This window comes from Pseudomonas sp. B26(2017), assembly GCF_002113045.1.
GTDB lineage: Bacteria > Pseudomonadota > Gammaproteobacteria > Pseudomonadales > Pseudomonadaceae > Aquipseudomonas.
In genome coordinates this window covers 287,828-345,498 of sequence record NZ_NEJJ01000001.1, presented here as the reverse complement: position 1 = coordinate 345,498, position 57,671 = coordinate 287,828, and the positions used below count along the sequence as shown (strand labels likewise).

General features: G+C 61.4%; 50 protein-coding genes (2 of these 50 running past the window's edge). 37 read left to right on the top strand and 13 right to left on the bottom strand.

Annotated features, from left to right (window positions below; translation table 11 throughout):
• Nucleotides 1-361: the beginning of a DUF1302 domain-containing protein gene (locus tag CAF79_RS01475; protein ID WP_085696109.1), read on the bottom strand. The gene continues 1,493 nt to the left of window position 1, outside the view; 361 of the gene's 1,854 nt are visible here — the first part of the coding sequence; it begins with the start codon at nucleotides 359-361; its stop codon lies off the left edge, out of view.
• A 215-nt stretch (nucleotides 362-576) separates the two neighbouring features.
• Between CAF79_RS01475 and CAF79_RS01470 the strand changes: the two genes are divergently transcribed.
• Nucleotides 577-1,533, top strand: coding sequence for a LysR family transcriptional regulator (locus CAF79_RS01470; protein WP_085696108.1), 957 nt, complete (start codon nucleotides 577-579; stop codon nucleotides 1,531-1,533).
• A 34-nt stretch (nucleotides 1,534-1,567) separates the two neighbouring features.
• Here CAF79_RS01470 and CAF79_RS01465 read toward each other — a convergent pair whose 3' ends face one another.
• The 3 genes from CAF79_RS01465 to CAF79_RS01455 form a co-directional block, all read right to left on the bottom strand.
• Complete coding sequence (locus CAF79_RS01465) at nucleotides 1,568-2,824, bottom strand: MFS transporter (RefSeq protein ID WP_085696449.1); 1,257 nt, start codon at nucleotides 2,822-2,824, stop codon at nucleotides 1,568-1,570.
• Nucleotides 2,825-2,933: 109 nt separating this feature from the next.
• Complete coding sequence (locus CAF79_RS01460) at nucleotides 2,934-4,097, bottom strand: acyl-CoA dehydrogenase family protein (protein WP_085696107.1); 1,164 nt, start codon at nucleotides 4,095-4,097, stop codon at nucleotides 2,934-2,936.
• Between the two features lie 14 nt (nucleotides 4,098-4,111).
• Nucleotides 4,112-5,659 carry a class I adenylate-forming enzyme family protein gene (locus tag CAF79_RS01455; protein WP_085696106.1) on the bottom strand — a complete coding sequence of 516 codons (1,548 nt, stop codon included), beginning with the start codon at nucleotides 5,657-5,659 and terminating at the stop codon, nucleotides 4,112-4,114.
• 445 nt (nucleotides 5,660-6,104) lie between these two features.
• Here CAF79_RS01455 and CAF79_RS01450 point away from each other — a divergent pair, with 445 nt between their 5' ends.
• The 4 genes from CAF79_RS01450 to CAF79_RS01435 all read left to right on the top strand — a co-directional run bounded on the left by CAF79_RS01450 (nucleotide 6,105) and on the right by CAF79_RS01435 (nucleotide 11,052).
• The gene (locus tag CAF79_RS01450) at nucleotides 6,105-6,647 is read left to right on the top strand and encodes a DUF3833 domain-containing protein (RefSeq protein ID WP_085696105.1); all 543 of its coding nucleotides are present in this window, start codon (nucleotides 6,105-6,107) and stop codon (nucleotides 6,645-6,647) included.
• 25 nt (nucleotides 6,648-6,672) lie between these two features.
• The gene (locus CAF79_RS01445; protein ID WP_085696104.1) at nucleotides 6,673-8,211 is read left to right on the top strand and encodes a cryptochrome/photolyase family protein; all 1,539 of its coding nucleotides are present in this window, start codon (nucleotides 6,673-6,675) and stop codon (nucleotides 8,209-8,211) included.
• A 161-nt stretch (nucleotides 8,212-8,372) separates the two neighbouring features.
• Complete coding sequence (locus CAF79_RS01440) at nucleotides 8,373-10,547, top strand: hybrid sensor histidine kinase/response regulator (protein ID WP_085696103.1); 2,175 nt, start codon at nucleotides 8,373-8,375, stop codon at nucleotides 10,545-10,547.
• A gap of 58 nt (nucleotides 10,548-10,605) precedes the next feature.
• A complete protein-coding gene (locus CAF79_RS01435) occupies nucleotides 10,606-11,052 on the top strand; it encodes a TspO/MBR family protein (RefSeq protein ID WP_085696447.1) in 447 nt (148 codons plus the stop codon).
• Nucleotides 11,053-11,062: 10 nt separating this feature from the next.
• Here CAF79_RS01435 and CAF79_RS01430 read toward each other — a convergent pair whose 3' ends face one another.
• Nucleotides 11,063-11,971 carry a helix-turn-helix domain-containing protein gene (locus CAF79_RS01430; RefSeq protein WP_085696102.1) on the bottom strand — a complete coding sequence of 303 codons (909 nt, stop codon included), beginning with the start codon at nucleotides 11,969-11,971 and terminating at the stop codon, nucleotides 11,063-11,065.
• A 162-nt stretch (nucleotides 11,972-12,133) separates the two neighbouring features.
• On the opposite strand from CAF79_RS01430, the gene CAF79_RS01425 reads away from it, so the two are divergent.
• From CAF79_RS01425 to CAF79_RS01400, 5 genes are all read left to right on the top strand, one after another.
• Nucleotides 12,134-13,492 (top strand): glutamine synthetase family protein, encoded by a 1,359-nt coding sequence (locus CAF79_RS01425; protein WP_085696443.1) that lies wholly within the window; start codon nucleotides 12,134-12,136, stop codon nucleotides 13,490-13,492.
• 176 nt (nucleotides 13,493-13,668) lie between these two features.
• On the top strand, nucleotides 13,669-14,757 hold the full coding sequence (locus tag CAF79_RS01415; protein WP_085696101.1) for a polyamine ABC transporter substrate-binding protein: 1,089 nt from the start codon (nucleotides 13,669-13,671) through the stop codon (nucleotides 14,755-14,757).
• On the top strand, nucleotides 14,754-16,055 hold the full coding sequence (locus tag CAF79_RS01410; RefSeq protein ID WP_085696100.1) for an FAD-binding oxidoreductase: 1,302 nt from the start codon (nucleotides 14,754-14,756) through the stop codon (nucleotides 16,053-16,055). Before CAF79_RS01415 ends, CAF79_RS01410 begins: the two co-directional genes overlap by 4 nt.
• A gap of 99 nt (nucleotides 16,056-16,154) precedes the next feature.
• Nucleotides 16,155-17,810, top strand: a complete 1,656-nt coding sequence (locus CAF79_RS01405) for an intermembrane transport protein PqiB (RefSeq protein WP_085696099.1) — start codon at nucleotides 16,155-16,157, stop codon at nucleotides 17,808-17,810.
• A gap of 16 nt (nucleotides 17,811-17,826) precedes the next feature.
• On the top strand, nucleotides 17,827-18,378 hold the full coding sequence (locus CAF79_RS01400; RefSeq protein WP_085696098.1) for a membrane integrity-associated transporter subunit PqiC: 552 nt from the start codon (nucleotides 17,827-17,829) through the stop codon (nucleotides 18,376-18,378).
• Here CAF79_RS01400 and CAF79_RS01395 read toward each other — a convergent pair.
• On the bottom strand, nucleotides 18,336-19,649 hold the full coding sequence (locus tag CAF79_RS01395; protein ID WP_085696097.1) for a HAMP domain-containing sensor histidine kinase: 1,314 nt from the start codon (nucleotides 19,647-19,649) through the stop codon (nucleotides 18,336-18,338). The genes CAF79_RS01400 and CAF79_RS01395 overlap by 43 nt on opposite strands.
• Nucleotides 19,650-19,976: 327 nt before the next feature.
• On the opposite strand from CAF79_RS01395, the gene CAF79_RS01390 reads away from it, so the two are divergent.
• From CAF79_RS01390 to CAF79_RS01365, 6 genes are all read left to right on the top strand, one after another.
• Nucleotides 19,977-20,630, top strand: coding sequence for a histidine phosphatase family protein (locus CAF79_RS01390; protein ID WP_085696096.1), 654 nt, complete (start codon nucleotides 19,977-19,979; stop codon nucleotides 20,628-20,630).
• A gap of 279 nt (nucleotides 20,631-20,909) precedes the next feature.
• Nucleotides 20,910-22,619 (top strand): lipid IV(A) 4-amino-4-deoxy-L-arabinosyltransferase, encoded by a 1,710-nt coding sequence (arnT, locus tag CAF79_RS01385; RefSeq protein ID WP_085696095.1) that lies wholly within the window; start codon nucleotides 20,910-20,912, stop codon nucleotides 22,617-22,619.
• Nucleotides 22,616-24,145: a glycosyltransferase family 39 protein gene (locus CAF79_RS01380; RefSeq protein ID WP_085696094.1), complete on the top strand. Its 1,530-nt coding sequence runs from the start codon at nucleotides 22,616-22,618 to the stop codon at nucleotides 24,143-24,145. The genes arnT (CAF79_RS01385) and CAF79_RS01380 overlap by 4 nt, the downstream gene beginning before the upstream one ends.
• Before the next feature lie 197 nt (nucleotides 24,146-24,342).
• Entirely contained in the window at nucleotides 24,343-25,356 is a 1,014-nt protein-coding gene (locus tag CAF79_RS01375) for an iron ABC transporter substrate-binding protein (protein ID WP_085696093.1), read from the top strand.
• A gap of 3 nt (nucleotides 25,357-25,359) precedes the next feature.
• Nucleotides 25,360-26,955 carry an iron ABC transporter permease gene (locus CAF79_RS01370; protein ID WP_085696092.1) on the top strand — a complete coding sequence of 532 codons (1,596 nt, stop codon included), beginning with the start codon at nucleotides 25,360-25,362 and terminating at the stop codon, nucleotides 26,953-26,955.
• Nucleotides 26,952-28,004 (top strand): ABC transporter ATP-binding protein, encoded by a 1,053-nt coding sequence (locus CAF79_RS01365; protein ID WP_085696091.1) that lies wholly within the window; start codon nucleotides 26,952-26,954, stop codon nucleotides 28,002-28,004. The genes CAF79_RS01370 and CAF79_RS01365 overlap by 4 nt, the downstream gene beginning before the upstream one ends.
• On the opposite strand, the gene xerC is transcribed toward CAF79_RS01365, so the two are convergent.
• The gene (xerC, locus tag CAF79_RS01360; protein WP_085696090.1) at nucleotides 28,005-28,895 is read right to left on the bottom strand and encodes a tyrosine recombinase XerC; all 891 of its coding nucleotides are present in this window, start codon (nucleotides 28,893-28,895) and stop codon (nucleotides 28,005-28,007) included. It abuts the gene before it with no gap.
• 431 nt (nucleotides 28,896-29,326) lie between these two features.
• On the opposite strand from xerC, the gene arnB reads away from it, so the two are divergent.
• From arnB to CAF79_RS01310, 10 genes are read left to right on the top strand one after another with little or no spacing between them, the layout of a single operon-like run.
• The gene (gene arnB, locus CAF79_RS01355) at nucleotides 29,327-30,475 is read left to right on the top strand and encodes a UDP-4-amino-4-deoxy-L-arabinose aminotransferase (protein WP_085696089.1); all 1,149 of its coding nucleotides are present in this window, start codon (nucleotides 29,327-29,329) and stop codon (nucleotides 30,473-30,475) included.
• A complete protein-coding gene (gene arnC / locus CAF79_RS01350; RefSeq protein ID WP_085696088.1) occupies nucleotides 30,472-31,494 on the top strand; it encodes an undecaprenyl-phosphate 4-deoxy-4-formamido-L-arabinose transferase in 1,023 nt (340 codons plus the stop codon). Before arnB ends, arnC begins: the two co-directional genes overlap by 4 nt.
• Nucleotides 31,491-33,497, top strand: coding sequence for a bifunctional UDP-4-amino-4-deoxy-L-arabinose formyltransferase/UDP-glucuronic acid oxidase ArnA (gene arnA / locus CAF79_RS01345; protein WP_085696087.1), 2,007 nt, complete (start codon nucleotides 31,491-31,493; stop codon nucleotides 33,495-33,497). The genes arnC and arnA overlap by 4 nt, the downstream gene beginning before the upstream one ends.
• The gene (gene arnD, locus CAF79_RS01340) at nucleotides 33,497-34,381 is read left to right on the top strand and encodes a 4-deoxy-4-formamido-L-arabinose-phosphoundecaprenol deformylase (protein ID WP_085696086.1); all 885 of its coding nucleotides are present in this window, start codon (nucleotides 33,497-33,499) and stop codon (nucleotides 34,379-34,381) included. Before arnA ends, arnD begins: the two co-directional genes overlap by 1 nt.
• The gene (gene arnT, locus CAF79_RS01335; RefSeq protein ID WP_085696085.1) at nucleotides 34,378-36,027 is read left to right on the top strand and encodes a lipid IV(A) 4-amino-4-deoxy-L-arabinosyltransferase; all 1,650 of its coding nucleotides are present in this window, start codon (nucleotides 34,378-34,380) and stop codon (nucleotides 36,025-36,027) included. The genes arnD and arnT (CAF79_RS01335) overlap by 4 nt, the downstream gene beginning before the upstream one ends.
• Nucleotides 36,024-36,368: a 4-amino-4-deoxy-L-arabinose-phosphoundecaprenol flippase subunit ArnE gene (arnE, locus tag CAF79_RS01330; protein WP_085696084.1), complete on the top strand. Its 345-nt coding sequence runs from the start codon at nucleotides 36,024-36,026 to the stop codon at nucleotides 36,366-36,368. Before arnT (CAF79_RS01335) ends, arnE begins: the two co-directional genes overlap by 4 nt.
• Nucleotides 36,365-36,769 carry a 4-amino-4-deoxy-L-arabinose-phosphoundecaprenol flippase subunit ArnF gene (arnF, locus tag CAF79_RS01325; protein WP_085696083.1) on the top strand — a complete coding sequence of 135 codons (405 nt, stop codon included), beginning with the start codon at nucleotides 36,365-36,367 and terminating at the stop codon, nucleotides 36,767-36,769. Before arnE ends, arnF begins: the two co-directional genes overlap by 4 nt.
• Nucleotides 36,766-38,145 (top strand): UDP-glucose/GDP-mannose dehydrogenase family protein, encoded by a 1,380-nt coding sequence (locus tag CAF79_RS01320; protein ID WP_085696082.1) that lies wholly within the window; start codon nucleotides 36,766-36,768, stop codon nucleotides 38,143-38,145. Before arnF ends, CAF79_RS01320 begins: the two co-directional genes overlap by 4 nt.
• Nucleotides 38,145-39,737, top strand: coding sequence for a glycosyltransferase family 39 protein (locus CAF79_RS01315; RefSeq protein ID WP_170929679.1), 1,593 nt, complete (start codon nucleotides 38,145-38,147; stop codon nucleotides 39,735-39,737). Before CAF79_RS01320 ends, CAF79_RS01315 begins: the two co-directional genes overlap by 1 nt.
• Before the next feature lie 36 nt (nucleotides 39,738-39,773).
• Complete coding sequence (locus CAF79_RS01310) at nucleotides 39,774-40,301, top strand: GNAT family N-acetyltransferase (RefSeq protein WP_085696081.1); 528 nt, start codon at nucleotides 39,774-39,776, stop codon at nucleotides 40,299-40,301.
• Here CAF79_RS01310 and CAF79_RS01305 read toward each other — a convergent pair.
• Nucleotides 40,285-41,250: a LysR family transcriptional regulator gene (locus CAF79_RS01305; protein ID WP_085696080.1), complete on the bottom strand. Its 966-nt coding sequence runs from the start codon at nucleotides 41,248-41,250 to the stop codon at nucleotides 40,285-40,287. The genes CAF79_RS01310 and CAF79_RS01305 overlap by 17 nt on opposite strands.
• A gap of 308 nt (nucleotides 41,251-41,558) precedes the next feature.
• Here CAF79_RS01305 and argH point away from each other — a divergent pair, with 308 nt between their 5' ends.
• From argH to CAF79_RS01250, 11 genes are all read left to right on the top strand, one after another.
• Complete coding sequence (argH, locus tag CAF79_RS01300; protein ID WP_085696079.1) at nucleotides 41,559-42,986, top strand: argininosuccinate lyase; 1,428 nt, start codon at nucleotides 41,559-41,561, stop codon at nucleotides 42,984-42,986.
• 61 nt (nucleotides 42,987-43,047) lie between these two features.
• A complete protein-coding gene (locus CAF79_RS01295; protein WP_085687163.1) occupies nucleotides 43,048-43,926 on the top strand; it encodes an amino acid ABC transporter permease in 879 nt (292 codons plus the stop codon).
• Between the two features lie 10 nt (nucleotides 43,927-43,936).
• Complete coding sequence (locus CAF79_RS01290) at nucleotides 43,937-44,701, top strand: amino acid ABC transporter ATP-binding protein (protein ID WP_007951284.1); 765 nt, start codon at nucleotides 43,937-43,939, stop codon at nucleotides 44,699-44,701.
• Between the two features lie 39 nt (nucleotides 44,702-44,740).
• Nucleotides 44,741-45,565 carry an ABC transporter substrate-binding protein gene (locus CAF79_RS01285; protein WP_085696078.1) on the top strand — a complete coding sequence of 275 codons (825 nt, stop codon included), beginning with the start codon at nucleotides 44,741-44,743 and terminating at the stop codon, nucleotides 45,563-45,565.
• A gap of 163 nt (nucleotides 45,566-45,728) precedes the next feature.
• Entirely contained in the window at nucleotides 45,729-46,577 is an 849-nt protein-coding gene (locus tag CAF79_RS01280) for a polysaccharide deacetylase (protein WP_085696077.1), read from the top strand.
• Entirely contained in the window at nucleotides 46,570-47,460 is an 891-nt protein-coding gene (locus CAF79_RS01275) for a polysaccharide deacetylase (protein ID WP_085696076.1), read from the top strand. Before CAF79_RS01280 ends, CAF79_RS01275 begins: the two co-directional genes overlap by 8 nt.
• On the top strand, nucleotides 47,457-48,809 hold the full coding sequence (locus CAF79_RS01270; protein ID WP_085696075.1) for an MmgE/PrpD family protein: 1,353 nt from the start codon (nucleotides 47,457-47,459) through the stop codon (nucleotides 48,807-48,809). The genes CAF79_RS01275 and CAF79_RS01270 overlap by 4 nt, the downstream gene beginning before the upstream one ends.
• A 17-nt stretch (nucleotides 48,810-48,826) precedes the next feature.
• Nucleotides 48,827-50,005 carry an MFS transporter gene (locus tag CAF79_RS01265; RefSeq protein ID WP_085696074.1) on the top strand — a complete coding sequence of 393 codons (1,179 nt, stop codon included), beginning with the start codon at nucleotides 48,827-48,829 and terminating at the stop codon, nucleotides 50,003-50,005.
• Between the two features lie 156 nt (nucleotides 50,006-50,161).
• Nucleotides 50,162-50,848: an HPP family protein gene (locus tag CAF79_RS01260; RefSeq protein WP_085696073.1), complete on the top strand. Its 687-nt coding sequence runs from the start codon at nucleotides 50,162-50,164 to the stop codon at nucleotides 50,846-50,848.
• Nucleotides 50,849-51,038: 190 nt separating this feature from the next.
• On the top strand, nucleotides 51,039-52,145 hold the full coding sequence (locus CAF79_RS01255; protein ID WP_085696072.1) for an enoyl-CoA hydratase/isomerase family protein: 1,107 nt from the start codon (nucleotides 51,039-51,041) through the stop codon (nucleotides 52,143-52,145).
• 3 nt (nucleotides 52,146-52,148) lie between these two features.
• Nucleotides 52,149-53,300, top strand: a complete 1,152-nt coding sequence (locus tag CAF79_RS01250; protein ID WP_039768643.1) for an acyl-CoA dehydrogenase family protein — start codon at nucleotides 52,149-52,151, stop codon at nucleotides 53,298-53,300.
• Nucleotides 53,301-53,400: 100 nt separating this feature from the next.
• Here the strand turns inward: CAF79_RS01250 and CAF79_RS01245 are convergent, their stop codons facing one another.
• The 5 genes in view from CAF79_RS01245 to CAF79_RS01225 are tightly spaced (at most 19 nt apart) and all read right to left on the bottom strand, a layout consistent with a single transcriptional unit that may run on beyond the window.
• Nucleotides 53,401-54,174: an enoyl-CoA hydratase gene (locus CAF79_RS01245; RefSeq protein WP_085696071.1), complete on the bottom strand. Its 774-nt coding sequence runs from the start codon at nucleotides 54,172-54,174 to the stop codon at nucleotides 53,401-53,403.
• A 14-nt stretch (nucleotides 54,175-54,188) separates the two neighbouring features.
• Entirely contained in the window at nucleotides 54,189-55,316 is a 1,128-nt protein-coding gene (locus tag CAF79_RS01240; RefSeq protein WP_085696070.1) for an acyl-CoA dehydrogenase, read from the bottom strand.
• Between the two features lie 19 nt (nucleotides 55,317-55,335).
• On the bottom strand, nucleotides 55,336-56,526 hold the full coding sequence (locus CAF79_RS01235) for an acetyl-CoA C-acyltransferase (protein WP_085696069.1): 1,191 nt from the start codon (nucleotides 56,524-56,526) through the stop codon (nucleotides 55,336-55,338).
• 12 nt (nucleotides 56,527-56,538) lie between these two features.
• Complete coding sequence (locus CAF79_RS01230) at nucleotides 56,539-57,300, bottom strand: SDR family NAD(P)-dependent oxidoreductase (protein ID WP_085696068.1); 762 nt, start codon at nucleotides 57,298-57,300, stop codon at nucleotides 56,539-56,541.
• A gap of 16 nt (nucleotides 57,301-57,316) precedes the next feature.
• Nucleotides 57,317-57,671: the 3' portion of an AMP-binding protein gene (locus tag CAF79_RS01225; protein WP_085696067.1), read on the bottom strand. Its footprint extends 1,310 nt past the window's final position; the window shows 355 of its 1,665 coding nt (coding positions 1,311-1,665); its start codon lies beyond the right edge, outside the window; the stop codon is at nucleotides 57,317-57,319.

The window sequence follows — 57,671 nt, the reverse complement described above, 5'->3', positions numbered from 1 at the left end:
TGTCGGCGACCTTCTTGAAGCGCTGGTCATGATCGCGCAGCGCGGTGTCGTACCAATATGTGCCGCGTAAAAACACGCCAATGTTGTCGCGCTTCAGCTCAAGGTCATGGGTACCCTTGAACACCGCCGAGAACACATCGCCGGAGGCGAAGTTGAGTTTGCCATCGTCGCTGTTGGCGCTGTTGTGTAACGCCGGATCAGGGTTGGCCGTGGAAATACTCGTGCCCAGGCTCAGCGCCGAATCGAACTGGGCTTCGAGATCGTTCCATTGAAATTGCAGGGCGACGGCAGGACTGGAAACACAACAGCAAGACAATAAAAAAAACGACGGTCGAGCGAGACCGCGAATATGCAATTGCATCACTCTTTACCTCTTATTGTGTTTATCGAGAGTGAGATTTCCGGGGATGTCTTGTAGCGGGGACAGCGCCCGCTGACTCAGCAGGCAAGCGGATTGTTGCGGTTGATCTGGGCCTCTTGTTATGTCTCTATGGATACTAAGTAGGCGCCCCGACCTGAACAAATAGCGTCTTCAGATAGTTGCCATAACACTTCGGCATACCAGAGATTGACCCCATGACGTTGAAACAGCTGCGTTACCTCATCGCGATTGTCGAGGCTGGAAGCTTCTCCAGCGCCGCGCGACGCGCCTTCATTGCCCAACCGGCGTTGAGTCGACAGATCGGCTTGCTGGAAAGCGAACTGGATATGCAATTGCTGTCGCGCCTGCATGACGGCATCGAATTGACCGACGCCGGCCGGCAGTTGTATGAGGTGGCGCGTTCGGTGATTCAGCAAGTCGACTCAGTGAAGGATGAGCTCAAATCAAGCCGTGGCAATCCCATGGGGCACGTGTCGATCTCCATTCCGGCGACGGCGTCGGCACTGCTGCTGCCAGCGATCATCACCCAGGCGCAGAGCAAATTTCCGGGGATCAAATTGACGGTGTGGGACGGCCTGAGCCGTGAAGGCGGCCAGGCGATCGAGTTGGGCAAGGTCGATTTTGGTGTGGTGCCCAATGCCGAGGAGCTGGAACACGTCATCGCCGAACCGGTGTTTACCGAGGACCTTTTCTGGGTCGGCGCCACCGCGCAAGAAGCCAATCACTCACCGATCAGCCTCGCCGAAGCGGCCGCGACGCGCCTGGTGATGCCGCCGCGCGCACTGCATCTGCGCCGGCGTATCGAACAGGCCGCAATGGAAACCGGCGTGACACTTGATTCCAGCTACGAACAACAGTCGGCGCCGGGCATCAGCAGTCTGGTGCGCGCGGGACTGGCAGCGACCATCAGCAACTGGCCGCCATTGACGGATCTGCTTGAACCGATTTCAGCGCGACTGATCGTCGAGCCGCGCATCACGCGCACCGTGTCCCTCGCCCATTCGCAGCACAAGCCGCTGTCGTTCGCCGCCACCTGCATGCGCGACCTGGTGCGCAGCCTGCTTGTAGACGCTGTCATCGAAGGCCGCTGGAAAGGCAGCCTGATCGAACGCACTATCGAGCCACCGCTGAGTTTTGTCGGCGAAGCCTGAAGCTGTCACGGCGCAGTCGGACGGCGCCGTTTGCTCAAATCACTGCCGGCCGCCCGACAGCGTCGACCTGAAGCAAGCGCTGGCGAGTCTTCTGCGGATTCATCCACAACAAGCCCGCCAGCCCGGCAACCACCAGCACCGCCCCGCATACCAGAAACCCTTCGGCGTAACCCGCCGGATGCTCGGCGCCAGCACCCTGCACCAACAATCCGGTGACCACCGGAGCCGACAGACCGGCCAGCGACGCAATGCCGTTGCCAATCGCGAGGACGCCTGCACGCTGGCTGCCCGGCGTGAACTCGGCGAGCATCGCCGGGCCGACCGAATACATCACCAGAGCCAGCCCCCCGCTGAACGTCAGACAGACGATCCGCTCCACGTTGCTCAGGCCCTCAAGCATGAGCGCGGCGGACAGCAGGCCGCTGACAATCAGGCAAATGGCAACGAATGCGCCCCGCGACCAGCGGGTCGTGATGCCCGCACGCATGAACCGTTGCGATAACCAGGCCAGAAACAGACTCAACGGTGTCGTCACCACCACGAACAGTACAAACACCCGCCCCGTCATGATCGGGTCAATGCCCAAACCGGTCTGCAGGTAGCTCGGCACCCATGTCAGGGTCAGTGCCAGCGACCAGTTGGCGGCGAAATGACAGAGGTAGTTGCTCAGTACCGTGCTGTCGAGCAGTAGCCGCCGATAAGCGACCCTGGCTTCGTCCAGTCTCAATTGCCCGGTGCGAATCCTGTCGAGGGTGCCTTCGCTGCCAAGCAACCACCACAACACACACCACACTGCACCGATCACCGCGAGCACGATGAAGTTCATGCGCCAGCCGTAATGCACGCTGATCCACGGGATCATCGCACCGGCGACCAGCAGCCCCAGCGCACTGCCCGTGTGCAGCAGCGCAACCGGCAGATTGCGACGGTCATTGGGAAACCATTTGTACAGCGCATGGGTCGCAACTGGCGACGCCGGGCCTTCGCCAATGCCGAGCAACACCCGGCAGGCAATGATGGCCCACAGCGAACTGACGAACAGCATCGGTAACTGGATCACCGCCCAGAACGCCCCCATGCCCAGCAACAATGTGCGCGTGGGGCGGCGGTTGGCGACAAATCCCCCGATCACAGCGGATATGGCAAAAAACCAGTGCAAGGCGCCGCCCACCAGACCGAATTCGGTGGGGGTCAGGCCCAGCTCCTTGGACATCGGTACCGCGACCAGGCCAATGACCACTTTGTCGAGGAAGTTCACCAGCATCAAAACCGCCAGCAGTACCGCAATCATCCAGGCCGTGCCCGGACGCGCAGGTTTGTCAGTGTGAGTCATGGTCATCTCTCGTTATTGTTTTTATCGGAGCGTCCGGCCCGCAAGGCCGGACGTACGGCAAGCGACCCTAAGCGGGCATCAGCACGCCTTTGGCGATGGTGTTGCGCTGGATTTCACTGGTTCCGGTCAGGATGCGCATCATCCGCGTCGCACGGAAAATCCACTCCACGGGATGCCCGCGCAACAGACCGGCACCGCCGTGGATCTGCACCGCACGGTCAGCGATCCGGAACGCGGTCTCCGAGACGAACAGCTTGCACATCGGTGCCTGGGTACGAATGTCGCCACCGCTGTCATTTACTGCCGCAGTGGCGTACACCATGCTTCGGGCAGCGTGCAGTTCGGTGGCCATGTCGGCGATCATGTGATTGATCGACTGGAACATCGCGATCGGCTGACCGAACTGCTTGCGGGTTCGCGCGTAGTCGATCGACAGGTTCAGCGCCAGACCGGCCAGCCCCAGCAACGTCGGGCAATGGAGCAGGCGGTTGAGGGTAATGCGGCCCATCGCCAATTTGAAGCCCTGCCCCTCTTCGCCGATGCGATGGGTCACCGGTACGCGAACTTCATCGAGAAAAATATCCCCATGCGCACCGCCGCCGGACATCACCGAATAGTCGCTTTCGATGCGTACGCCGGGTGCTTTCAGGTCGACAAAAAAAGCCGAAATGTTTTGTGCTCCCGTGCCCGGTCCGGTGACCGCCAATAGCACGGCAATGTCGGCGTAAGGTGCGCCTGAAATGAAGCGTTTGCCGCCGTTGAGAACGTAATGGTCACCCTCCAGCCGCGCACGGGTCTGAATGGCCGCCGCATCAGAACCGGCCTCGCTTTCAGTGAGGGCGAAGCACACGGCTTTCTGCGCTTTGCAGATGGGCTGCAGGATCGTTTCGACCTGCACGGGACTTGCGACTTTGAACAGATGACCAATGCGCGGCGGACCGGACAGTTCGCCCAGAATGTGTGGCGCCAGCATCGAACCGGTCAGCACCGTCGCCTCCTTCACCGCACACAGATCGGCGACGCTCAGCCCCGCGCCGCCGATGGCTTCGGGCAGCATGATGTTGTAGTAACCCAATTCGCACGAACGCTGCCAGACCTGCTGCAATACCTGGCGGGGATGCGGTTCGGCCCAACTGAGGCCTTCACGCTGTTCAAGCGGGCGGATTTCTTCGCGGACAAAGCCCTCGATGCCTTCGATAATGCCGCGCGCCTTTTCACTTGGTTGATACATGATGATGTCCTCGGTCAGATGCGGCGTTCGCTGTTTTGCCAATAGGCATCGCGGATCAGGCGGCGGACCACCTTGCCGTTGGGGTTTTTCGGCAACTCGCTGACGAAGTCCACGCCGCGCGGTTTCTTGAAGCCCGCCAGGATCCGGGCGCAATGCTCGATGATTTCGGTTGCGCTGATCTCGGCGCCGGGCTTGAGTACGATGACGGCGTGCACCGCTTCGCCCCACTGCTCGTCGGGGACGCCGACCACCGCCGCCTCAAAGACCTGCGGCAAGGTGTAAAGCACCTGTTCGACCTCGGTCGGGTAGACGTTGAAGCCGCCGGAAATGATCATTTCCTTTTTGCGGTCGACGATGAATACATAACCCTCGTCGTCCACCGTCGCCAGGTCGCCAGTGAGGTAGTAACCGTCGCGCATCACCTCCGCGGTCAGCTGTGGCGCCCGCCAGTAGCCCTGCATGATGTCAGGCCCCTTGACGACAATTTCGCCAATCTCACCGGGCTTTACATCGTCGAACTCATCATTGACCACCCGCAGGTCTGTCTCGAAATAACAACGCCCGCACGAGCTCAGACGCCGGTAGTCACCGTCCTCGCACAAGTGATCCTGTTCGGTCAGCACGGTCACCAGCGAGCAGGTTTCACCCGCGCCGTAACCCTGCGCCAGAATCGGCCCGAACACCTCTATAGCGCGTTTTACCAACGACGGTGCCATGGGCGCGGCGCCATACATGAGCAGGCGCAGACTGCTCAGGTCATACCGTGACACGTCTGGGAGATTCACCAGCCGATTGATCATCGCAGGGACCAGAAACAGGCGCGTTACCCGTTCGCGCTGAATGCTTTCCAGCAACTGCCGATCGTCGTAACGCTCCAGCAGCAGGTTGCAGGCACCGACAGCCAGCAACGGCATCAACTGCATGCCGCTGGCATGGGTGATCGGGCCGACGTGAGCCATGACATCGCCCGGCACTGCTCGTCGCGTGGGGCTGGCGATACTCTTGCGGATCAGCGCCTTGCGGTTGCCGACGCTGAGCATGGCAGCCTTGAGCACGCCGGAACTGCCAGAGGTGTAATGCAAAACGGCGAGGGTGTCGTCAGGCAGATCACAGCTGACAGGCTTGTCACAGCCTTGGCTGAGCAAGGTCGGATAATCGATGTCGGCGCCACCTTCGTCCAGCGATACGATCAAGCGCAGTGCAGGCACTTCGGTACGTCGGGCGATCAGCGCTTCGGCGAATGCCGCCGTGGTGATCAGCGCCACGCTGCAGGAGTCGTTGAGGATCTGAACGACTTCATCCAGCGACAGCCTTGCGTTGATCGGGACCTTGACCAGCCCAGCCTTGTAGAACGCCACCTCGGCCTCCACCAGCTCGACTCGGTTGGGCGCAAGAATGCCGACATGCTCACCGGTGCGGATACCCTTCTCCAGCAGGCTGGAAGCAAGCTGATTGGTGCGTCGCTCAAGCTGAGCAAATGTAAGCCGGCTTCGGTGATCAATGACCGCCATATGCTGCGGCCAGTACTTGGCACTTCGACTAATTATTTTTCCGAGGTTCACGTTGTTGTTCTCGTCGACAGTAAAAACCCGATCGATGCTAAACAGCGCAAACCTAACGGCGGTAATAACAGTTACGGATGGGGGCTATAACGTTTTTGACTGGAGCACGATGGATCCGTTGAGCAAGACCTCACGAGCGTCACGATCACTATTCGTCCCGCCCCCCGCTACTCAACCAAGCCTTCACATCGTGGTGTGTGGCTTCGGATACACACGAAAAATTGCCGCTTCATTGTCAGGTGGTGTTTTTCCGCCTATCTTGTTTAATACCTATACAAAATGATCTTATGCGTACAACATTTTTTGCTGCCAACCTATTTTTACGGGCCCTCCTGCCGCGAGAAAGCGAAATTTGATGGCCACAACCCTGTACGTGCGATGCATGGCGTACAAGAAAGCGGGGCGAATACTTCCCCCGGTACCTCCGCAATCAGGAAGTAAGGCAATGTCTCGATTACTGCTGTTACTGACACTGATGCTCAGCATCGCAAGCTGCACCGGCGTGGATGTCAATCGTTATGCCGATCAACAGCCAGCCCTGGATCTGCACCGTTTTTTCAGCCAGCCCGTCAAGGCCTGGGGAATGTTCCAGAAGCGCAGCGGCGAAGTGACCAAGCGTTTCGAAGTCACGATCGTCAGCCGCCGCGAAGGCGACAACCTGATTCTCGACGAGCGCTTCCTGTACAGCGACGGTACCCGCCAGCAGCGCGTATGGACATTGACGCCCGAGGGCCAGGGACGCTGGAGCGGTCGCGCCGGCGATGTGGTCGGCGTTGCCCGGGGCCAGATTGCCGGGAACGCCCTGCACTGGCGTTATCGCCTGAACCTGCCCGTCGACGATTCGACCTATGAAATGAGCATGGACGACTGGATGTATCTGATGGATGAGGACACGTTGATCAACCGCACCAGCATGTCCAAGTTTGGCGTGGAAGTTGGTCAGGTGACTTTGTTCTTCCGTCGTCAGGGCACAGAAGCAAGCCCATGATCCGTACAACGCAGAGCTCAGTTGAATGAACGCAACCCGCCGTCTGTGCCTGGTACTGGGCGACCAGTTGTCCTTCGACCTGGCTTCATTACAGGCACTCGATGCCGAGCGCGATACGGTGTTGCTGGTCGAAGTCATGGAAGAAGCCAGCCATGTGCCCCACCATCCACAGAAGATCGCCCTGATCTTCAGCGCCATGCGCCACTTCGCCAAGGCGCTGCGAGACCAGGGCGTACGTGTTGAATATGTCACCCTGGATGATCCAGATAACCGCAATTCGGTGCCGGGTGAGTTACAGCGCTGGCAAGCGCTGTTGCAGGCCGAAGAAGTGCACGTCACCGAGTGCGGCGACTGGCGGCTGGAGCACTCGATGAAGGAATGCGGCTTGCCGATTCACTGGCACGCCGATACGCGTTTTCTGTGCAGTCGCGAAGAGTTCGCTGCATGGGCCGAGGGCAAAAAACAGCTGCGCATGGAGTTCTTCTACCGGGAGATGCGGCGTAAGAGCCGCTTGCTGCTCAATGGCGACGGTTCTCCGGTGGGAGGGGCGTGGAATTTCGATGCCGAGAATCGCAAGGCCCTGCCCAAAGGCGTGAAAGCCCCCTACCCCGCGCGCTTCCATAACGACGCCATCACCAGCGAAGTACTGGCACTGGTCAAGGCGCGTTTCAGCCAGCACTACGGCGCGCTCGATGACTTCAACTATCCCGTCACCCATGCCGATGCGCAGGCACTGTGGGCGTACTTTCTCGATTACGGTCTGGCCGGGTTTGGCGATTACCAGGACGCCATGGCCAGTGATGAGCCGTTCCTGTTTCATGCGCGCATCAGCGCAGCACTCAATATCGGCCTGCTGGACTTGCGGCAGCTGTGCAGCGACGTGGAGTCGGCATACTGGTCCGGCAGCGTTGCGCTCAACGCCGCCGAAGGCTTCATTCGGCAACTGATCGGCTGGCGTGAATATGTGCGAGGCGTGTATTGGCTGAAAATGCCCGACTACGCGCTGGGCAACTCGTTCGGCAACACCCGGCCACTGCCTGAGTTCTACTGGACCGGCGATACACAGATGAACTGCATGCGCCACGCCATCGGGCAAAGCTTGCAGCACGCCTACGCGCATCACATTCAGCGGCTGATGGTCACCGGCAATTTCGCCCTGCTCGCCGGTATCGCACCGAGCCAGATCTGCGAATGGTATCTGGCGATCTACATGGATGCCTTTGACTGGGTCGAGCTGCCTAACACACTGGGCATGGTCATGCACGCCGATGGCGGTTATCTCGGTTCCAAACCCTATTGCGCCAGCGGCCAGTACATCAATCGCATGTCGGATTACTGCCGCGATTGCACGTACAAGGTCAGCGAAAGCACGGCGGACAATGCCTGCCCGTTCAATTCGCTGTACTGGCATTTCCTGATGCGCCACGGCGAGCTGCTGCGGGGCAATCAGCGCATGAGCATGATGTACAAGAACCTCGATCGCATGCCGCAGGCCAGGCAAGAGGCACTGTGGCAACGCGGCGAGAAGCTGCTGGCCCGCCTGGACAAGGGGGAGTCGATCTGAACTCGGTGTTCGCCCGAAACCATCGGTGAAACTTAACGACGGCGCCACCTGTCAACGAATGAACAGCAATCAAGCCTGACCGTTTTGCGATGACCACTGTCCCAGTCCGGCCTGTCCGCCCCATGAAACCGGCCCCTGAAAAACCTAACAAAGCAGGTGAGATGGATACCCTCAAACACCTTACTCGCGAAGCACTTGAGTCCGAGGTAAAGCGATTACGCGCCGCGCTACTGAGCAGTGAAGTCGACACTGAGCAGAATGTGGCGGCCCAACTGCAGGCCAGTAGAGCTGCGCTCGCCCGCAGTGAGGAACGCTTCAGCACCATTCTGGAAACCATTGAATCGGCATTTGCCATCGTCAAAGTCAAATTCGACGCCAACGACGATCCCGTCGACTACTACTTCGTCGAGGCCAATCCGGCGTTCGAGCGCCAGTGCGGGGTCAACCTGCGCGGCAAATGGGTCACCGAGTTCGCGCCCAATCTGGAACGCTTCTGGTTCGAAACCTACGGCCATGTGGCCAAGACCGGGGAACCGGCGAACTTCGAAAATTACGCCAATACCTTTGAACGCTGGTTCGATGTGCGCGCCGTGCGGGTCGGCGATCCGGCCGACCGGCAGATCGCGATCCTGTTCAACGACGTCACCGAGCGACGCGATGCCGAGGAGCGCTTGCGCGCCAGTGAAGCGATCGCCCGGGAGAACGTCGAGCGCGTGCAACTGGCCCTCGCCGCCGGCGCCATTATCGGCACCTGGCATTGGGACCTGCTGACTGATCGCTTTGCCGTCGACGAAGGCTTCGCCCAGGTGTTCAACCTCGACCCGAGTCTGGGGCGCGAGGGCCTCAGCCTCGAACAAGTGATCACCAGCGTGCACCCCGACGATCGGGATGCGCTGACCACGGCGATCGACGAAGCCATTGGTCGCGGCGGCGCCTATTCCCATCAGTACCGCGTGCGCCGCGCCGACGGCAGATACCAGTGGATCGAAGCCAACGGCCGCGTTGAGTGTGCCGATGACAACAAACCACTACGCTTCCCCGGCGTCCTGATCGACGTCGAGGAACGCCGCACCGTTGAGGCGGAGCGCGACGGGGCTATCGCCGCCTTGCGTGCGCTCAACGACACACTGGAACAACGGGTGTCATCGCGCACCGCCGAGTTGATGCAAGCGGAAGAAAAACTGCGTCAGTCGCAGAAGATGGAGGCGGTCGGCCAACTGACGGGGGGCCTGGCTCATGACTTCAATAATTTGCTGGCCGGCGTTTCTGGCGCGCTGGAATTGATGGGGACGCGGATCAGTCAGGGCCGGTATAGCGAAGTCGACAAATACATGGTCACCGCTCAGGGCGCGGTCAAGCGTGCTGCTGCCCTCACCCACCGCCTGCTGGCGTTCTCCAGACGCCAGACCCTCGATCCGCGCCCTACCGACGTCAACATGCTGATGACCGGCATGACCGAACTGATCCAGCGCACCGTGGGCCCGAGCATTTTTCTGGAAACCATTGGCTCGCCGGAGCTCTGGCCGACGCTGGTGGATGCCAGTCAACTGGAAAACGCGCTGCTCAACCTGTGCATCAACGCCCGCGATGCGATGCCCGATGGCGGACGCATTACCATTGAAACGGCCAATCGCACCATGGATGCCGAGACCGCCGCCGCGCTGGACATTCCCGAAGGTGAATACGTGTGTCTGTGCGTCACCGATACCGGCATCGGCATGTCGGCGGATGTGGTCGCCAAGGCCTTCGACCCGTTCTTTACCACCAAGCCGCTGGGCCAGGGCACGGGGCTCGGGCTGTCGATGATCTACGGTTTCGCCAAGCAATCCGGCGGCCAGGTGCGCGTGCACTCGCAGGTCGACCGAGGCACCACGATGTGCATCTACTTGCCGCGTCACTGCGGCGACCCCGTGCACAGTCTCGATGACAAGCACATCGCACCGGCTGTAGTTCCCAAGGCCAGCGAGACCATTCTGGTGGTGGACGATGAACCCACGGTGCGCGCCTTGCTGACCGAAGTGCTTGGCGATCTCGGCTACAACCTGCTTGAGGCAAGCGACAGCGTTGCAGGCCTGAAGGTGTTGCAATCGAACGTGCATATCGACTTGCTGATCACCGACGTCGGCCTGCCGGGTGGCATGAACGGCCGACAACTGGCTGACGCCGGCAGAGAGATCCGGCCGAACCTGACGACCCTCTTCATTACCGGTTACGCGGAGAACGCAGTGATCGGCGCCGGACAACTGGGCCCCGGCATGCAGGTGCTGACCAAGCCCTTCGCGATCGACACGCTGGTGGCGCGGGTCAGTGAACTGATGTGCTCAAGATCCGAATGAACGACCGCTGCGGCGGAACAAACCAGGCAGACGGGCTGCGGCCAAGGAGTATGAAATGGTGACTTTCCTGATTTTCATGATCGCCTGCGGCGCGGCCGCAACCACCGGCATGGTTTTCAAGCCAGGCCAATGGTACGCGCAGCTCGACAAACCGAAGTTCACCCCGCCCAACTGGGTGTTTCCGGTGGCATGGACGACGATCTACCTGCTGCTGGCCTGGGTTGGCTACCGCTTGACCCTGATTCCCGGCAGCGAAATGGTGTTGGCGTTATGGGCGGCGCAGATTGCCCTGAACACGCTGTGGACACCGGTGTTTTTCGGTGCCCAGCGGATCGTTGCCGCGATGATCATTCTCGTACTGTTGTGGCTGGTCGTCGCCGTGATGGTGGTGCTGGCCTTGCGCCTGGATGTCATCACCGGGTTGATCCTGTTCCCTTATCTGGCCTGGCTGTGTGTCGCCGCGGCGCTGAACTTCTCGATCATGCGCAATAACCGGGTGAATTAGTGTGCGCCCGTCACAAAGACGACGAGCGCTTCAAGGTCTCGCTCGGTAACTCCTTGAACATCGCCCGGTAACTGCTTGAAAAGCGGCCCAAATGCCAGAACGACCAGTTCATCGCAACCTCGGCCACTGTCGTATCTGCCGGCGAACGTTTGAGCAATTCTCGCCGGGCACTGTTGAGCCTGCGCAAACGCAGCCAATGGCTCGGCGACATCCCCGTGTACGCCTTGAACGTCTGCTGCAGCTGGCGCAGGGAAACTCCGGCGACCCGCGACAGTTCCAGCAGATTCAGGGTTTGCTCCGGTGAATCTGCCGCCCACTCGCCCACGCGCTTGAGGGTGATTCGTTCTTCGGCGCGACGCTGCAAACCACCGCCGTCCAGGCACACGCTCGCGTTGTCGAGGATGAACAGGCAGTCCTCCAGCAACTGCTGGGTCAGCGCTTCTTTGCTTGGTTGATCAAGGGTTTGCGACAACTTCGTGAGTGTCGAGCTTAACCAGCGACTGAACAATCCGTTCTGCGCGCCATTGAGCGGCGCCATGAACAGACCTTCCAGCCTGGCCATGTCCAACCCATTGCGCTGGACGAATTCCGGGCCGAACACCACGGCGATCTCCTGGTAGTTCTCCGGGGTGATCCAGATGTTGCGGCTCTCTTCATTGAGCAGATAAAGCGCGTTGTCGCTGCGATCGAAACAGAACGCCAGCGAGCCTTCCGGCGCGCTGAAATTCTGCTCGACCCGGGTGTTCATCTGTTCTTCGTAGACCTCCACACCCTGCAAGTCCAGATAACGGATCTGCCCGGCGAAATGCCCCGGCGACATCTGCTGGTAATGCTGAACCCAACCCGGCGTGGCGCGGATCTGTTCGGTGACATCGGCGGTGTTGAAAGCTTGAACCTGTAGCGGATTACACGTCGTCATGGGAGACCTTGCGCACTCTTTTGGTGCGCTTTGGTGCTGCTGAAAGTGGATAGATGGAACGTCAAGGCCCGCCCAAGATAGTCGTCAACGCGCCACAGGGGAAGCCTGCGAAAGATGAAATCGCTTTTCCCCCGCGTCAACAAAACCAACGACGAGGTCTTTATGAATGCCCCTTTCGATCAGCTGTTCACATGGCTGAAAGATCACAAGATTACCGAAGTGGAATGCGTGGTCAGCGACCTGACCGGCATCGCCCGCGGCAAGATCGCACCGACCAACAAGTTCCTGCATGAGCGAGGCATGCGCCTGCCGGAAAGTGTGCTGCTGCAAACGGTAACCGGGGATTTTGTCGACGACGACGTCTACTACGATCTGCTCGATCCGGCCGACATCGACATGGTCTGCAAGCCGGTGAGCGACGCGGTGTACGTGATTCCGTGGGCCATCGAGCCGACCGCCATCGTCATCCACGACACCTTCGACAAGTTCGGCAACCCGATCGAACTGTCGCCGCGCAACGTGCTCAAGAAAGTCCTGCAGCTGTACACCGACAAAGGCTGGAAGCCGATCGTGGCGCCGGAAATGGAGTTCTACCTGACCCAGCGCTGCGAAGACCCGGACTTGCCGTTGAAGGCACCGCTGGGCCGTTCCGGTCGTGCCGAGAGTGGTCGTCAGTCGTTCTCCATCGATGCCGCCAACGAATTCGATCCACTGTTCGAAGACGTTTACGACTGGTGCGAACTGCAAGGCCTGGACCTGGACACGCTGATCCACGAAGACGGCCCGGCGCAGATGGAAATCAACTTCCGTCACGGCGATGCGCTGGATCTGGCCGACCAGATCACCGTGTTCAAGCGCACCCTGCGTGAAGCCGCGCTCAAGCACAACGTGACCGCAACCTTCATGGCCAAGCCGATCGGCGACGAGCCCGGCAGCGCCATGCACCTGCATCAGAGCGTGGTCGAGATCGCCAGCGGCCAACCGATTTTCGCCAATGCCGACGGCAGCATGAGCGACCTGTTCCGCCACCACATCGGCGGCCTGCAGAAATACATCCCGAAAGTGCTGCCGATGTTCGCGCCGAACGTGAACTCGTTCCGCCGCTTCCTGCCGGACACTTCGGCGCCGGTCAACGTCGAGTGGGGCGAAGAAAACCGCACCGTCGGCCTGCGTGTGCCGACCTCCGGGCCTGAGGCGATGCGGGTTGAAAACCGTTTGCCGGGTGCTGACGCCAACCCGTACCTGGCGATCGCGGCGAGCCTGCTGTGCGGTTACATCGGCATGGTCGAAGGCGTCGAGCCGAGCGCTGCCGTCGAAGGCCGGGCTTACGAGCGCCGCAACCTGCGCCTGCCGATCACCATCGAAGAAGCCCTGACCCAAATGGAAGAGTGCGACACCGTCGCGCAATACCTGGGCAGCAAATTCGTACGCGGCTACGTCGCGGTGAAACGCGCCGAGCATGAAAACTTCAAGCGCGTGATCAGTTCCTGGGAGCGGGAGTTCCTGTTGCTGAGCGTCTGATTAAAACAACAAAAACCAACCCACGATCGTTCCCACGCTCTGCGTGGGAATGCAGCCCGGGACGCTCTGCGTCCCAAGAGCGGACGCGGAGCGTCCATTGAGGCATTCCCACGCAGAGCGTGGGAACGATCAGCAAGAGTCGCCTGAAAAATCCAATAATTCGAAGAGGTGTCGATATGCGTCTGTTGAAATCCTTGATCCCCGCCGCTCTGGCCCTGGCGTGCAGTGCCGGTGCCATCGCCCAACCCCAGGTCAGCGTCTACAACTGGACCGATTACATCGGCGAAACCACCCTCGCCGACTTCCAGTCCACCAGCGGAATCAAGGTGATCTACGACGTCTTCGACTCCAATGAAACCCTTGAAGGCAAACTGCTCGCCGGCCGTACCGGGTATGACGTGGTGGTGCCCTCCAACCACTTCCTCGCCCGTCAGGTCAAGGCCGGTGCATTCCTCAAACTGGATCGCTCGCAGCTGCCGAACTGGAAAAACCTCGACCCGAAACTGCTGGCCCTGCTTCAGAAAAACGATCCGGGCAACGAGCACTCGGTGCCATACCTGTGGGGCACCAACGGCATCGGCTACAACGTCGACAAGGTCAAGCAAGTGCTGGGCATCGATCACATCGATTCCTGGGCCGTGCTGTTCGAACCGGAGAACCTGAAGAAACTCACCCAGTGCGGCGTGTCGATGATGGACTCGGCCGATGAAGTGTTCCCGGCCATCCTCAACTACATGGGCATGGACCCGCGCAGCGAAAAACCCGAAGACTACAAGAAGGCTGAAGAGAAACTGCTGAGCATCCGGCCGTACATCACCTATTTCCATTCCTCGAAATACGTGTCCGACCTGGCCAACGGCGACATCTGCGTGGCCTTCGGTTACTCCGGCGACGTGTTCCAGGCCGCCAACCGCGCCAAGGAAGCCAAGAACGGCGTGAACATCGCTTACTCGATTCCCAAGGAAGGCGCGAACCTGTGGTTCGACCTGCTGGCGATTCCTGCCGATGCCGGCAACACCAAGGAAGCCCACGCCTTCATCAATTACCTGCTCGACCCGCAAGTGATCGCCAAGGTCAGCGCCTCGGTCGGCTACGCCAACCCGAACCCGGCGGCCAAGCAATACATGGATGCCGAGCTGGTCAACAATCCCGAGGTCTATCCGTCCCAGGAAGTCCTCGACAAGCTCTATATCTCCTCTACCCCGCCTCAGTCGATCATGCGTCTGATGACCCGGTCCTGGAGCAAAGTGAAGTCGAACAAATGAATCAGTACACCCAGGAACACGCCCTCTCCTATTACGCCGCGTCGGCCCGTGCCAGCACACCCTATTCGGAGCTGACGGACGATCTGATCGCCGATGTCTGCGTGATCGGCGGCGGTTTCACCGGCGTCAACACGGCCATTGAACTGGCGCAGCGCGGGCTCTCGGTGATCCTGCTCGAAGCCCGGCGCATCGGCTGGGGCGCCAGCGGGCGCAATGGCGGGCAATTGATTCGCGGGATCGGTCATGACGTCGAAGGTTTCTCACGGCATGTCGGCAGCGAAGGCGTGCGCTACCTGCACCGGGCCGGGATCGACTCGGTGGAGCTGGTGCGCCAGCGCATCACCGACAACGCCATCGAGTGCGACCTGCGCTGGGGCTTCTGTGAGCTGGCCAACACGCCGGCGCAGTTCGACGCCTTCAAGGCCGAGCAGGACAGTCTCGCGCAGCTGGGTTATCGCCATGAAACGCGGCTGGTTGCCCCTGAGCTGATTCGTCAGCAAGTGGTGAACGCGGGTGTCTACAAGGGCGGCCTGATCGACATGGGCTCAGGCCACTTGCACCCATTGGATCTGGTGCAGGGCGAAGCGCGGCTGGCAGCCACCCTCGGGGTGCGGATTTTCGAGCAGAGCCCGGTGCTGAAAATCGTCCACGGCTCGACCGTTCAGGTTCGCACTCAGAGCGGCACCGTGCGCGCTGGCAGCCTGGTGCTCGGCTGCAACGCGCACCTGGACGAACTCGAACAGCAACTCAGTGGCAAGGTGCTGCCCGCCGGCAGTTACATCATCGCCACCGAACCGCTGTCGGCGGCGCGCGCCGCCGAACTGATTCCGCAGAACCTGGCGCTGTGCGACCAGAAAGTCGGCCTCGACTACTACCGGCTCTCGGCGGACCGCCGCTTGCTGTTCGGCGGCGCCTGCCATTATTCGGGACGGGACCCGGCGGACATCGCCGCCTACATGCGCCCGAAGATGCTCAAGGTCTTCCCGCAACTGGCGGACGTACGCATCGACTACCAGTGGGGCGGCAAGATCGGCATCACCGCCAACCGTTTCCCGCAGGTCGGTCGACTCAAGCAACAGCCGAACGTGTTCTACGCCCAGGGCTATTCCGGCCACGGTCTGAACGTTACCCACTGGTGCGCCAAGCTGTTGGGTGAGGCGATCCACGCCGGTCACAGTCAGGGCATGGACGTGTTCAGCCACGTACCGCACATGACCTTCCCCGGCGGTCCGGCGCTGCGCTCGCCATTGCTGGCACTGGGCATGTTCTGGTATCGCCTGCGAGAGTTGTTGGGATAAGGCGTCCTGCACATTTGCTCTATCGCGAAGCACTTCTATATTGATGAAGTGCTTTGGCGTTCCTGACGCTCAGTGCCCGATACACTCTGGAGGTCATGGATGGAGTCGTCAGCCGCCGATCAACCGCGAGCGCCCGGCCAGGCGTCGGTCAAGACCCGCCGTTTCAGCATTTCGCTGGTGTGGATCGTGCCGATCATCGCGGTGCTGGTGGGCATTTCGCTGGTAGTGCACAACCTGATGCAGGAAGGCCCCAGCATCATCGTCACTTTCAAGACCGGCAGCGGCCTGACCGCCAACAAGACCGAGGTCAAATACCGCAACGTGGTGATCGGCCAGGTCACGGATGTCGAGCTGAGCAACGACCAGAAACACGTCAACGCCACGATCAAACTGGCCAAGCAAGCCGAAACCTTTACCCGCGCAGACTCACAGTTCTGGGTGGTGCGCCCGCGCATTGGTGCGGGCGGTGTCTCGGGCATCGACACGTTGCTGTCCGGTGACTACATCGGCGCCGACATCGGTCAGTCCAACTCGCGCGCAAAACACTTCAAAGGCCTGGAAAACCCGCCGCCGATCACCTACGGCGAACCGGGCAAGCGCTTCAACCTGCACGCCTCGGACCTCGGCTCGCTGGACATCGGCTCGCCGGTCTATTACCGCAAGATTCCAGTCGGTCAGGTGGTGGCCTACGCACTGGACGCCGATGGCAAAGGGGTGAACATCGAGGTGTTCATCCACGCGCCAAACGATGCTTTTGTCACCGAAAACACCCGGTTCTGGAACGCCAGCGGCATTGACGTCAACGTCGGCGCCAACGGCTTTGCGGTGAAAACCGAATCGTTGTCGACCTTGCTGGTCGGCGGCATCGCCTTTCGCGCGCCGGAGTACAGCCCCAACGATGTCGCTGCCGCCGAAGAAAAAACCTATGACCTGTTCGACGATCAGCAAACCGCCCTCGCCCCGCCCAACGGCAAGGCGCAGTACCTGAGTTTGCGTTTCGACCAGGCGCTGCGCGGGCTGAAAGTCGATGCGCCGGTGGAATTTCTCGGCATCGAGATCGGCCGGGTGGTCAGCGTCAACCTCGACTTCGACGCGAAAAAACGCAGCTTCCCGCTCAACGTCGGCATCGTGATCTACCCCGCACGCCTCGGCCAGGCTCATATCAAGATGCTCAAGGCACTCGAGCACAATCCGGACGACGAGGCGGCGGCCGTACGCCTGATCGGCACCTTCATCGACAACGGTCTGCGCGCCCAGGCCCGTAGCGGCAACCTGCTGACCGGCCAGTTGTACATTGCCCTGGACTTCTTCCCCAAAGCCGAAAAAGTCGCGTTTGACCCCACTGCCCGCCCGGTCAGCGTTCCGACCGTCCCCGGCAGCCTCGAACAGTTGCAGGAAAAACTCGAAGCGATGGTCGACAAACTCAACAAGCTGCCGGTGGAACGGATTGCCGGCAACCTCGACAGCAACCTCGTGGAATTGCGCAAAGGCCTGACCCAGTTCAACGCCAAGACCCTGCCCGGCGTGCAGAACACCCTCGCCGACGTGAGCAAGACCTTGCAATCGGCCAGTTCGACCCTGGCCGAAGATTCACCGCAACGCGAACAACTGAGCCAGACCCTCGACGAGCTCGGGCGCATGTCCCGTTCGCTGCGTGAGCTGTCCGATTATCTGGGCCGTCATCCGGAATCGTTGATTCGCGGCCGCCCCGACAACGCCGCGCCACTGGACCTCAAAGGGCCGCCGCGCAACTGAGCACAGGAGCTGTCCCATGGCTTTAAAGCTGAAGTTCACCGTGCTCGCGATCAGCTTGTTGCTCGGCGCGTGCAGCAGCGCCCCGATCAGCTTTCATACACTGACGCCGACGCAACCGGTGGCCGGCCGCGCTGATTCGGAGATCGCCATCGAAAGCATCAGCGTGCCGCCGCAGGTCGACCGGCCGCAAATCGTGATCCGCCAGGGCAACAGCGGCCTGGCGATTCTTGAGACCGAATGGTGGGGCGCGAGCCTCAGTGATGAATTGCGCAGCGCGCTGGTGGATCAACTGAGCAATGCCGGCGGCGTGCGCAAAACGTCCGTGCGCATCGATGTGCAACGCTTCGATTCGATTCCCGGGCAATACGGGCTGATCGACGTCAAATGGCGCCTGCGCCAGGCCAACGCCGGGGACGATGCCCTGCTCGCCTGCCGTTCGCTGCTGCAAACCCCGTCCGGACCGACCATCGACGATCTGGTGGGAGCCCAGCAGAACAACGTCAAGCGTCTGGCTGCGCTGATCAGTCAGGCAGCGGGCACTTCGCGCGGCTGTCCACCGTCCTCTTGAGGAACCGGGCTCAGCGAGACGGCAAAACGACAACCGTGGGGCTCGCGCGTGGTGAGCCGGACTTGCCAGTGCTCCCGGTTGCAGATCCGCTGCACCAGTGACAATCCCAGTCCTAGCCCCTCTCCTCGACGCTCGTCACCGCGCACGAACGGCTGAAACATCGCTTGTCGCTGTTCCTCCGGAATACCGATGCCGCTGTCTTCGACCACAAAACCGTTTTCCCCGACGCTCAGCCTGACAAAACCCTGATCGGTGTAATGCCAGGCATTTCGCAGCAGGTTGCCCATTACTGACTGCAAGAAGGTCTGGTTGTAGCGAGCCGCGCCGGCCGGGTTGATGTCGCAGAAAAAATCGAGCCCTTTTTCGCGGATCAGCCGACCCCAGATTTCACTTTGGACCCGCGCTACCTCCTCAAGCGTGACACAAATGTCACCACCGGTATCTTCCTGCGAGCGGGCGAGCATGAGGAAGGTGTCCACCAGCTGACGCATTTCATGGCTGGCCCGGGCGATACGGTTGACCTGCGCGGCCGAACGGGCATCGAGCGACGGATTGGCGAGCAGTAACTCGCAGGCGCCGCCGAGCACCATCAACGGTGTGCGAAGCTCATGGCTCACGTCGCTGGTAAAGAGCTTTTCACGGCTCAGCGTTTCGCGCAGCCGGCCCAGTGTCTGATCGAACGAGAGCGCCAGTTCCCCGACCTCGTCCGCCGCGTAGTCCGGATGCAGGGGCGGCGCCAGCACCAGCAGCTGGTCGCGGTGACGAACCTGGCGTGCCAGCCGAATGACCGGGGCCATCACGCGCCGTGCCAGCAATCGGCCCAGCACAATCGCAAGCAGAATGCTCAGAATGAATCCCACCGCGACCACAATGAACAACAGACGCTCACGCTGCTCGAGACTCTCCTGATCACGCAACAGCACGTATTTGCGTCCACCCACCATCTCGACCATGGCGAAAAAACCGTCACCCTCGAACATGACCTCCTGAAACCCCGGTGACAGAGACGCCAGTGACGGAACCAGCGCCATGGCACCCGGCCCGCCTTCGAAGAAAAACAGCTCGCTCTTTTCCGGTCGATGGCTCCAGCGACTGATGTCATCCATAGCCAGCAAACGATGCAGACCGCCCATCAGGGTCGTGGCCGTCAACTTGTGTTCCACCACATGCACGGTGGCAACGATTCCCAGCGCAAATACGCCGGCCACCAGCGCACTCATCGAGGCGAATACGATGACGATCCGTTTCGTCAGGCTTTGCTTGAAATCCATTCGGCTGGAGGACTCCACCTCTGTTGTCAGACTCAGCGGTCAACATCAGGTGTGTACTCAGTAGATGTGACCGAACAGATTCAGCTTCACCTCAAACAGCAACAGTTGTTAAGCCAGCCCGGTAAAAAAAGCGTATTTGAGTCTGGTTATCAGAAACTTGATTAATTGCACACTTTCAACTCTCGCAAATTTTTCACATGTTCTTCACTGCGGCCCAACGTGAACAGCTCCAACATTCAGCCAGCATTCAAGTACGCAACCATAAAGTTGATTAAATCGCAGGCCACTCGCGCCTGCGAAGTTAAGGGGCATGGCGTGGAGCGACAGATGCTGTTAACAGCGGTCTATAAACAACGTCGAATATTGCGACTTGGAAAACTGCTGACGGTTATCGGTGCAGGGGTAGCGATTGCACTGGTCAGCGGCTTCGTCTGGGTAACCCGCTCACCCATTGATCTGGGCCATGCGGGGAAGGCCTCAAGAGCTGATTGGACCAACGCCTGGCAGGCGGGCGAAGTCGTGGCGCTGGTGCGCCATGCTGAACGTTGCGACCGCTCCGACCATGTTTGTCTGGGCCCGGAAGACGGTATCACTCAGGTAGGCAATGACTCGGCTGCGCGGGTGGGCAAGGGTTTTGCGAGGCTGGGCATGCAGCAGGCGCAGGTGTTGACCAGCCCGCTGACCCGGACCGTGCAAACGGCGCGTGCCATGTTCGGGCAGGACGCTACTGCCCAGACCTGGCTTGAATCCTGCGGTCCGTCGCTGCGTAACGAGGTGGTGGCGCACAAAGTTGCGCAACGCAATCTGGTGCTGATCACCCACAGCGGCTGTATCAGCGACTTTGAAAAACAGACCGGTTTCCCTCACGCGATCGCCGCTGATTATGGAAGCACGCTGTTTGTTCGCCTTGATGCCAAGGGGCAACTTAAAGTGCTGGGTATTCTGGATGCCGAGGCATGGTCTCAACTCAATAGTGATTAACGCCTTGGACAGCTAATTGACAGTTCCGAGTTGCATTCAATCAAACAAAGCAGACTTCATTAAATTGTAATAAGCGGTGTATCTGCCCCCGATTTACTGGACAGCTGTTTTTTTCAGGCTTTGCTGTATCGCGAGAACTTCGGCCTGGAGGTACGGCAGTTCTCTGGATACAGGAAATGCCCCGACACCTGCATTCATTCAGCACGATGACACGCTCGCTCAGGAACACGCCGGGCAGGTCATCGACATCAGAACTTCGTACGGTACCAAGGCTTTGTCATGACGTCTGAGAACAACCCGCTGCGACACACTGCCCTCTTGTCCCCGGCAACAACAATCGAACGCTGGGCCATCCCCGGCCTGATTCTGGCGTTCGTGGTGTTTTACCTGCTGCCGTTGATGAACCACGGCCTGTGGATCCCCGATGAAACCCGCTACGGCCAGATCAGCCAGGAAATGCTGCTGAGTGGCAATTGGGTAGCCCCGCATTTCATGGGCATCCGTTATTTCGAGAAACCGATTGCCGGCTACTGGTTGATTGCCATCGGCCAGGCGATTTTCGGTGACAACCTGTTTGGCGTACGCATTGCTTCGGCGCTGAGTACCGGAGTCAGTGTCTGGCTGACTTATCTGCTGGCCCGTCGACTCTGGAACAACCCTCGAATCAGCCTCGCGAGCGCCCTGTTGTACATGAGTTTCGGGCTGATCGCCGGTCAGGCGGGCTATGCCAATCTCGATCCGCAATTCACCTTGTGGGTCAACCTGAGCATGGTGGCTGCGTGGTTTGCCATCGACAGCCGCACGCCCCGCGCTCGCCTGGGTGGCTGGGTCCTGCTCGGCGTCGCATGTGGCATGGGCCTGATGACCAAAGGCTTCCTCGCCCTGCTGTTGCCGGTGCTGATCGCCCTGCCCTACATGGTCTGGCAACGACGGTTCGGTGAGCTGGTGCGTTACGGACTGGTCGCTATGGCGGTCTGCGCCCTCGTCAGCCTGCCTTGGGTATTGGCAGTCCATTACCGGGAACCGGACTTCTGGCGGTTCTTCTTCTGGCACGAACACATCCGTCGCTTTGCCGCCGGAGACGACGCGCAACATGCCCGTCCGTGGTGGTTCTACCTGCCTTTGCTGTTTGCCTCAACCCTGCCGTGGGCGCTGCTGCTACCTTCGAGCTTGCTGCGCATGTGGCGCGAAAGGGGTGAGGCAAAAATTGCGTACCTGGCACTGTGGTTCCTGCTGCCACTGGCCTTTTTCAGTCTGAGCAGCGGCAAACTTCCTACGTACATCATGCCGTGCCTGCTGCCCGTCGCGCTGTTGATGGGGCAAACCGTGGTCAGGTGGCAGGATCAACGCAATGGCCGGATCCTGCGCCTGAACGGTGTGATCAACACGGTGCTCGCCAGTGTTGCGTTGGTGGCCCTGCTCTATCTTCAGGCCAGGAAAGAAATCTACGAAAACACCGAGATGTTCAGCCTGTCGCTGGCTTATATCGTGGTGATGGGCTGGATCATCGCCAACGCCTTGCAAGTGCTGCGGCCACTGACGTTGTGGGCAATGCCGGCATTGGGTATCGGACTGCTCGTAGCGTTGCTGCCTGCGGCCATGCCGGCGCAGATCGTCAACAGCAAGATGCCCGATCAGTTCATTGCCGAGCATCAACGGGAACTGAGTGAAACCGCGTCCCTGCTGAGCAACGATCTGGGCGCGGCCTCGGCGCTGGCGTGGCGCCTGAAACGCCCGCAAGTGGACCTGTTCAACACCATCGGCGAATTGAAATACGGCCTCGAAAACCCGGCCATGTCGGCACGCAAAGTCACCCTGGACAGCGTCGACCAGTGGATGACCGACGCGCGGAAAAAAGGCGCCGTCGGTGTGGTGCTGCGCGTCAACAGCACGCAGGAAGAACAGGAAGTAGAACGGCTGCCGGTGGACGGCAAGCATTATCGGCGCGGCAATCTGCACATTTTCATCTTTGCGCAGGGTCAGCCATGACGGTGCGCAACAATGACCGTACCGCCCTGCTGCTCCTGCTGGCCGCCAGCGCCCTGATGTTGCTATTGGGCCTGGGCAGCCGCGAACTGTGGGGCGCGGAAACCCGCTGGGCCAACATCGCGTTGCAGATGCTGCAAAGCGGCGATTACTTCGATCCGTACCTCAAGGGCGATCCCTATTACGACAAGCCGTTGCTGTCGTACTGGCTGATCACCGCAACCGCAGGGTTGACCGGTGGCCTGGATCACTGGTCGCTGCGTCTGCCTTCGGTGCTGTCCGCGTGGTTGAGCGTTTGGCTGGTGTATCGGCTGGGCGAGCAGTTATTTCGCAAGGGCACGGGGCTGATCGCCGGGTGGATGCTGGCAACCACCTTCTACTTCGTGTTCTGGGCACGGGTCGCCACGGCCGACATTCTGACCGTGTGCGGAGTGCTGGCAGCGGTCTGGTGGTATTGGCGCGGCCCAGAGGACACCCGTTTTTCGCGTTACGTGGTGTTCTGCTGTTTGCTGGCCCTGACCTCACTGTTCAAGGGGCTGATCGGCTTTATCCTGCCGGGGCTGGTGCTGCTGCCGCACCTGTTGAATAACGGTCGCTGGAAGCGTCATCTCAATCTGAGACTGCTCGCCGCGCTGTTGATTGCCGGGGTGTTCTACATGACGCCGTTCCTGCTGTCCCACCTCTACGGCGCGCCGAATTACGGGCAGAGCGGCCTCGGGCTGGTATTGCGGGAAAATGTCGTGCGGTTTTTCCAGCCATTCGACAACATCGGCCCGATCTACACCTATTTGCTGTACCTGCCGATTTATACCCTGCCCTGGGCGCCGTGCTGGATCGCTGCCTTGTGGGTCGCGGCGCGGAACTGGAAACACATCGAGCCGGACACCCGCTGGCTGATTCAGGGGCTGGGATTATTAATGCTGTTCTTCACGGCCAGCGGCAGCCGACGCAGTTATTACGTGCTGCCACTGGTGCCGTTCGCGCAACTGCTCGGGGCGTGGTGGATCACCCGGCGCGTGGCGGCTCGAAATGGCGCAGGCCCGTACGGCGGGCGTGGCCTGAAAATCGCTTTCGGCGTGGCTACTGTCCTGCTGCTCGGCATACTCGGTGTGCTTTACCCGTGGACCAACAGCGGAGGCGGTGTAATCCGTTTCGGCGAAACCGTCCTTCTGCAAGCCAGCCAACGCGCACCGTTGAGCCAATGGCGCCTGGTCATGGTCGACGTCGACAACAAAGTCCCCTTGTACCTGCAGACGGGCGGCGCGCCGTTCTACTACGTACCGGAAAACCGGGATTTCCCCCGCGACGGCGATACCGCCGCCATGTTCGCCTGGCTGGAACGCACCAGCGGTCAGCATTGGGATCCGCAACGAACCCTCTTTGTCGCCCAGTACCGCACCGGCGATTCCATTCCGCTGAATCACCTCAGCCGCGACCATCAAGTCATCACCACCACGCCCACGCGCGGCGAACAGCTGTTCCACGGCCGGGAAGATCAAAGCGTGGCCTACCTCCCCCAACGTTTCTGAAAGACAGCGCCGGGTTCGCCCGGCGTCCCCGCCAAGTGACTGCTAACCTGAATGGCAATGACATGTATTAACGGTTGGTTTGACGATTTTTTCTCATTTGCTTCTCTACATTGCCAGCCAACATATGCAAATCATTCGCATTGAAACTCACGCGAACGCTTGCCCATGAACGTCTAAAAAACAGGAGCTGCCCCGCCATGAGTCCATCCCTTCCGTCCTTCCTGAAACAGGCCGCGCTGGCGACTGCGCTGCTTGCTGCCGGGCAGGCCTTTGCCGCCGATTCAGTCGGCCTTCTGGTCTACAACGCCCAGCACGAAACCCTGACCAAGGCCTGGGTGGCCGGGTTCACCGAAGAAACCGGGATTCCGGTCACGGTGCGCAACGGCGACGATACGGAAATGGGCAATCAGATCGTGCAGGAAGGTGCGGCGTCGCCAGCGGATGTGTTCCTGACGGAAAACTCCCCGGCCATGGTGCTGGTGGACAACGCCAAGCTGTTCGCGCCCGTGGCTCCGGCGACCCTCGAACAAGTCGATGCGGCGTATCGCCCGGCCCACGGCCATTGGGTCGGTATCGCCGCGCGCTCCACGGTGTTCGTCTACAACCCGGCCAAGCTGTCGGAAAAAGACCTGCCCAAATCGCTGATGGACCTCGCAAGCCCGGCCTGGAGAGGTCGCTGGGCCGCGTCGCCTGCCGGTGCGGATTTCCAGGCGATCGTCGCCGCCGTGCTGCAACAGAAAGGCGAAGCCGCCACCCTCGAATGGCTCAAGGGCATGAAAGCCAACTTCACCGCCTACCGTGGCAACAGCTCGGTGCTCAAAGCGGTGAACGCCGGACAAGTCGACAGCGGCGTGATCTATCACTATTACGCTTTCGTCGATCAGGCCAAGACCGGCGAAAACAGCAAGAACACCGCCCTGCACTACTTCAAGCATCAGGATCCGGGCGCATTCGTGAGCATTTCCGGTGGCGGCGTGCTGGCTTCCAGCAAACACCAGGAAGACGCGCAGAAATTCCTCCAATACATCACCGGCAAGCAAGGCCAGGAAGTGTTGCGTACCGGCAACTCTTTTGAATACGCCGTTGGCAAGGACGCCGGATCCAATCCGAAACTGGTGCCGTTGAAGGACCTGGACGCGCCGAAAGTCGATGCATCGAAGCTCGACAGCAAGAAAGCCGTCGAACTGATGACCCAGGCAGGACTGCTGTAATTGATGCCTGAATCGCTGCACGCGGAGATCGTTGCGACGCCCTCCGCCCATTTGTCCCGCAGGACCCGCGCCCTCAACGGACGCGGGAGTCCGTGGGTGGTCGTGCTGGCCATCGCGGTGTCGCTGTTGTCGTTGGTGCCGATCGGCTTTGTGATCGGCGTCTCGTGGTACACCGGCTGGGCAACCATCGAAGCTTTGGTCTTCCGCCCTCGGGTCGCCGAGCTGCTGATCAATACCGTGCTGCTGGTACTGATCACGCTGCCGATCTGCATCGTACTCGGCACCACTCTGGCGTGGCTGACCGAACGTACCGACCTGCCGGGGCGACGGCTGTGGTCATTGCTGGCGGTCGCGCCGCTGGCGGTGCCGGCGTTCGTGCACAGCTACGCGTGGGTCAGCCTGATTCCGTCGATCAATGGATTGCCGGCCGGGGTGCTGGTGTCGGTGATCGCCTATTTCCCGTTCCTGTACTTGCCGATTGCAGCGACGTTGCGCCGCCTCGATCCGGCGATTGAAGACGTCGCCGAATCCCTCGGCCTCAAGCCATGGGCGGTGTTTTTCCGGGTGGTGTTGCCGCAACTGCGCCTGGCGATCTGCGGCGGTGCGTTGCTGGTCGGTCTGCACTTGCTGGCGGAATACGGCCTGTACGCGATGATCCGCTTCGACACTTTCACCACGGCGATTTTCGACCAGTTCAAATCAACCTTTAACGGCCCGGCCGCCAACATGCTCGCCAGTGTATTGGCACTGTGTTGCCTGGCGATGCTGATGGTGGAATCCGGCGCCCGTGGTCATGCGCGATACGCCCGCGTCGGCTCCGGCAGCGCCCGCGAACAACGCACCGTGCGCCTGCATCGGCGCACTGCCGCGCTGGGCTTGTGCCTGCAAGGCCTGACCTGCCTGCTGGCCCTCGGCGTGCCGTTGCTGACCCTCGGCAAATGGCTGATCGCCGGCGGCGCCGAGGTGTGGCAAGGCAACGAATTGCTGCCGGCGTTGCTGCAAACGCTGTCGTTCGGGGTGGCCGGTGCGCTGTTGACCAGCCTCGCGGCGATCCCGATTGCCTGGCTGTCAATTCGTGCCCCCGGCAAGCTGCAGCGCCTGCTCGAAGGCTGCAATTACATCACCAGCGCGCTGCCGGGAATCGTCGTGGCGCTGGCACTGGTGACCGTGACCATCCATTTCGCCCGACCGATCTACCAGACCACGATCACCGTGCTGCTGGCCTATCTGCTGATGTTTCTGCCCCGGGCACTGGTCAGCCTGCGCGCCGGGTTTGCGCAGGCGCCGGTCGAGCTGGAAAACATCGCGCAAAGCCTCGGGCGCTCACCGTTGCGCGCCCTGTGGCAGATCACCTTGCGTCTGGCGGCGCCCGGTGCGGCGGCGGGCGCGGCGCTGGTGTTTCTGGCGATCACCAATGAACTGACCGCGACCCTGCTGCTCGCGCCCAACGGCACGCGCACCCTGGCCACCGGTTTCTGGGCCATGACCAGCGAAATCGACTACGCCGCCGCAGCGCCTTACGCGCTGCTGATGGTGCTGTTGTCGCTGCCGCTCACGGCCATCCTCTATCACCAATCCAGGCGCAGTGCCGGCCGATGAACGCTCTCGAAATCAACTCATTAAGCAAAGCCTTCGGCGCACAAACGGCGCTGGACTCCGTCAACCTGTCCGTCCCGACCGGCAGCCGCACAGTGATCGTCGGCCCCTCCGGCTCCGGCAAGACCACCCTGTTGCGGATGATCGCCGGGTTCGAATTCCCCGACGCCGGCAGCCTCACGCTCAACGGCCAGACCCTGGTCGACAGCACCCACGCCGTACCCGCGTATCAACGGCAGATTGGTTACGTGCCGCAGGACGGTGCGCTGTTCCCGCACATGACCGTGGCCGACAACATCGGATTCGGACTAACGGAAACCGGCGGCACCCGAACCGAACGCATTCAGGCACTGATGGACAGCGTCGCCCTGAACGCCGACATGGCTGCGCGTTGGCCCCACGAACTGTCCGGCGGCCAGCAACAACGGGTGTCACTCGCTCGCGCACTGGCCCAGCGGCCACGCCTGATGCTGCTCGACGAGCCCTTTTCCGCCCTCGACACCGGCTTGCGCGGCGCCATGCGCAAAATGGTCGCGCGCCTGCTGGAGGATGCCGGCGTGACCACGATTCTGGTGACCCACGATCAGGGCGAAGCGCTGTCGTTCGCCGACCAGTTGGCCGTCATGCGCGACGGTCGTCTGGTGCAGTCGGGGCATCCGATGGACCTCTACCGCTATCCCTGCGACGAACAGACCGCGCATTTTCTCGGCGAAGCCGTGGTCATGCCCGCCCGGATCGAAGCCGGCTGGGCCCATTGCGACCTGGGTCGGGTGGCGGTCAACACCAACGGTTTTTCCGGCGCCGCGCAGATCATGCTGCGGCCGGAACAACTTCAACTCTCGGACATCCCGGCCGACCCGGACGGCTGCCACGCAGTGGTCACTGATCGAGACTTCGGCGGCAACGTCTGCACCCTGACCGTGGAACTTCGCTCCCGGGCCAGCCCCGGCCGCTCATTGCTGGTACGCAGCTCCGGCATGCACGCGCCACCGGCCGGCAGCACCGTGCAGTTGTCCATTCTGGGGGCAGCCCACGTCTTTGCGATGCCCTGACTACAGGTCGAAGCGATCCACCGCGCGGCGCCGCTCGTTGTCGTCGCGCACGTCGTAGCTGGCGGTCGTCTGGATGTTGCTGTGGTGGGCCAGCTTCTGGGCGATCGACAGGTCGTGTTCTTCGATCACCCGAGTGATGAACGAACGCCGGAAATCATGGGGCATGATTTTCACACCGACCTGGGTCCCGCGCTGACGGGCAATGTAATAGATCGCGTGCTTGGTAATGCGCTCACGGGTGATGTGGCTGCCACGGCGGATGCGGTTGAACAGAAACGTGTCGTCGCTCTCGCCTTCCTTGAGTTCCGAGCGACGAAACTCCAGCCAGGCATTCAGTTTGGCGAACGCCCAGGCTGGCGCGTACTTGATCAGTTGTTTATTGCCCTTGGCGGTGACGCACAGACTGCGCTCGTTGAAGTCCACCTGATTGAGGTCCAGATCCACCGACTCCGACTTGCGCATGCCGGTGCCGTACAACAGCGCAATCACCGCCGCATCACGCAAACCTTGCGGTCGCGGGTCGGCCGCGCAGACTTCCATCAATTCATGTATCAGCGTGCGCTTCAAGTTGCGCCCCTGAGACAGTCGTGTACCGGCAATGCCTTTGACCGAGCGCATCTTCAAAAGATGTTCCTGGCTGATCAGGCTCATGCGCCACGCTTCATTCATCACACCGCGAATCGCGTTTACATACAGCGAAGACGTATTCGGCGCGTAATTGTCGGCGCGCAATGCGGCGACTAACGCAACCACATCTTCCGGTTGCAGTGCATGCCAGGGAATGTCTTCGACGTTCATGTCTTCGAAGCCGAGACGGTCGGCGGCATCTTGCAGAACGTAACGCATGGTCAGTTGGCTGGAGGGAGCCAGACGCGCCAGATACACGGTCATCGGGTTGGTTTTCAGGGTGTCGGGGGATGCAACGGGTAAGTCAATCAAACGTCGGGCCTTGAGTAAAAACAGTTCAACACAGCAACTAACAACTGCAACATTTTTAATATAAGGGGAACACTTCCGTAGGACTTTTCTACTAAAAACCGCGATAAGCGGTAGAAGTCTGAACAGTGGCTGTATGGGTTTCAGATAAACGATTCGCCGACCGGTTTTTCATGTTCCTTTCACAAAAACGGGCATAACCTTAATTCCACTGAGTCCTGTGCCGGCGCTGCCCAACCTGCCGGGCAACGCCTGAAATGTCAACCGAACCCGACGTTATGTCGTCTTGGCAACTTATTGATGCAAAGGATTTTTTCGCGTCTACGCTTTGATTGGATCCGATTTCCTATTGGATCTATTTCTTTTTTCTTTGCAATGAGGTGTGCATGAGTCAGGCGTTTCTCCCCTTCTCTCGCCCCAGTATCGGCGACGAAGAAATTGCCGCCGTAGAGCAAGTACTGCGGTCCGGCTGGATCACCACCGGGCCGAAAAACCAGGCACTTGAAGAACAGTTTGCGCAGTACGTCGGTTGCCGGCATGCCGTGGCACTTTCCTCGGCCACCGGTGCCATGCATGTAACGTTGCTGGCGCTGGGCATCGGCCCCGGCGATGAAGTCATCACCCCGTCGCAGACCTGGGTGTCCACCGCCAACATGATTTCCCTGCTCGGCGCCACGCCGGTGTTCGTCGATGTCGACCGCGACACCCTGATGACCGACGCCGCGCGCATCGAAGCCGCCATTACCCCGCGTACCAAAGCGATCATTCCCGTGCATTACGCCGGCGCCGCGTTCGACCTTGATCCGCTGTACGCGCTGGCCGACAAACACGGCATCGCCGTGATCGAAGACGCCGCCCATGCCGCCGGCACCCGCTATAAGGGCCGCCACGTCGGTTCGCATGGCACCGCGATCTTCTCGTTCCACGCGATCAAGAACATGACCTGCGCCGAAGGCGCGATGTTCGTCACCGACGACCAAGCCCTGGCCAACCGCGTGCGCATGCTCAAGTTCCATGGCCTGGGCGTCGATGCCTACGATCGCCTGACCCATGGCCGCAAACCCCAGGCCCAGGTGATCGAGCCCGGTTTCAAATACAACCTGGCCGACATCAACGCCGCGATTGCGCTGGTGCAACTGGAACGTCTGGACGCAATCAACGCCCGCCGCACCGAACTGGCCACGCAATACCTGCAAAAACTCGAAGGCCTGCCGGTGCAACCGCTGGCGGTTCCGCATTACGCGCAACAGCACGCCTGGCACCTGTTCATCCTGCGCATCGACAGCGAGCGCTGCGGGATCGATCGCGAAGCCTTCATGAAGGGTTTGCAGGAGCAAGGCATCGGCACCGGCATCCACTTCATCGCCACCCACCTGCACACCTGGTATCGCCAGCGTGACCCGCACTTGTCCTTGCCTGACACCGAGTGGAACTCGGCGCGGCTGTGCTCGATTCCCTTGTTCCCCGACATGACCGACCAGGATCTGGACCGGGTCGTCGGGGCCATTCAACACCTGATGGGGAAACGCCCGTGAGACCTTATCCGATTCATTGCGTGTCGATCGTCATCCCGGTCTACAACGAAGAAGACAGCCTGCCGGAACTGTTGCGCCGCACCCGCGCCGCCTGCCAGCAATTGCGCCATGACTACGAAATCGTGCTGGTCGATGACGGCAGTCGCGACGCCTCCGCGCAATTGCTTGAAGACGCCGCGTTAGTCGAGGACAGCCCATTCGTGGCGGTCATCCTCAACCGCAACTACGGTCAGCACGCCGCGATCATGGCCGGTTTCGAACAGTGCAAGGGCGACGTGGTGATTACCCTCGACGCCGACCTGCAGAACCCGCCGGAAGAAATCCCGCGCCTGGTGGCCGAGGCCGAAAAGGGCTACGACGTGGTCGGCACCGTGCGCGGCAATCGTCAGGACTCGGCGTTGCGCCGCTATCCGTCGAAACTGATCAACCTCGCCGTGCAACGCTCAACCGGTGTCGCCATGAGCGACTACGGCTGCATGCTCCGCGCCTACCGCCGCACCATCATCGACGCGATGCTCGCCTGCCGCGAACGCAGCACATTCATTCCGATCCTCGCCAACAGCTTCGCCCGCCACACCACCGAAATCCCCGTGGCCCACGCCGAGCGCGAACACGGCGATTCGAAATACAGCCCGATGCGCCTGATCAACCTGATGTTCGACTTGATCACCTGCATGACCACCACGCCCCTGCGCCTGCTGAGCATCATCGGCTTCGCCATGGCCGGGCTCGGCGTGCTGTTCGCGGCGGCGCTGATTGTCATGCGCCTGGCGTTTGGCGCCGGCTGGGCCGGCGATGGCCTGTTCGTGCTGTTCGCCGTGCTGTTCGTGTTCACCGGTGGCCAGTTCATCGGCATGGGCCTGCTGGGCGAATACCTGGGCCGCATGTACAGCGATGTGCGCGCCCGCCCGCGTTTCTTCATCGAAAAGGTCCTGCGCGGGCACCCCGCCACGCCGGTTCCAGCCATCATCGTTGACGGCCTCAATTCCAACTCCACGTCTGATCAGGTTCTCTCATGAGCGCAAAAACCGTTGTCTTCGCTTACCACGATATTGGCTGCGCCGGCATTCAAGCCCTGCTCGACAGTGGCTATGACATTGCGGCGGTGTTTACCCATGCCGATGATCCTAAGGAGAACACCTTCTACGCTTCGGTTGCACAACTGTGCGCCAACAAAGGCATTGCGGTTCATGCCCCGGAAGACGCCAACCACCCGTTGTGGATCGAGCGGATTGCCAAGCTCGATCCGGACTACATCTTCTCCTTCTACTATCGCCACCTGCTGAGCGAGCCCCTGCTGGCGCTGGCCAAAAAAGGCGCCTTCAACCTGCACGGCTCGTTGCTGCCGCGCTACCGTGGCCGTGCGCCGGCCAACTGGGTGCTGGTCAACGGCGAAACCGAAACCGGCGTGACCCTGCACCGCATGGTCAAACGTGCCGACGCCGGCGCCATCGTCGCCCAGCAGCGCGTGGCCATCGAACGCAGCGACAGCGCGCTGAGCCTGCACGGCAAACTGCGCGTCGCCGCCAGCGACCTGTTGCGCGACGCTTTGCCGGCGATGCTTCAGGGCCAACTCACCGAAACTCCGCAGGACGAATCCAAAGCCACGGTGTTCGGCCGTCGCACTCCGGCGGACGGCAAACTGGTCTGGGCGCAACCGGCGGAAAAACTGTTCAATCTGGTGCGGGCCGTGACCCAGCCCTACCCCGGCGCCTTCTGCGCCGTGGGCGAGCACAAGCTGATTGTGTGGAGCGCCGAAGTCGTCAAAGGCAACGAAGGCCAGGCGCCGGGCCGGGTCATCAGCGTCGATCCGCTGCGCATCGCCTGCGGTGAGGACTCGCTGGTGATCAACGCCGGTCAGCGCAACGACAACGGCCTGTACCTGAGCGGCCCGCAACTGGCCAATGAACTGGGTCTGGTGGACGGTTCGCTGCTGCGCGGTGCCGAATCCGGCCGTGGCCCGCGCCGCACACGGGTGCTGATCCTCGGTGTCAACGGTTTCATCGGCAACCATTTGTCCGAGCGCCTGCTGCGTGACGAGCGCTACGAAGTCTATGGCCTGGACATCGGTTCCGATGCCATCGACCGCCTGCGCAGCCATCCGCGTTTTCACTTCGTCGAAGGCGACATCAGCATTCACTCGGAATGGATCGAGTACCACATCAAGAAATGCGACGTGGTCCTGCCGCTGGTGGCCATCGCCACGCCAATCGAATACACGCGCAATCCGCTGCGGGTGTTCGAGCTCGACTTCGAAGAAAACCTCAAGCTGGTGCGCTACTGCGTCAAATACAACAAGCGCGTGATCTTTCCGTCGACCTCGGAAGTCTATGGCATGTGCCAGGACAAGCACTTCGACGAAGACACCTCGAACCTGATCGTCGGCCCGATCAACAAGCAGCGCTGGATCTACTCGGTGTCCAAGCAACTGCTGGACCGGGTGATATGGGCGTATGGCGCCAAAGGGTTGAACTTCACACTGTTCCGTCCCTTCAACTGGATGGGGCCACGACTGGATCGCCTTGATTCGGCGCGCATCGGCAGCTCCCGCGCCATCACCCAGTTGATCCTCAATCTGGTGGAAGGCACGCCGATCCGCCTGTTCGACGGTGGCGAGCAGAAACGCTGCTTCACCGACATCGCCGATGGCGTCGAGGCGCTGGCGCGGATCATCGATAACGACAACGACGTCTGCAACGGCCAGATCATCAACATCGGCAACCCGGACAACGAGGCGAGCATTCGCCAGTTGGGCGAAGAACTGTTGCGCCAGTTCGAAGCGCATCCGCTGCGTTCCAACTTCCCGCCGTTCGCCGGTTTCCGCGACGTCGAAAGCAAGGCGTTCTACGGCGCCGGCTACCAGGACGTCGAGCACCGCAAACCGAGCATCGCCAACGCCAAGCGCCTGCTGGACTGGACGCCGACCGTGGAAATGCGCGAGACCATCGGCAACACGCTGGATTTCTTCCTGCGTGAAGCGATGCTGGAAATCGAGAAGCGCCCTCATAAAGAGGCATGCTGATGCAGGCCGGATTGCGCATCGATGTCGACACCTATCGCGGCACCCGCGAAGGCGTGCCGCGCTTGCTGGAAATTCTCGATGAAGCGCAGATCAAGGCGACGTTTTTCTTCAGTGTCGGTCCGGACAACATGGGCCGGCATCTGTGGCGCCTGATCCGTCCGCAGTTCCTCTGGAAAATGCTGCGCTCCAACGCCGCCGGTCTGTACGGCTGGGACATCCTGCTCGCAGGCACGGCGTGGCCGGGCAAACCGATCGGCCGCGACCTCGGGCACCTGATGCGTCAGGCCCGGGCCGCCGGCCACGAGGTCGGCCTGCACGCCTGGGATCACCACGGCTGGCAGGCCAATGCCGGGCGCTGGAGCGATGCGCAACTGGTCGAGCAGATCCGTCAGGGCGTCGACACCTTGAGCGACATCCTCGGCGAAAAGGTCATGTGTTCAGCCGCCGCCGGTTGGCGTGCGGACGAGCGTGTGATCGAAGCCAAACAAGCCTTCGGCTTTCGCTACAACAGCGATTGCCGTGGGCAGCGGCTGTTTCGCCCATTGCTGTCTGACGGCTCGGTCGGCGCGCCGCAGATTCCGGTGGACCTGCCGACCTTCGATGAAGTGGTCGGGCCGAGTGTGGCGGCGAAGGATTTCAACGCTTTCATCCTCGACCGGTTCCGCCCGGACAACCTCAACGTCTACACCATTCACGCCGAAGTAGAAGGGATTCTGATGGCCGAAGATTTTCGTCGACTGCTGGCCGACGCACGCCAGCGACATATCCACTTTCAGCCGCTGGGCGACTTGCTGCCCGAGTTTCTCAACGCCCTGCCCGTCGGCCGTGTGCAACGCGGCGCCCTCGAAGGCCGCGAAGGCTGGCTGGGAGTGCAAGGCGCATGAGCAAACGCTGGGCATTACCGCTGTTGCTGGGGATTTTTCTGCTGGCCTATTTACTGCCGCTGGGCAGTCATGGTCTGTGGATTCCCGATGAAACCCGTTATGCGCAGATCAGCCAGGACATGCTGCTGAGCGGCAACTGGGTGTCGCCGCATTTCCTGAACCTGCGCTACTTCGAAAAACCGGCGGCCGGGTACTGGATGATCGCCCTCGGGCAGGCCGTGTTTGGGCAGAACCTGTTCGGCGTGCGGTTTGCCTCGGCCCTGAGCACCGGGCTGAGCGTGCTGCTGTGCTTTCTCATCGCCCGCCGTTTGTGGAATGACCCGCGCAAAAGCTTCGTCTGCGCCCTGCTCTACATGAGCTTCGTCATCGTTGCCGGCCAGGCCGGTTACGCCAACCTTGACCCGCAATTCACCTTCTGGGTCAACCTGAGTCTGGTGGCGCTGTGGTTTGCCCTCGACAGCCGTTCCAACGGCCAGCGCATGGCCGGTTGGGCGGTGCTGGGCCTGGCGTGCGGCATGGGGTTCATGACCAAGGGGTTTCTCGCCTGGCTGCTGCCGGTGCTAATCGCCTTGCCGTGGATGCTCTGGCAAAAGCGCTGGAAGGAATTGCTGCTGTACGGCCCGATTGCGATTGCCGTAGCGATCATCGTCAGCCTGCCGTGGGTGTTGGCGGTGCACGGTCAGGAACCGGATTACTGGCGATTCTTCTTCTGGCACGAGCACATCCGCCGGTTTGCCGGCGACGATGCCCAGCATGACGCGCCGTGGTGGTTCTATCTGCCACTGCTGGTGGCGTTCAGTCTGCCGTGGGTGGGAATGCTGCCGGTGGCGCTGAAACAGGCGTGGCAGACCCGGCGTGAAACGAGCATTGCGTTTCTCGGCCTGTGGCTGCTGATGCCGCTGTTGTTCTTCAGTCTGAGCAACGGCAAGTTGCCGACCTACATTCTGCCGTGCCTGCTGCCGCTGGCGTTGCTGCTGGGCCATGCACTGGCCGATCGCTTGCGCCTGGAGCAAGGCCGGGCGCTGGGCCTCAATGGCCTGCTGAACCTGTTGCTGGGCATCGTCACGCTGATCGGGCTGGTTTACGTGCAGCTCAAGCGCCCGCTGTACGACCACGAATTGCACAGTCTGGTGCTGGTGTTCATCGCCCTGACCGGCTGGATCATCAGCAACCTGCTGCAAGCGTTTCGTCCGTTGCAATGCTGGGCGGCGCCGGCGGTGGGCAGTTTGCTGCTGATCGCATTGCTGCCGGCAGCGCTGCCCAAATCGGTGGTGGCGAACAAGATGCCAGACCAGTTCATCCTCGCCCATCAAACGGAACTGGCGAGCGCCACGCACCTGCTGAGCAACGACCTGGGCGCCGCATCGGCCCTGTCCTGGCGCCTGAAACGTCCGCAGGTCGCGCTATACAACACGATAGGCGAATTGAAATATGGGCTTGCCTATCCTGACGGCATTCAACAACGGGTCGATCCCGATCAGGTGCAACAGTGGATGCGCGAAGCCCGCAAGACCGGTTCGGTCGGCGTGGTGATGCGGGTCAAGGGGCAAGACGAACTGGACGAACTCGACAGACTGCCCAAGGACGGCGTTCGTTATGAGCAAGGCAATCTGGTGATCATGATGCTTCCGCAGGAGGCGTCATGAGCCTGTGGTTGTTGTTGCTCGCCTGCCTGCTGACCTGCCTGGGCCAGGTCGCGCAGAAATTCGCCGTCGAGAGCTGGCGCGGCGCGAGCCTGCCGTGGTCGCGCAAAGTGCGCTCGCCGTGGCTGTGGCTGGCCCTGTTTGCCCTCGGCGGCGGATTGCTGGTGTGGCTGCTGGTGTTGCAGCGCCTGCCGGTCGGCATCGCCTACCCGATGCTCAGCCTGAATTTCGTGATCATCACCCTGATCGCCCGTTTCGCATTCAAGGAGCCCGTCGACATTCAGCACTGGTTCGGCGTGTTGCTGGTGATCGGCGGCGTGGTGCTGTTGGGGCAACAGTCATGAACCGGCGCCATGGAATTTTCTTCGCCCTGGCCAGCGTGCTGCTGGTGAGCGTGGCGCAACTGAGCATGCGCTGGAGCATGACGCGCCTGCCCCGACCGGATCAGTGGCTGACCGTGCCCGGTGTCGATTCAGTCGCGCTGGCCGTGGTGCTCGCGGCGATCTTCGCCTATGCGCTGTCGATGCTCTGCTGGCTCGCCGCCCTGCGCGATCTGCCGCTGGGCCGGGCCTATTCGCTGCTGAGCATCAGCTATGCGCTGGTGTATCTGCTGGCGGCCAGCCTGCCGTGGTTCAACGAATCCTTCAGTTTCTCCAAATCACTGGGCGTGGCGCTGGTCATGCTCGGGGTCATCACCATCAATACTCGTCCGGCCCGTGCGCCCGAATTGAGGAGTTCGCCATGAAAATCACAGTGTTTGGTAGCGGTTATGTCGGCCTGGTGCAGGCCGCCGTGCTGGCCGAAGTCGGCCATGACGTGGTGTGCATGGACATCGACGAGAAAAAAGTCGAACTGTTGCGTCAGGGCCACGTCAGCATCTTCGAGCCGGGGCTGGCCAGCCTGGTCCGCGAAGGCCTGGACGCCGGGCGCCTGCAATTCACCTGCGATGAAAAGCTCGCGGTGCAGCATGGCAAGGTCGCGTTCATTGCCGTCGGCACCCCATCGAAAGAAGACGGTTCGGCCGACCTGCGTTACGTGCTCTCGGTAGGCGACGCCGTGGCTCGCCACCGTGAACAGCCGCTGATTCTGGTGGAGAAATCCACCGTACCCGTCGGCACCGGCGACACCTTGCGCACCCATCTGGACAAAGCGCTACTCAAGGCCGGACGCCTGTTGCAGTTCGATATCGTCTCCAACCCGGAATTTCTCAAGGAAGGCTCGGCGGTCGCCGATTGCCGTCGGCCGGACCGGATCGTCATCGGCTGCGAACGCGAAGAAGTGCGCGACGTCATGCGCGATCTGTACTCGCCATTCAACCGCAATCATGACCGCATCATGTTCATGGACCTGCGCAGCGCCGAACTGACCAAGTACGCTGCCAACTGCATGCTGGCGACCAAGATCAGTTTCATCAACCAGATCGCCGAGCTGGCCGAACACCTGGGTGCGGACATCGAATCGGTGCGTCAGGGCATCGGCGCCGACAGCCGCATCGGCTACCACTTCATCTACCCCGGTTGCGGTTACGGCGGCTCGTGCTTCCCAAAAGACATGCGCGCACTGATCCACAGCGCCGAAGAGGCACACTGCTCCAGTGATTTGCTGCAAGCGGTGGAAGCGATCAACCAGCGGCAGAAACACAAGTTGTTCGAACGCATCAACGCGTTCTACAAGGGCGAACTGCGCGGCAAGACTTTCGCCCTATGGGGCCTGGCCTTCAAGCCGAATACCGACGACATGCGCGACGCGCCGAGCCGGGTGCTGCTGGAGTCATTGTGGGCCGCTGGCGCCAATGTGCGGGCGTTCGACCCGGAAGCCATGCAGGAAACCCAGCATCTGTACCCGGACGAATCGAAACTGATGCTGATGGGCACCCCGGAATCCGTGCTCGCCGGTTCCGACGCGCTGATCATCTGCACCGAATGGCAGCAGTTCAAGGCGCCGGATTTCGACCTGATCCAACAACGCCTCAAGGCCCCGGTGATCTTCGACGGCCGCAACCTGTACGACGCCGAACGCCTGGCCCGCAACGGCTTCCATTACTTCCCGATGGGCCGTGGCGAATCGCGCGCCCTGCCGATTCCCTTGCAGCAGTGGCCGCACGCTTCGGACGTGGCCTGATGGGGTTATCCCCCACCCTGCGCCGGCAGTCCCTGATCGCAGGGCTGCTGGCGTTCGTGTTGTTCATTGCCGGCGTGTACGGGCAAGCGCCGATCGGTTTCGACTCACGCTTCGTGCTGTTCGCCCAGGAAATGCTGCGACACGGACCCAGCGTGTTTCCCACCACTTATGGTGAGCCGTACGCGGATTATTCGGCGCTGTCGACGCTGTTCATCTGGCTGTTGTCGTTACCGTTCGGCACGGTCAACAGCCTGACGGCGTGGCTGCCGAGCGCGGTTGCCGGTGCGGTGATCGTGACGTTGATGTATCGCTTGCTCGCGCCTTCATCCGTGCGCTGGGCGGTGGTCAGCATCGCGCTGCTGATGCTCACCGGCACCTTCATCACCGAGACCCGCGCGGTGTCGCAGGATCTGATGCTCGCCGCCGTGGCGTTTTCGGTGTTCTACCTCGGCTATGCCCACGATCATTTCGCTGCCGCTCGACGCTGGCCGCTGGTGTTCCTTCTATTGCTGCTGGGGTTCGGTATTCGCGGGCCGATCGGGCTGGTGGTGCCGACCGGCATGCTGTGCAGTTACTACCTGCTGGATCGCCAATGGTCGCGTCTGTTGACCTTCGGTGTGCTGGCGTCGCTGCTGCTGGCGGCGTGCGTCGGGCTGTTGTTGTGGCTGGCGGATCTCAGCGGCGGGTCGGCGTTTCGTCAGGACGTGATCCGCATGCAGTTCATGGGGCGCATGGACGGCAGCGAAGGCGTCAGCGGTTCGCTGTATTACTTCACCAGCTCGCTGGGCAACTACGCGCTGGCGTATCCGCTGGCCTTGCTGGCGCTGGCGGCCGCGTGGCTGAGCCAACCTCGGCAGCGCGGCCCGGCCTTGCGACTGGTGCAGTATTGCGCGGCGGCGGGGTTGATCGTGATGGTCGGGCTGTCAATTCCGCAGGCGAAAAAGGCCCGCTACCTGCTGCCGATGCTGCCCATGGCGGCGATCATTGCGGCGTATCCGTTTCAGGTGTTGCACGGCCGGGTGTTTGCCTGGCTGCGTGTCGGCCTGCAGGGATTGTGGTTATTGATTCCTGGATTGTTGATCGTCCTGTTGTGGGTGGCGAAGCGACGGTTTCCCGAGTCGTTGACCGACCTGACACCGGTAATGATCGTGCTGGGATTGCTGCAGCTGGCCGCAATGTCGCGGTTGCGACTGCCGCGATGGCGAACCGAAGTCCTCGCGTTCAGCGCCGTACTGGCGGTCTGGTCGGCGTATGCGCTGGTGTTCGAGCCGGTCGAGCGCCAGCTCTATGACACGCGAACCTTCAGTCAGGCGGTAATGAAGCGGATCCACGAGCAACCCGCGCCGCTGGTGCTGCACGGCATGGGCAAGGACGCCAAGGCGATCAAGTTCATGGTCAACGTCGAGCAGGACCTGCAACCGCTGTTCACCGAAACCACGCAGGCACTCGAAGCACTCAAGGGGCCGGCGTGGCTGATGATGGATCGCAGTGACTACCTGGCCCTGCAAGGCACGCCGATCGGGGCATTGCAGCCAGTGCTGAGCGGGCGATTCGACAAAAACGATTATGTGTTGCTATGGCTGACGCCTTAACCTGCGCGCCTTGATTTCGACAGGGACCGCTGACTGATGACCTTTACCGTGCGACTGGCCCTGGCAGCCGATGCCATCGCCCTCCCCGCCATCGAGCGTTCGGCCGCTGCGCTGTTTCGCCTCGACCCGTCACTGGCCTGGCTGGCAGATGCCGCTGTGCCGCAGGCCTCGGCGCATTTAGCGGCCATTGAACGGGACGAACTGTGGGTGGCGGAAAACAACGACGGGCAACTTGCAGGTTTTTTAAGGGCGATGACTGTCGATCAACAGTTGCACATTGAGGAACTGTCCGTCAGCCAACACTTTCAAGGTCGGGGCGTCGGTCGCAAGTTGCTGTTGTCGGCGATTGAACAGGCGCGTCTGTGGCAACTTCGGGCAGTGACGCTGACGACGTCTCGCGACCTTGCATGGAATGCACCGTTCTATCAGCGCATGGGTTTTGCGCTATTGAACGCCGAAGACTGCGACGCGCGCCTGAACCAAGTATTGCGCAATGAAATCGCTCACGGATTGCCCGGCGAGCGACGTTGCGCCATGCGCCTGGTGCTCACGCCGTCGCCTTGAGATCAACCCCCAACGCCTGGGCAAACGCCTTGACCAACGGGCTGCGCACGGTGTTGTGTCGCAGGATCAGATTGAACGGCGTGTCGAAGTGGATCAGCTCCGGGCACACCGCGCGAAACTGCCCGGCGGCCACCAGCGTGGCGGCGTAATGCTGGGGCAGAAAGCCCACGAAACGCCCGGTCTTGATCAACAACGCCACCGCTTCGACCTGGGTCGCCGAGGCGGAATAACTGTCGTAGCGGGCAAAGTTGAGCTTGTCGCGATGGATCGCATAGCGGTGGTTGATGCACTCGTAATCCTGCAGCACGTTGCCGCCTATCTGGTCTGCCGGCAGGTCGAACAACGGGTGGCCGACGGCGCAGTAAGCCTGCGAGCGTTCTTCATAGAGCGGGTAATAATCGAATTCTTCGCGCTTTTGATAAACCGGAACGATTCCGGCCACTAAGCGACCTTCCACTACGCCTCTTTCAACTTCATCCAACTGGGTCGCCTGAAGTTGAAACCTTACTTTCGGCGAGTGCTCATTTATTTTTCTAAGCGCGGCAACTAACGGCGAATTATCGTCGCTGATCGTATTGTCGATCACCCCCACTCCCAGATCACCGATAAGTTCATTCTGCGCCGAACTAAGACGGTCACGAAAGTTGTCGACCGAGGCAAACAAGTCAATCGACGCCTGATACACCAGACGCCCCTCTTCGGTCAGGTGAAACCCTTCGCGACCCCGGGTACACAGGCGCATGCCGATGCGAATTTCCAGGTCGGAGATCTGCTTGCTGATCGCGGCCAGGCCCACGTTCAGCTCGTTTTGCGCCGCGCTGAAGCCGCCGGCCTCGACCACCGCCTTGAACACCTTGAGCAGTTTGAAATCCAGTCCGCTGAGGGCCAAAGGTGCCCGGTGAGCGGTTTTGACCGGTGGGTTTCCGGAATTGGAAAGTGGGGTTTCCATAATGCTGATTTACCTCTGGCGCAATGTTCAACAATCTGTGTCCAACAACAAAAACATCGCCGGCTAATAATAATGACCACAGAAAACAAGCCTTGGCAACCGCCAAAAAATCCCGAACATCAGTGCCAACTCACTGATCGGCAAACATAAAAAGCTGACACTTCGATCAGCTCTTGTCTCTTTGCAACTGCCCTCTTGAAAACTGCTTTGGCCTGATTCCGTCCGCGGCTGTTCGCTAAATAGCCAGCGCGATTTTCAGGGCCATGCACACCGATTTCAGTTCGCTTTACCGACGAGGAAAACAACAAATGTCTCAAACCACCGACCGTCTCTGGGGCGCCCGTTTCAAAAGCGGCCCGTCTGCCGCCCTGGCGGCCCTGTCTCGTTGCCCCGAGCGCTATTTCCGCCTGACGCCGTACGATCTGGCCGGCTCCAAGGCCCACGCCGGGGAACTGCAACGTGCCGGCCTGCTGGACGAGCAGGAAACCCGCACGATGATTGAAGCCCTGGACGGCATCGGTGCCGATTTCGCTGCCGGGTGCATCGCCCCGACGCTGGACGACGAAGACGTTCACACCTTCATCGAACGCCTGCTGACCGAGCGCCTGGGCGCGCTGGGCGGCAAGCTGCGCGCCGGCCGCTCGCGCAACGACCAGACCGCCAACGATCTGCGCCTGTTCCTGCGCGATCACGTGCGCACCCTGGCCGTGGAAGTGCTGGCCCTGCAAACGGCGCTGGTGGATCAGGCCGAGCAGCACGTCGAAAGCATCTGCCCCGGTTTCACCCACTTGCAGCAGGCGCAACCGATCGTGTTCGCCCATCACCTGCTGGCCCACGCCCAATCGATGTTGCGTGACGTGCAGCGCCTGGTGGACTGGGACGCACGCACTTCGCTGTCGCCCCTCGGTGCTGCGGCCATGGCCGGTTCCGCCATCGCTCGCCAGCCGCAGCAATCGGCCAAGGAAATGGGCTACGCCGGGGTTTGCGAAAACTCCATCGACGCCGTGGCCAGCCGCGATCACGTCGCCGAATTCCTGTTCATCGCCAGCATGCTCGGAATCAATATCTCGCGTCTGGCCGAAGAGTTCTGCCTGTGGTCGTCGCGCCAGTTCCGCTGGGTCGATCTGGATGACGCCTACGCCACCGGCAGCTCGATCATGCCGCAGAAGAAAAACCCCGACATCGCCGAACTGGCCCGGGGGAAGGCTGGCCGCCTGATCGGCAACCTGACCGGCCTGCTCTCGACGCTCAAATCCCTGCCGCTGTCGTACAACCGCGACCTGAGCGAAGACAAGAACGGCGTGCTCGACAGTGTCGACACCCTGCTGCTGGTGCTGCCGGCCATGGCCGGAATGGTTGCGACCATGACCGTCAATGTCGAGGAACTGCGGCGTCAGGCGCCGCTGGGTTTCACCCTCGCCACCGAAGTCGCCGACTGGCTGGCGGTGCGCGGTGTGCCGTTCAAGGAAGCCCACGAAATCACCGGAGCGCTGGTGCAAGCCTGCGAAAAACACGACCTCGAATTGTGGGAAGCCTCGCCGGCATTGCTGGCCGAGATCGACCCGCGCCTCACGGCAGACGTGCGTGACAGCCTGACCCTGGAAGCCGCCATCGCTGCCCGCAGCGGTTGGGGCGGCACCGCGCCGCAACAGGTGCGCGAGCAGATCGGCCGCTTGAAAACCGCCCTCGCCGCACAGCAGCAGTGGACCGAAAACTACCAGGGCTTCCGCCTCTGAGCCGGGTCCCCCTCCCACCGGGAGGGGGTTGATCGAAAAGTACAGTGTACGGAGAAACACCATGAGCCAGACTCAGGCAGAACGACTCCAGGCGGAGCGCAAACTGGCGGAAAACCAGTTCGACATTACCCAGTACCAACACGTGCCACGGCGTTATTACGGGCGGATTTTCTTCGCCACCGTGATCGTCATCGCCATCATCGGCCTGGTGCGGGCCTTCGCCGAAGGCAAGATCGAATGGTCGTACATCGGCCAGTTCCTCACCTCCGAAGCGATCATGTGGGGCCTGTTCAACACGATCATCATGGCCGTGCTGGCCATGGCGCTGGGTATCGTGTTCGGGGTCATCACCGCCATCATGCGCATGTCGGCCAACCCGATCCTGCGCTACGTGGCAGTGACCTACACCTGGCTGTTTCGCGGTACGCCGCTGATTCTGCAACTGCTGTTGTGGTTCAACCTGGCGCTGATCTTCCCCACCATCGGCATTCCCGGCCTGTTCCAGCTCGACACCGTGAGCCTGATGACGCCGTTCGTGGCCGCCCTGCTCGGCTTGAGCATCAACCAGGGCGCCTACACCGCAGAAGTGGTACGCGCCGGCCTGCTGTCGGTGGACACCGGCCAGTACGAAGCGGCCAAGTCGATCGGCATGCCACGCCTGCAAGCGCTGCGCCGGATCATCTTGCCCCAGGCCATGCGAATCATCATTCCGCCGGTCGGCAACGAATTTATCGGCATGGTGAAAATGACCTCGCTGGCGAGCGTGATCCAGTACTCGGAACTGCTCTACAACGCCCAGAACATCTACTACGCCAACGCCCGGGTCATGGAGCTGCTGATCGTCGCCGGTATCTGGTACCTGGCCACCGTCACCGTCCTGTCCTTTGGTCAAAGCCGTCTGGAGCGTCGTTTCGCTCGCGGCGCCGGCAAGCGTTCTTGAGGAATCCGTCATGAGAAGCATCGTCAAGGCCGTGAGCCTGAACAAATATTACGACCAGTACCACGCGCTCAAGGACATCAACATCGAGGTTGAGCAAGGCGAAGTGCTGTGCATCATCGGCCCGTCCGGCTCGGGCAAGAGCACCCTGCTGCGCTGCGTCAATCAGCTGGAAAAGATCGACAAGGGCGGCCTCTGGGTCGACGGCGAACTGGTCGGCTACCGCGTCGTCGGGCACAAGCTGCACGAACTCAACGAGTCGCAGATCGCTCGCCAGCGCCTGGCCACCGGAATGGTGTTCCAGCGCTTCAATCTGTTTCCGCACATGACTGTGCTGCAAAACATCATCGAGGGCCCGTGTCAGGTGCTCAAGCGTTCGCCCAAGGAGGCGCACGAAGAAGCCCTGGAACTGCTGGCCCGGGTCGGCCTGGCCGATAAACGCAACAGCTACCCGATTGAACTCTCGGGCGGTCAGCAGCAACGGGTGGCGATTGCCCGCGCCCTGGCCATGCGACCCAAGCTGATGCTGTTCGATGAACCTACTTCGGCACTCGACCCGGAACTGGTCGGTGAGGTGCTGTCGGTAATGCGCGATCTGGCGCAGACCGGCATGACCATGATCGTCGTCACCCATGAACTGGGCTTCGCCCGGGAGGTTTCCAACCGCATGGTGTTCATGGACGGCGGGCAGATCGTGGAGGCTGGAAGCCCCGAAGAAATACTAATAAGTCCGCAAAACCCGCGCACCCAAAGCTTCATTTCTGCCGTTCGAACCTGAGGCCCCTTTGGCCTTCACAACACTCATAAGAGAACGTCCATGAAGAACTTCGTCATTCCAGCAGTACTCACCTCCCTCATGTCTTGCGGTTTCGCCGTGGCCGCCGACTTGCCGGCCAGCATCAAGGAGAAAGGCGAGATCGTCGTCGCGATCATGCCCAACTATCCGCCGATGGATTTCAAGGATCCGGCCACCAACAAGCTCACCGGCCTTGACTACGACCTGGGCAACGCCCTGGCCGAACGCCTCGGGGTCAAGATCAAGTGGCAGGAAACCGGCTTCGAGCAAATGATCAACGCCCTGACCACCGAACGCGTGGACATGGTCCTGTCGGGCATGACCGACACCGCCGAGCGTCAGGCCAGCGTGACCTTCGTCGACTACTTCACCAGCGGCCCGCAGTTCTACACCTTGCAGAAAAACACCGCGACCAACGAGATCATCGACCTGTGCGGCAAGAAAGTCGGCACCAGCCGCCGCACCACCTTCCCGTCGGAAATTGCCGAGTGGAGCAAGGCCAACTGTGAAGCGGCCGGCAAGCCTGCGATCAACGTGGTCGGCACCGAAGGCTCGGCCGACGCCCGCGCCCAACTGCGCCAGAGCCGCATTGATGCGGCGATGCAGGGCAGCGAAACCCTGTCGTACCTCAAGACCCAGGAAAAGGACATGTACAAAACGGTCGGCCAACCGATCTCCGTGCAGTTCACCGGGCTGGGTGTGAGCAAGAAGAAGCCTGAGCTGAGTGAAGCCGTGAAAGTGGCGCTGCAGAGCATGGTGGATGACGGCAGCTATGGCGCGATTCTGAAGAAGTGGGATCTGGAATTGGGTGCGATCAAGGAAGTGACCATTAACGCGGGCAAGTAATCCGGTCAGCGCCACCTTTCCATTGTGGGAGCGAGCTTGCTCTGGGCGGCATTCCGACGAAGTCAGTGTGTCATTCACCAGAGATGTCGACTGACATGGCCTCATCGCGAGCAAGCTCGCTCCCACAGGTACAGCGTACGTCCCTACATGTGTGGAGCGCCCAATGCTCAGTTCACCCCAACCCGCCTGGCCCGACCAGCACAAAGCCTGCCTGGCCCTGGCCTTCGACCTCGACGGCCCGACCGGCGATGCCATGCTCAACAACTCGATCTGGCACAAACCCGAGTATTTCGGCTTCGGCGGCTACGGCCCTTACCGCGCCCTGCCGCGCTTGCTGGATCTGCTCGATACCTTCAAGATCCCGACCACCTTCTTCGTCCCCGCGTGGGTCGTGGAAAACTGGCCGAAACAATGCCAGGCCATCGTCGAACGCGGCCATGAAGTCGCCTACCACGGCTACAAGCACGAATCCTTCTACGCCCTGACGCTGGATCAGCAGCAGGCCGTGATGAACAAATCCCGCGACGTCTTCTGGCAATACCTGCACATCCGCGCCGAGGGCTTTCGCACGCCGTCCGGCGATTGGCGCGCCGAAACCCCGGCGATGCTGGCCGACAACGGCGTGATCTATTCCAGCAGCATGCGCGGCGACGATCGCCCGTATCTGGTCAACGTCCCCGGCCACGACACGCCGCTGGTGGAAATTCCCGGCCGCTGGGAAATGGACGACTACGCCTCCCTCGCCTACACCCGCGCACCGAACTTTCCGTCCGGGCTCGACCGCACCGCCAGCTACGAGCTGACCCTCGACAACTGGCAGCGCGAGTACGACGGCGCGATGGACGAAGGCCTGTGCCTGACCACCCTGTTCCACCCGAAAATCACTGGCAAACCGGGACGCATCCTGTTGCTGGAGAAACTCTTCGAACACATGCGCCAGCGCGAAGACGTGTGGTTTGCCACCTGCCGCGACGTCGCACGCTGGTGGCTGAAGGAGCATCACCATGGCTGACGCGAATAATCTCTGGCCTGCCGGTAAACGCTGCGCGGTGGTGCTGACCGTCGACTACAACGATATCCACGGCATTCTCACCCAGGCCCCGGAAGTCGCCGGGCGCGACAAGACGCTGTCGGTGTGGCGCTACGGCACCCAACGCGGCGTCGAGCGTTTGCTCGGCCTTTTCAGGGAACTCGGGGTGCGCAGCAGCTGGTTCGTGCCCGGCATCGTCGCCGAGGAAAACCCGCAGCATATCGTCGCGATCCAGGCTGACGGCCATGAAATCGCCTGCGCCGGCTACCGCCATCAGGATTACGACACGCTGGATCTGGCGACACAAAGCGCAGAGGTCGCCAAGGGTTGTGCTGCGCTGGAAGCCTTGACCGGCGTGCATCCCAGCGGTTTCCGGATCCCTGCGGGCAACGGCGCGCCGGGCTTCATCGAAGCCTTGAAAGACCACGGCATTCACTGGTCGTCATCATGGCGCGGCGATGACCTGCCCTTCCTTCATCCAACCGCGCCTGAAGTCGTCGAGTTGCCGTTGCATTACGAACTGGAAGACGAACCCTATTTCGCCTTCAACCTGAGCCCGGCCGTGCCGCCGGCGCAATCGCGGATCGCCTCCTACAGCCATACCCTGGGCAACCTGCAAATGGACTTCGCCGGATTTCACCGCTTCGGCCTGTGCTACGTGCTGCGCCTGCATCCGGAAATCATTGCCACGCCAGGGCGCATCGGCGTGCTGCGCGAATTGCTGCAATGCATTCAGCAGCATGACGACGTGTGGATCGCCACCGGCGCCGAAGTCGCGCAGTGGTGGGCGCAAACGGCGGCGCCGGTCGCGCAGGATCATCCGGCGTCGGTGTATGAACGCCATTATCGGGACTACCTCGTATGACGGAACGCATGCAGCGGCTGGCGCAGTTTTGCGTCGAGACCCGGTTTGAAGACCTGCCGCCGGCGTTGGTGGAACAGGCCAAACGGCACATTCTCGACACCTTCGGCGCAGCACTGGCCGGGGCCGACAGCGCGGTAGCGCTTCAGGCACGGCAGGTGTTCGCTGCAGAGCCGGGCACCGCGCGGGTCTGGGGTTCGTCACTGCGCGTCGGCGCGGGGCATGCGGCGTTGCTCAATGGCATCGCTGCCCACGCGCTGGAACTGGACGACACCGGCGGTTGCGACCACTCGGGCGCGGTGGTGTTGCCGGCAGTGATGGCGGCGCTATCGCTGGTGGATCGGCCGGTAGACGGTCGCGAGTTCATCACCGCCGTGGTGATCGGCTACGAAATCGGCCGGCGGGTGCTGGAAGCCTGCGGCAGTTATTCGGCGCACAACGGCGCCGGCTGGCATTCCACCGCCACCTGCGGCGTGTTCGGCGCGGCGGCGGCCTGTGCGCGGATCTTTGCGCTGGATCTCGGGCAAACCGTGTCGGCGCTCGGCATCGCCGGCAGTTTCAGCGGTGGGTTGTGGGCGTTCATCCATGACGGTTCGCAAAGCAAGAAACTGCACAGCGGCCGTGCGGCCGAGGGCGGTTTGCTCGCGGCGCGTTTTGCTCGCGAAGGTGTCAGTGGGCCGTCGATGTTGTTCGAGGATGTCTGGGGTGGTTTTCTTAAAACCCTCGCGCCGGGCAGTGCGCAGCCGGATGCGCTGAATGCTGATTTGCAACGGGTCTGGAAACTCGCGCGCTGTTCGATCAAACCCTATGCCGCGTGTCGTGGCACTCATTCGGCCATCGATGCGCTCGGTTTGTTGCTGGAGCAATTACAGGTCGGCGCGGATCAGGTGGAAGACGTCCAGGTGAGTTTGTGCGGGTTTCTGCTCGACATGTGCGGCGGTCGCGACACCCGAAGTCTGGCCGCTGCGCAGATGAGCCTGCCCTACGCCCTCGCCGCGCGACTGGTACACGGTCATTGCCGGTTGGAGGCTTATGACGAACAGCCACGCAACGATCCGCGCATTGCCCACTGGCTGACGCGCATTCGCCTTGAAGTGGATGAGCGACTGTCGGAGGATGGCGAGCCGGTAGTCGTCGTTCGAACCCGCGACGGTCGCGAAGCAAGCCTGTGTGTCGAGGTGCCGCTGGGCGCGCCGGGTAATCCGCTGAGTGAGGCGGCGCTGGAGGAGAAGTTTTTCAGTCTGGCGTTGCGGGTGATTTCACCGCTCAAGGCCGAGCCGCTATTCGCGCAGCTACGACAGCTGCAAACGCTGGATTCCGTGCGCGATCTCGAGCACCTGTTAACCGAATAAGGACATTTGATTTTTCCGTGGCCACCTACTCGCTCGTTATCCGCCGCCTGATGATCGTCTCGCTGACCATCGTCGTCAGCCGCGCCATCACCAGTCCGTTGCTCACACTGTTCTTGAGCAACAAGCTCGGCCTCAACCAACAGGACGTCGGATTGTTGCTGGGCATCGCGGTGTTTATCGCCACCCTGCTTGCGCTGTACGGCGGTTACATCATCGACCGGCTCGAGAAGCGTCGGTTGCTGATTCTGGCGATGCTCTCCAGTGCCATCGGCTTCGTGCTGCTGACCTTCGCCAAAGATCTGTACCTGACCACCCTGACGCTGGTCATTACTGAAACCGCCTCGGCGCTGTTCCTGATCGGCTCCAAGGCGATCCTCAGTGAAAACCTGCCCATGGGCCAGCGGGCCAAGGCGTTCTCGCTGCGCTACACCCTGACCAACATCGGCTACGCCACCGGCCCGATGCTCGGTGTGGTGATCGCCGGGGTGTATCCGATTGCGCCGTTCCTGATTGCTGCCGGCATCGCTTTCGGCAGCATCTTCCTGATGATCGGCATCCCGAAAGACGCCAGTCCGGTCGCCGCCATCGGCCAACCGCAGAGCTTCCTGAAAACCCTGATTACCCTGAAAAACGACCGCACGCTGATCATGTTCACTTGCGGTTGCCTGCTCAGCACCGTGGTTCACGGGCGTTTCACGCTGTACCTGTCGCAATACCTGCTGGTGGTCGAAGACTCGCAGCGAGCCCTGCAAACCATGGCCGCCCTGCTCGCCTGCAACGCCATCGCGGTGATCCTGTTGCAGTACCAGATCGGCCGTTTTCTCAACCGGGAAAAACTGCGCTACTGGATCGCCGCCGGCACCAGCCTGTTCATCCTCGGCCTGATCGGCTTCAGCCTGGCCGACAGCCTGGTGACCTGGTGCATCGCCATGTTCATCTTCACCCTTGGCGAGATGATCATTTACCCGTCGGAATTCCTGTTCGTCGACACCCTGGCCCCGGAGGAACTGCGCGGCAGCTATTACGGCGCGCAGAATCTGGCGGCGCTGGGCGGCGCATTGAGCCCGGTGATTTGCGGTTTCCTGCTGATGCATACGCCGGCGCCGACGATGTTCTACGCCCTCAGCGCACTGACCGCGCTGGGTGGTTTTCTGTGTTTCATGAGCGGGCGGCGCGTGGCTTTACTGCATAAATAATGCACTGAAACTGCATTTATATGAATTTGTCAGCATCGTGATTGCTTGGCACACTGTGCGCGTTCCTCCCCCAATAGTTGGAACTCTTCGAAGGACTTTCCGCGTTTACGGACAGTCCTTTTTTTTGCCCTGAATTTCACAAAGGATCGAATCTGCATGCTCGCTCGCTGGTTGCCCGCCGCCATCAACACCCGCCCCACCGAATGGAGCCGCGCCGCCATCGGTATGGCGCTGGGCACGTTGTTCAGCGTGTGGGCATGCAGTCAGGTGTTCGGCATTGAAGTGGCCTACCACCTGATCGGCCCGCTGGGCGCTTCGGCGGTGCTGCTGTTCGCGGTATCGTCCGGCGCACTCGCCCAGCCTTGGTCGATCATCGGTGGCTACCTGTGCGCGGGTGTCGTCGCGTTGCTGGTGGCCCACGTCCTCGGCCGAACCCTGGGCAGCGCCTGCCTCGCGGCGGGCGTGGCGCTGATCCTGATGTGCTGGCTGCGCTGCCTGCATCCACCGGCCGGCGCCGTCGCGTTGACCATGGTGCTGGCCGACCCGATGACCATCTCCATGGACTGGAAAGCCCTGGAACCGGTGATGCTCAGCGCCGCATGCCTGCTGCTGACCGCACTGGCCTACAACAACCTCACCCGCATCCGCTACCCGAAACGCCCCGCCGAACCGGCGCCGGCCGTAGCGCCGGTGGATATTCAGTCCATCACGGCCGAGGATCTGAAACGGGCGCTGGCGGATATGGAAGCGTTCATCGATGTCACACCGGAGGATCTGGAGCAGCTGATTCATGCCAGTGAGTTGCATGCCAGGCGGCGGAGCATTGGCCAGGTGTTCAGCTGAACCAGGAGCCCGCGCCTGTCAGCGTTGTCGATTGAAAAGAAGCGGCGATCCCGTGCATTTGGCCTAAGGCAAAAATGCAGACAGCCCGTGCACATATCCCCGTTGTACACGGCAAATTTGCACTGTTACGATCCGGTAACGCTCGCGCGCGAGCTTCTCGAATAAAGACAATAAAAGCAGGGAGTTAGTGATGACTGCTCAGGCTTCATCCCCGCGGACTTCGTCCATGGATGCCACGCCACACGAAGTGTTGGCCGAGGTTCGCAATCACATCGGTCATCTGACCCTCAACCGCCCCGCCGGTCTCAATGCCCTGACCCTCGACATGGTGCGCCAGCTCCAGCAACACCTGGACGCCTGGGCCGCTGATGCCGATATCCACGCGGTCACGCTGCGCGGTGCCGGCGAGAAAGCCTTCTGTGCCGGGGGCGACATTCGCTCCCTGTACGACAGCCATAAAAGCGGCGACACGCTGCACGAAGATTTCTTCGTCGAGGAATACGCCCTCGACCTGACGATCCACCACTACCGCAAACCGGTGCTGGCGCTGATGGACGGTTTCGTTCTCGGCGGCGGCATGGGTCTGGTGCAAGGCGCTGATCTGCGGGTAGTCACCGAGAAAAGCCGTCTGGCGATGCCGGAAGTGGCGATCGGGTATTTCCCGGATGTCGGTGGCAGCTATTTCCTGCCGCGCATTCCCGGCGAGCTGGGGATTTACCTGGGTGTCAGCGGCGTGCAGATCCGGGCGTCGGATGCGCTGTATTGCGGCCTCGCCGACTGGTATCTGGACAGCAGCAAACTCGGCACCCTCGACGAACAGCTCGACCAGTTGCAGTGGCACGACACGCCGCTGAAAGACCTGCAAAACCTGCTGGCCCGCCACGCGGTGCAAACCTTGCCGGATGCGCCGCTTGAAGCCTTGCGCCCGGCCATCGACCACTTCTTTGCCTTGCCTGACGTGCCGAGCATCGTCGAGCAACTGCGCGCCGTGACCGTCGCCGACAGCCACGAATGGGCGACCACCACCGCCGACCTGCTGGAAACCCGTTCGCCGCTGGCGATGGGCGTGACCCTGGAAATGCTCCGTCGCGGCCGGCACCTGAGCCTGGAACACTGCTTCGCCCTCGAACTGCATCTGGATCGCCAGTGGTTCGAGCGCGGCGACCTGATCGAAGGGGTGCGTGCCTTGCTGATCGACAAAGACAAATCACCGCGCTGGAACCCGCCGACGCTTGCTGCGCTGCACGCCGAGCACATCGCGAGTTTCTTCCACGGTTTTGAAGAGAGCGGGAGCTGAGCCATGCACGATCTCGAATTGACTGAAGACCAGGTAATGATCCGCGACATGGCCCGGGACTTTGCCCGTGGCGAAATCGCGCCACACGCGCAAGCCTGGGAAAAGGCCGGCTGGATCGATGACGGTCTGGTGGCGAAGATGGGTGAACTCGGCCTGCTGGGCATGGTAGTGCCGGAAGAATGGGGCGGCACTTACGTCGACTACGTGGCTTATGCGCTGGCGGTGGAAGAAATTTCCGCCGGTGACGGCGCGACCGGCGCGTTCATGAGCATTCACAACTCGGTGGGTTGTGGGCCGGTGCTCAATTACGGCAGCGAAGAACAGAAACAGACCTGGCTGGCCGATTTGGCCAGCGGCGCAGTGATCGGCTGCTTCTGCCTGACCGAACCCCAGGCCGGCTCCGAAGCGCACAACTTGCGCACCCGCGCCGAACTGCGCGACGGGCAATGGGTGATCAACGGCGCCAAGCAATTCGTCAGCAACGGCAAGCGGGCGAAGCTGGCAATCGTGTTTGCGGTGACCGATCCGGATCTCGGCAAGCGCGGCATCTCGGCGTTTCTGGTGCCGACCGATACGCCGGGCTTCATCGTCGATCGCACCGAACACAAGATGGGCATTCGCGCCTCCGACACCTGCGCGGTGACGCTGAACAATTGCAGCATTCCTGAAGCAAATCTGTTGGGTGAACGCGGTAAAGGTTTGGCGATTGCCCTTTCCAACCTGGAAGGCGGACGCATCGGCATTGCCGCGCAAGCATTGGGCATCGCCCGTGCGGCATTCGAAGCGGCGCTGGGTTACGCCCGTGATCGGGTGCAGTTCGGCAAGGCCATTGTCGAACACCAGAGCATCGCCAATCTGCTGGCGGACATGCAGATGCAGATCAACGCGGCACGCTTGATGATTCTGCATGCGGCGCGACTGAGAACAGCGGGTAAGCCGTGTCTGTCGGAGGCTTCGCAGGCCAAGCTGTTTGCTTCGGAAATGGCTGAGAAGGTGTGCTCGTCAGCGATTCAGATTCATGGCGGGTACGGGTATCTGGAGGATTACCCGGTGGAGAAGTATTACCGGGATGCGCGGATTACCCAGATTTATGAAGGGTCCAGCGAAATACAGCGGATGGTGATTGCGCGGGAGTTGAAGAACTACCAGCTCTAAAAGCTTCGCGAGCAAGCTCTGCTCCCACAGGGATTGGTGTAAACCTCAGATCCAATGTGGGAGCTGGCTTGCCAGCGATGGCGTCAGTGAATACGCCGCGTTACTTGCCCTGGAACTCCGGCGACCGCTTGGCCACAAACGCCGCCATGCCTTCCTTCTGATCCTGCGTCGCAAATGCCGCATGGAACACCCGACGCTCGAAACGCACGCCTTCAGTCAGGTTCACTTCGAACGCGCGGTTGACGCTTTCCTTGACCATCATCGCAATCGGCAACGATTTGCTGGCGATCACCGCTGCGACTTTCAGCGCTTCATCCAGCAACTCGGCACTCGGCACGATGCGCGCGACGATGCCGCAACGCTCGGCTTCCACCGCGTCGATCAAACGTCCGCTCAGGCACATCTCCATCGCTTTGGCCTTGCCTACAGCGCGGGTCAGGCGCTGGGTACCGCCCATGCCCGGCAGCACGCCGAGGTTGATTTCCGGCTGGCCAAACCTGGCGTTGTCGCCAGCCAGGATGAAGTCGCACATCAGCGCCAGTTCACAGCCGCCGCCGAGAGCAAAACCGTTGACCGCAGCGATGATCGGTTTGCGGCGGTTAGCCACGCGGTCGCTGTCGCTGAACAGGTCGTCCATGTAGATCTGCGGGTAGGTCAGATCAGCCATTTCCTTGATGTCGGCGCCGGCGGCAAAGGCTTTGGTCGAGCCGGTGATGACGATGCAACCAATGTTTGCGTCGGCTTCGAAACCATCGAGCGCGCGGTTCACTTCGCTGACCAGTTGCGCGTTGAGGGCATTCAGCGCCTGCGGGCGATTGAGGGTGATCAGGCCGACGCGGCCATGGGTTTCCAGCAAGATCGTTTCGTAACTCATGTGCAGATTCCTTCTCAAAGATTGCGCGAAATGACCATGCGCTGAATGTCGCTGGTGCCTTCGTAGATCTGGCAGACCCGCACGTCGCGGTAGATGCGCTCCAGCGGGAAGTCGTTGAGGTAACCGTAACCGCCGAGGGTTTGCAAGGCCATGGAGCAGACCTTCTCGGCCATTTCCGAGGCGAACAGCTTGGCCATCGACGCTTCGACCAGCGCCGGCTGACCGCTGTCACGCAGGGCGGCGGCGTAGTGCACCATCTGCCGCGCCACGGCGATCTGGGTCGCCATGTCCGCCAGGCGGAACGCCACAGCCTGATGCTCGATGATCGGCTTGCCGAAACTGTCGCGCTCGCGGGCGTAATCACGGGCGGCTTCGAACGCGGCGCGGGCCATGCCCACCGCTTGCGAAGCGATGCCGACGCGGCCGCCTTCGAGGTTGGCCAGGGCGATCTTGTAGCCCTCGCCCTCCTCGCCCAAACGGTTGGCCACCGGCACTTTCACGTCTTCGAACAGGATCTGGCAGGTGTCCGAGGCGTGCTGGCCGAGCTTGTCTTCAACCCGGGCGACTTTGTAGCCCGGCGAGTCGGTCGGAACGATGAAGGCGCTGATCCCGCGCTTGCCGGCACTCGGGTCGGTGACCGCAAACACGATCACGACCCCGGCGTTCTGCCCGGAGGTAATGAACTGTTTGCAACCGTTGAGCACATAGTGATCGCCTTCAAGGCGTGCCCGGGTTTTCAGGCTGCCGGCATCGGAACCGGCCTGGGGTTCGGTCAACGCGAAAGCACCGAGCATCTCGCCGCTGGCCAGCGGTTTGAGGAAGCGCTCGCGCTGGTCGTCGTTGCCGAACTTGAGGATCGGCACGCAACCCACCGAGTTGTGCACGCTCATGATGGTCGAGCAGGCACCGTCGCCGGCGGCGATTTCTTCCAGGGCCATGGCGTAGGCCAGGTAACCGGTGTCGCAACCGCCCCACTGCTCCGGCACCAGTATGCCGAAGAAGCCCAGTTCGGCCATTTCGCCGATGGCTTCTTTCGGGAAGCGATGCTCGCGGTCCCACTCGGCAGCAAACGGTTTCAGCCGTTCCTCGGCAAACTGCCGGGCCATGTCGCGGATTTGTTGTTGGTCATCGTTGGGAATCATGGCAAATCCTTACTCGGGTTCAGACGCACTCGACGGCCATCGCCGTGGCTTCGCCGCCGCCGATGCAGATCGCCGCAACGCCGCGTTTCAGGCCTTTCTGGCGCAGGGCCGAGAGCAAGGTCACCAGAATCCGCGCGCCGGATGCGCCGATCGGATGGCCCAGGGCGCAGGCACCGCCGTGGATGTTGAGTTTGTCGTGAGGGATTTCCAGGTGAGTCATCGCCGCCATGCCGACCACGGCGAAGGCTTCGTTGACTTCGAACAGATCGACCTGATCCAGCGACCAGCCGGTTTTCTTCATCAGCTTCTTGATCGCGCCAATCGGTGCCACCGGGAACAGGCCCGGGGTGTCAGCGAAAGCTGCGTGGCCGTGAATCACCGCCAGCGGTTTCAGCCCCTGTTTCTGCGCTTGCGACTGACGCATCAGCACCAGTGCGGCGGCGCCGTCAGAGATCGAGCTGGAGTTGGCCGCAGTTACCGTACCGCCCTCGCGGAACGCCGGTTTCAGCGAGGCAATCTTGTCCAGTTTGGCTTTCGGTGGCTGCTCGTCATTGCTGATCACCACTTGTTCCTTGCCGACCGTGACGGTCAGCGGGACGATCTCGGCCTTGAAGCTGCCGTCCTTGATCGCTTGCTGGGCGCGGGTGGTCGAGGCGATGGCGAAGGCGTCCTGAGCCTCGCGGCTGAAGTCGTTGGTTTCGGCGCAGTCCTCGGCGAAGGTGCCCATCAGGCGGCCCTTGTCGTAGGCGTCTTCGAGGCCGTCGAGGAACATCGAATCGAGCACCCGGCCGTGGCCCATGCGGTAACCGGCACGGGCCCGGTCCAGCAGGTACGGCGCGTTGGACATGCTTTCCATGCCGCCGGCGATCACCACATCGGCGCTGCCGGCCAGCAGCATGTCGTGGGCCAGAATGGCGGTTTCCATGCCCGAGCCGCACATTTTGTTGACGGTGGTGCAACGGGTGGATTTATCCAGCCCGGCGCCCAGTGCAGCCTGACGCGCAGGCGCCTGACCGAGACCGGCCGGCAGTACGCAGCCGAACAGCACTTCATCGACCGCGTCGGCGGCAATACCCGCGTGCTCAACCGCAGCCTTGATTGCAGCGGCGCCCAGTTGCGGCGCGGTCAGGCTTTTCAGTTCGCCCTGGAAACCGCCCATCGGGGTGCGGACAGCGCTGACGATGACAATTGGATCGTTGGAAATGGTCATGGGAAATCCTCCTTACTTGGCGGCCATGCGCAAGGCACCGTCGAGACGGATCACCTCGCCGTTGAGCATGCTGTTTTCAATGATATGCCGCACCAGCGCAGCGTACTCGGTAGGTTTGCCCAGACGCGGCGGGAACGGCACGCCGGCGGCCAGCGAGTCGCGCACTTCCGGGGTCATGCCGGCCATCATCGGGGTCTCGAAAATGCCCGGAGCGATGGTCATCACGCGGATACCGAAGCGCGCCAGCTCGCGGGCGGCAGGCAGGGTCAGGCTGGCGATGGCGCCTTTGGACGCGGAATACGCGGCTTGACCGATCTGGCCATCGAACGCCGCAACGGAGGCGGTGTTGATGATCACACCGCGCTCACCATCGGCGTTGGCTTCGCTTTCGGCAATCGCTGCCGCCGCCAGGCGCAGCATATTGAAGCTGCCGATCAGGTTGACGTTGATCACCTGAGCGAAGCTGGACAAGGCATGCGGGCCGTTCTTGCCGAGGATCTTTTCGCCACGAACGATGCCGGCGCAGTTCACCAGACCGTGCAGGCTGCCGAAGGCTTTAACGGTCGCCTGCACGGCAGCTTCGGCGGCAGCTTCGTTGCTGATGTCGGCCACCACGCTTTGCGCACCGAGGCGCTGGGCCTGGGCGGCGACGGCGTCGGCGTTCATGTCCACCAGCATCACTTTGGCGCCGGCGTTGACCAGCAATTCAGCGGTGGCGGCACCCAGGCCGGATGCGCCGCCGGTGACGATAAAAACCTTGTTCTCGATCTGCATGACAGTTTCCTTGGATTCAAGCTGAAACGTTGTGCGCCGCAGCCTCTTGAGCCTTGGCGATTTCCTGATTGCGCAAGATAAAGCGCTGCAATTTGCCGCTCGGGGTTTTCGGCAACTCGCTGACAAATTCGATTTCACGGGGGTACGAATGCGCGGCCAGACGTTTGCGCACGTGTTGGCGCAGTTCTTCGGCCAACGCCGGTTCGGCGCGATATTGCGGGTTGAGCACGACAAAGGCTTTGACCAGCTCAGTGCGCTCCGGATCGGGTTTGCCGACCACTGCGGCTTCCACCACGGCCGGGTGTTCGATCAGTGCGCTTTCCACGTCGAACGGGCCGACCCGGTAGCCGGACGTGGTGATGACATCATCG

Coding starts and splice junctions, on each gene's coding strand:
- CAF79_RS01240 (WP_085696070.1), bottom strand. CDS start 55,316: ATGATTCCCAACGATGACCAACAACAAATCCGCGACATGGCCCGGCAG.
- arnA (WP_085696087.1), top strand. CDS start 31,491: ATGAGCGCAAAAACCGTTGTCTTCGCTTACCACGATATTGGCTGCGCC.
- CAF79_RS01425 (WP_085696443.1), top strand. CDS start 12,134: ATGAATGCCCCTTTCGATCAGCTGTTCACATGGCTGAAAGATCACAAG.
- CAF79_RS01395 (WP_085696097.1), bottom strand. CDS start 19,649: ATGGATTTCAAGCAAAGCCTGACGAAACGGATCGTCATCGTATTCGCC.
- CAF79_RS01470 (WP_085696108.1), top strand. CDS start 577: ATGACGTTGAAACAGCTGCGTTACCTCATCGCGATTGTCGAGGCTGGA.
- xerC (WP_085696090.1), bottom strand. CDS start 28,895: ATGACCGTGTATCTGGCGCGTCTGGCTCCCTCCAGCCAACTGACCATG.
- CAF79_RS01445 (WP_085696104.1), top strand. CDS start 6,673: ATGAACGCAACCCGCCGTCTGTGCCTGGTACTGGGCGACCAGTTGTCC.
- CAF79_RS01245 (WP_085696071.1), bottom strand. CDS start 54,174: ATGAGTTACGAAACGATCTTGCTGGAAACCCATGGCCGCGTCGGCCTG.
- CAF79_RS01390 (WP_085696096.1), top strand. CDS start 19,977: ATGCTGTTAACAGCGGTCTATAAACAACGTCGAATATTGCGACTTGGA.
- CAF79_RS01270 (WP_085696075.1), top strand. CDS start 47,457: ATGACGGAACGCATGCAGCGGCTGGCGCAGTTTTGCGTCGAGACCCGG.
- arnF (WP_085696083.1), top strand. CDS start 36,365: ATGAACCGGCGCCATGGAATTTTCTTCGCCCTGGCCAGCGTGCTGCTG.
- CAF79_RS01285 (WP_085696078.1), top strand. CDS start 44,741: ATGAAGAACTTCGTCATTCCAGCAGTACTCACCTCCCTCATGTCTTGC.
- CAF79_RS01410 (WP_085696100.1), top strand. CDS start 14,754: ATGAATCAGTACACCCAGGAACACGCCCTCTCCTATTACGCCGCGTCG.
- CAF79_RS01400 (WP_085696098.1), top strand. CDS start 17,827: ATGGCTTTAAAGCTGAAGTTCACCGTGCTCGCGATCAGCTTGTTGCTC.
- CAF79_RS01405 (WP_085696099.1), top strand. CDS start 16,155: ATGGAGTCGTCAGCCGCCGATCAACCGCGAGCGCCCGGCCAGGCGTCG.
- arnT (WP_085696095.1), top strand. CDS start 20,910: ATGACGTCTGAGAACAACCCGCTGCGACACACTGCCCTCTTGTCCCCG.
- CAF79_RS01460 (WP_085696107.1), bottom strand. CDS start 4,097: ATGTATCAACCAAGTGAAAAGGCGCGCGGCATTATCGAAGGCATCGAG.
- CAF79_RS01430 (WP_085696102.1), bottom strand. CDS start 11,971: ATGACGACGTGTAATCCGCTACAGGTTCAAGCTTTCAACACCGCCGAT.
- argH (WP_085696079.1), top strand. CDS start 41,559: ATGTCTCAAACCACCGACCGTCTCTGGGGCGCCCGTTTCAAAAGCGGC.
- CAF79_RS01290 (WP_007951284.1), top strand. CDS start 43,937: ATGAGAAGCATCGTCAAGGCCGTGAGCCTGAACAAATATTACGACCAG.
- CAF79_RS01320 (WP_085696082.1), top strand. CDS start 36,766: ATGAAAATCACAGTGTTTGGTAGCGGTTATGTCGGCCTGGTGCAGGCC.
- CAF79_RS01440 (WP_085696103.1), top strand. CDS start 8,373: ATGGATACCCTCAAACACCTTACTCGCGAAGCACTTGAGTCCGAGGTA.
- CAF79_RS01380 (WP_085696094.1), top strand. CDS start 22,616: ATGACGGTGCGCAACAATGACCGTACCGCCCTGCTGCTCCTGCTGGCC.
- CAF79_RS01315 (WP_170929679.1), top strand. CDS start 38,145: ATGGGGTTATCCCCCACCCTGCGCCGGCAGTCCCTGATCGCAGGGCTG.
- arnD (WP_085696086.1), top strand. CDS start 33,497: ATGCAGGCCGGATTGCGCATCGATGTCGACACCTATCGCGGCACCCGC.
- CAF79_RS01280 (WP_085696077.1), top strand. CDS start 45,729: ATGCTCAGTTCACCCCAACCCGCCTGGCCCGACCAGCACAAAGCCTGC.
- CAF79_RS01305 (WP_085696080.1), bottom strand. CDS start 41,250: ATGGAAACCCCACTTTCCAATTCCGGAAACCCACCGGTCAAAACCGCT.
- CAF79_RS01230 (WP_085696068.1), bottom strand. CDS start 57,300: ATGCAGATCGAGAACAAGGTTTTTATCGTCACCGGCGGCGCATCCGGC.
- CAF79_RS01375 (WP_085696093.1), top strand. CDS start 24,343: ATGAGTCCATCCCTTCCGTCCTTCCTGAAACAGGCCGCGCTGGCGACT.
- CAF79_RS01275 (WP_085696076.1), top strand. CDS start 46,570: ATGGCTGACGCGAATAATCTCTGGCCTGCCGGTAAACGCTGCGCGGTG.
- arnB (WP_085696089.1), top strand. CDS start 29,327: ATGAGTCAGGCGTTTCTCCCCTTCTCTCGCCCCAGTATCGGCGACGAA.
- CAF79_RS01310 (WP_085696081.1), top strand. CDS start 39,774: ATGACCTTTACCGTGCGACTGGCCCTGGCAGCCGATGCCATCGCCCTC.
- CAF79_RS01255 (WP_085696072.1), top strand. CDS start 51,039: ATGACTGCTCAGGCTTCATCCCCGCGGACTTCGTCCATGGATGCCACG.
- CAF79_RS01450 (WP_085696105.1), top strand. CDS start 6,105: ATGTCTCGATTACTGCTGTTACTGACACTGATGCTCAGCATCGCAAGC.
- CAF79_RS01370 (WP_085696092.1), top strand. CDS start 25,360: ATGCCTGAATCGCTGCACGCGGAGATCGTTGCGACGCCCTCCGCCCAT.
- CAF79_RS01260 (WP_085696073.1), top strand. CDS start 50,162: ATGCTCGCTCGCTGGTTGCCCGCCGCCATCAACACCCGCCCCACCGAA.
- CAF79_RS01250 (WP_039768643.1), top strand. CDS start 52,149: ATGCACGATCTCGAATTGACTGAAGACCAGGTAATGATCCGCGACATG.
- CAF79_RS01365 (WP_085696091.1), top strand. CDS start 26,952: ATGAACGCTCTCGAAATCAACTCATTAAGCAAAGCCTTCGGCGCACAA.
- CAF79_RS01465 (WP_085696449.1), bottom strand. CDS start 2,824: ATGATTGCGGTACTGCTGGCGGTTTTGATGCTGGTGAACTTCCTCGAC.
- CAF79_RS01295 (WP_085687163.1), top strand. CDS start 43,048: ATGAGCCAGACTCAGGCAGAACGACTCCAGGCGGAGCGCAAACTGGCG.
- arnT (WP_085696085.1), top strand. CDS start 34,378: ATGAGCAAACGCTGGGCATTACCGCTGTTGCTGGGGATTTTTCTGCTG.
- arnE (WP_085696084.1), top strand. CDS start 36,024: ATGAGCCTGTGGTTGTTGTTGCTCGCCTGCCTGCTGACCTGCCTGGGC.
- CAF79_RS01415 (WP_085696101.1), top strand. CDS start 13,669: ATGCGTCTGTTGAAATCCTTGATCCCCGCCGCTCTGGCCCTGGCGTGC.
- CAF79_RS01235 (WP_085696069.1), bottom strand. CDS start 56,526: ATGACCATTTCCAACGATCCAATTGTCATCGTCAGCGCTGTCCGCACC.